52 protein-coding genes and 3 pseudogenes (1 of these 55 running past the window's edge) are annotated in these 57,671 nt (G+C 58.7%); 23 read left to right on the forward strand and 32 right to left on the reverse strand.

Features of this window, described 5'->3' with window-relative positions; translation table 11 throughout:
* Positions 1–726 (forward strand): annotated as a pseudogene (locus tag BN2475_RS22680) (MFS transporter); the annotation flags it as partial.
* A gap of 31 nt (positions 727–757) precedes the next feature.
* On the opposite strand, the gene gcvA reads toward BN2475_RS22680, so the two are convergent.
* Positions 758–1,681, reverse strand: a complete 924-nt coding sequence (gene gcvA / locus BN2475_RS22685) for a transcriptional regulator GcvA (RefSeq protein ID WP_094781738.1) — start codon at positions 1,679–1,681, stop codon at positions 758–760.
* Between the two features lie 489 nt (positions 1,682–2,170).
* On the opposite strand from gcvA, the gene BN2475_RS22695 reads away from it, so the two are divergent.
* Both BN2475_RS22695 and BN2475_RS22700 read left to right on the forward strand, forming a co-directional pair.
* A complete protein-coding gene (locus BN2475_RS22695) occupies positions 2,171–2,944 on the forward strand; it encodes an SDR family NAD(P)-dependent oxidoreductase (protein WP_094781740.1) in 774 nt (257 codons plus the stop codon).
* Positions 2,945–3,266: 322 nt separating this feature from the next.
* Positions 3,267–4,070, forward strand: a complete 804-nt coding sequence (locus BN2475_RS22700; protein WP_159444596.1) for a TlpA family protein disulfide reductase — start codon at positions 3,267–3,269, stop codon at positions 4,068–4,070.
* A 155-nt stretch (positions 4,071–4,225) separates the two neighbouring features.
* On the opposite strand, the gene BN2475_RS22705 is transcribed toward BN2475_RS22700, so the two are convergent.
* The gene (locus BN2475_RS22705; protein WP_094781742.1) at positions 4,226–4,654 is read right to left on the reverse strand and encodes a nuclear transport factor 2 family protein; all 429 of its coding nucleotides are present in this window, start codon (positions 4,652–4,654) and stop codon (positions 4,226–4,228) included.
* Positions 4,655–4,947: 293 nt separating this feature from the next.
* Here BN2475_RS22705 and BN2475_RS22710 point away from each other — a divergent pair.
* Positions 4,948–6,409: pseudogene (locus BN2475_RS22710) on the forward strand (ISKra4 family transposase); the annotation flags it as partial.
* A 39-nt stretch (positions 6,410–6,448) separates the two neighbouring features.
* Complete coding sequence (locus BN2475_RS34340; protein ID WP_159444597.1) at positions 6,449–6,589, forward strand: hypothetical protein; 141 nt, start codon at positions 6,449–6,451, stop codon at positions 6,587–6,589.
* Positions 6,590–6,614: 25 nt separating this feature from the next.
* Here BN2475_RS34340 and BN2475_RS22715 read toward each other — a convergent pair whose 3' ends face one another.
* Positions 6,615–6,917 carry a VOC family protein gene (locus BN2475_RS22715; RefSeq protein WP_245841491.1) on the reverse strand — a complete coding sequence of 101 codons (303 nt, stop codon included), beginning with the start codon at positions 6,915–6,917 and terminating at the stop codon, positions 6,615–6,617.
* A gap of 440 nt (positions 6,918–7,357) precedes the next feature.
* On the opposite strand from BN2475_RS22715, the gene BN2475_RS22720 reads away from it, so the two are divergent.
* From BN2475_RS22720 to BN2475_RS22730, 3 genes are all read left to right on the forward strand, one after another.
* Positions 7,358–8,497 carry a branched-chain amino acid ABC transporter substrate-binding protein gene (locus BN2475_RS22720; protein WP_094781783.1) on the forward strand — a complete coding sequence of 380 codons (1,140 nt, stop codon included), beginning with the start codon at positions 7,358–7,360 and terminating at the stop codon, positions 8,495–8,497.
* Positions 8,498–8,596: 99 nt separating this feature from the next.
* Positions 8,597–9,172 (forward strand): ureidoglycolate lyase, encoded by a 576-nt coding sequence (locus BN2475_RS22725; RefSeq protein WP_094781743.1) that lies wholly within the window; start codon positions 8,597–8,599, stop codon positions 9,170–9,172.
* A gap of 70 nt (positions 9,173–9,242) precedes the next feature.
* Positions 9,243–9,962, forward strand: a complete 720-nt coding sequence (locus BN2475_RS22730; RefSeq protein WP_094781744.1) for an HAD family hydrolase — start codon at positions 9,243–9,245, stop codon at positions 9,960–9,962.
* A 116-nt stretch (positions 9,963–10,078) separates the two neighbouring features.
* Here the strand turns inward: BN2475_RS22730 and BN2475_RS22735 are convergent, their stop codons facing one another.
* The 6 genes from BN2475_RS22735 to BN2475_RS22760 all read right to left on the reverse strand — a co-directional run bounded on the left by BN2475_RS22735 (position 10,079) and on the right by BN2475_RS22760 (position 18,185).
* Positions 10,079–11,335, reverse strand: coding sequence for an amino acid permease (locus tag BN2475_RS22735; protein WP_342744647.1), 1,257 nt, complete (start codon positions 11,333–11,335; stop codon positions 10,079–10,081).
* Positions 11,336–11,630: 295 nt separating this feature from the next.
* Positions 11,631–12,488, reverse strand: a complete 858-nt coding sequence (locus BN2475_RS22740) for an HpcH/HpaI aldolase/citrate lyase family protein (RefSeq protein WP_218023714.1) — start codon at positions 12,486–12,488, stop codon at positions 11,631–11,633.
* A gap of 14 nt (positions 12,489–12,502) precedes the next feature.
* Entirely contained in the window at positions 12,503–13,681 is a 1,179-nt protein-coding gene (locus BN2475_RS22745) for a CaiB/BaiF CoA transferase family protein (protein ID WP_094781746.1), read from the reverse strand.
* A gap of 101 nt (positions 13,682–13,782) precedes the next feature.
* Positions 13,783–15,033 carry a methylaspartate ammonia-lyase gene (locus BN2475_RS22750; RefSeq protein ID WP_094781747.1) on the reverse strand — a complete coding sequence of 417 codons (1,251 nt, stop codon included), beginning with the start codon at positions 15,031–15,033 and terminating at the stop codon, positions 13,783–13,785.
* A gap of 45 nt (positions 15,034–15,078) precedes the next feature.
* On the reverse strand, positions 15,079–16,518 hold the full coding sequence (locus BN2475_RS22755; RefSeq protein WP_094781784.1) for an aldehyde dehydrogenase family protein: 1,440 nt from the start codon (positions 16,516–16,518) through the stop codon (positions 15,079–15,081).
* Positions 16,519–16,553: 35 nt separating this feature from the next.
* Positions 16,554–18,185 (reverse strand): GMC family oxidoreductase, encoded by a 1,632-nt coding sequence (locus BN2475_RS22760; RefSeq protein ID WP_094781748.1) that lies wholly within the window; start codon positions 18,183–18,185, stop codon positions 16,554–16,556.
* A gap of 347 nt (positions 18,186–18,532) precedes the next feature.
* On the opposite strand from BN2475_RS22760, the gene BN2475_RS22765 reads away from it, so the two are divergent.
* Complete coding sequence (locus BN2475_RS22765; protein ID WP_094781749.1) at positions 18,533–19,420, forward strand: LysR family transcriptional regulator; 888 nt, start codon at positions 18,533–18,535, stop codon at positions 19,418–19,420.
* 11 nt (positions 19,421–19,431) lie between these two features.
* Here the strand turns inward: BN2475_RS22765 and BN2475_RS22770 are convergent, their stop codons facing one another.
* The gene (locus BN2475_RS22770; RefSeq protein WP_094781750.1) at positions 19,432–20,340 is read right to left on the reverse strand and encodes an AraC family transcriptional regulator; all 909 of its coding nucleotides are present in this window, start codon (positions 20,338–20,340) and stop codon (positions 19,432–19,434) included.
* 638 nt (positions 20,341–20,978) lie between these two features.
* Here BN2475_RS22770 and BN2475_RS22775 point away from each other — a divergent pair.
* From BN2475_RS22775 to BN2475_RS22795, 5 genes are all read left to right on the forward strand, one after another.
* A complete protein-coding gene (locus BN2475_RS22775) occupies positions 20,979–21,692 on the forward strand; it encodes a cyclase family protein (RefSeq protein WP_218023715.1) in 714 nt (237 codons plus the stop codon).
* Positions 21,693–21,749: 57 nt separating this feature from the next.
* A complete protein-coding gene (locus BN2475_RS22780) occupies positions 21,750–22,007 on the forward strand; it encodes a hypothetical protein (RefSeq protein ID WP_245841495.1) in 258 nt (85 codons plus the stop codon).
* Positions 22,008–22,112: 105 nt separating this feature from the next.
* Entirely contained in the window at positions 22,113–25,046 is a 2,934-nt protein-coding gene (locus BN2475_RS22785; protein ID WP_094781751.1) for a Tn3 family transposase, read from the forward strand.
* A gap of 26 nt (positions 25,047–25,072) precedes the next feature.
* Positions 25,073–27,391 carry a 2OG-Fe(II) oxygenase gene (locus tag BN2475_RS22790; protein ID WP_245841499.1) on the forward strand — a complete coding sequence of 773 codons (2,319 nt, stop codon included), beginning with the start codon at positions 25,073–25,075 and terminating at the stop codon, positions 27,389–27,391.
* 73 nt (positions 27,392–27,464) lie between these two features.
* A complete protein-coding gene (locus tag BN2475_RS22795; protein WP_094781753.1) occupies positions 27,465–27,731 on the forward strand; it encodes a DUF6429 family protein in 267 nt (88 codons plus the stop codon).
* On the opposite strand, the gene BN2475_RS22800 is transcribed toward BN2475_RS22795, so the two are convergent.
* Positions 27,732–29,051 (reverse strand): site-specific integrase, encoded by a 1,320-nt coding sequence (locus tag BN2475_RS22800; protein ID WP_094781754.1) that lies wholly within the window; start codon positions 29,049–29,051, stop codon positions 27,732–27,734.
* A gap of 143 nt (positions 29,052–29,194) precedes the next feature.
* Here BN2475_RS22800 and BN2475_RS36370 point away from each other — a divergent pair, with 143 nt between their 5' ends.
* The 4 genes and pseudogenes from BN2475_RS36370 to BN2475_RS35705 all read left to right on the forward strand — a co-directional run.
* On the forward strand, positions 29,195–30,625 hold the full coding sequence (locus BN2475_RS36370; protein WP_342744648.1) for a TOTE conflict system archaeo-eukaryotic primase domain-containing protein: 1,431 nt from the start codon (positions 29,195–29,197) through the stop codon (positions 30,623–30,625).
* Positions 30,525–31,604, forward strand: a complete 1,080-nt coding sequence (locus tag BN2475_RS36375) for a DEAD/DEAH box helicase family protein (RefSeq protein ID WP_342744649.1) — start codon at positions 30,525–30,527, stop codon at positions 31,602–31,604. Before BN2475_RS36370 ends, BN2475_RS36375 begins: the two co-directional genes overlap by 101 nt.
* Positions 31,605–31,786: 182 nt before the next feature.
* On the forward strand, positions 31,787–32,779 hold the full coding sequence (locus BN2475_RS22810) for a DNA-binding protein (protein WP_094781755.1): 993 nt from the start codon (positions 31,787–31,789) through the stop codon (positions 32,777–32,779).
* Positions 32,780–33,330: 551 nt separating this feature from the next.
* Positions 33,331–33,749: pseudogene (locus BN2475_RS35705) on the forward strand (ISNCY family transposase); the annotation flags it as partial.
* A 161-nt stretch (positions 33,750–33,910) separates the two neighbouring features.
* On the opposite strand, the gene BN2475_RS22820 reads toward BN2475_RS35705, so the two are convergent.
* From BN2475_RS22820 to BN2475_RS22905, 18 genes are all read right to left on the reverse strand, one after another.
* Positions 33,911–34,180, reverse strand: coding sequence for a DUF1488 family protein (locus BN2475_RS22820; protein ID WP_094781756.1), 270 nt, complete (start codon positions 34,178–34,180; stop codon positions 33,911–33,913).
* A gap of 464 nt (positions 34,181–34,644) precedes the next feature.
* Positions 34,645–35,193 carry a lytic transglycosylase domain-containing protein gene (locus tag BN2475_RS22825; protein ID WP_245841500.1) on the reverse strand — a complete coding sequence of 183 codons (549 nt, stop codon included), beginning with the start codon at positions 35,191–35,193 and terminating at the stop codon, positions 34,645–34,647.
* Positions 35,194–35,275: 82 nt separating this feature from the next.
* Positions 35,276–35,533 (reverse strand): acyl carrier protein, encoded by a 258-nt coding sequence (locus tag BN2475_RS22830; RefSeq protein WP_094781758.1) that lies wholly within the window; start codon positions 35,531–35,533, stop codon positions 35,276–35,278.
* 6 nt (positions 35,534–35,539) lie between these two features.
* Positions 35,540–36,910, reverse strand: coding sequence for a hypothetical protein (locus BN2475_RS22835; RefSeq protein WP_094781759.1), 1,371 nt, complete (start codon positions 36,908–36,910; stop codon positions 35,540–35,542).
* Positions 36,911–37,001: 91 nt separating this feature from the next.
* Positions 37,002–37,886, reverse strand: coding sequence for an IpaD/SipD/SspD family type III secretion system needle tip protein (locus BN2475_RS22840; protein WP_094781760.1), 885 nt, complete (start codon positions 37,884–37,886; stop codon positions 37,002–37,004).
* 444 nt (positions 37,887–38,330) lie between these two features.
* Positions 38,331–39,554 carry an IpaC/SipC family type III secretion system effector gene (locus BN2475_RS22845; protein ID WP_159444599.1) on the reverse strand — a complete coding sequence of 408 codons (1,224 nt, stop codon included), beginning with the start codon at positions 39,552–39,554 and terminating at the stop codon, positions 38,331–38,333.
* A 36-nt stretch (positions 39,555–39,590) separates the two neighbouring features.
* Positions 39,591–41,459 carry a type III secretion system translocon subunit SseC family protein gene (sctE, locus tag BN2475_RS22850; RefSeq protein ID WP_094781762.1) on the reverse strand — a complete coding sequence of 623 codons (1,869 nt, stop codon included), beginning with the start codon at positions 41,457–41,459 and terminating at the stop codon, positions 39,591–39,593.
* Positions 41,456–42,019, reverse strand: coding sequence for a type III secretion system translocator chaperone SicA (gene sicA / locus BN2475_RS22855; RefSeq protein WP_218023716.1), 564 nt, complete (start codon positions 42,017–42,019; stop codon positions 41,456–41,458). Before sicA ends, sctE begins: the two co-directional genes overlap by 4 nt.
* A 134-nt stretch (positions 42,020–42,153) precedes the next feature.
* Positions 42,154–43,278: an EscU/YscU/HrcU family type III secretion system export apparatus switch protein gene (locus tag BN2475_RS22860; RefSeq protein ID WP_094781763.1), complete on the reverse strand. Its 1,125-nt coding sequence runs from the start codon at positions 43,276–43,278 to the stop codon at positions 42,154–42,156.
* A gap of 3 nt (positions 43,279–43,281) precedes the next feature.
* A complete protein-coding gene (sctT, locus tag BN2475_RS22865; RefSeq protein WP_094781764.1) occupies positions 43,282–44,043 on the reverse strand; it encodes a type III secretion system export apparatus subunit SctT in 762 nt (253 codons plus the stop codon).
* 29 nt (positions 44,044–44,072) lie between these two features.
* Entirely contained in the window at positions 44,073–44,327 is a 255-nt protein-coding gene (gene sctS, locus BN2475_RS22870; protein WP_094781765.1) for a type III secretion system export apparatus subunit SctS, read from the reverse strand.
* Positions 44,328–44,364: 37 nt separating this feature from the next.
* Complete coding sequence (locus BN2475_RS22875) at positions 44,365–45,051, reverse strand: EscR/YscR/HrcR family type III secretion system export apparatus protein (protein WP_094781766.1); 687 nt, start codon at positions 45,049–45,051, stop codon at positions 44,365–44,367.
* Positions 45,041–46,000, reverse strand: coding sequence for a type III secretion system cytoplasmic ring protein SctQ (gene sctQ, locus BN2475_RS22880; RefSeq protein WP_094781767.1), 960 nt, complete (start codon positions 45,998–46,000; stop codon positions 45,041–45,043). Before sctQ ends, BN2475_RS22875 begins: the two co-directional genes overlap by 11 nt.
* Positions 45,997–46,725 (reverse strand): SpaN/EivJ family type III secretion system needle length determinant, encoded by a 729-nt coding sequence (locus BN2475_RS33795; protein ID WP_159444600.1) that lies wholly within the window; start codon positions 46,723–46,725, stop codon positions 45,997–45,999. The genes sctQ and BN2475_RS33795 overlap by 4 nt, the downstream gene beginning before the upstream one ends.
* On the reverse strand, positions 46,676–47,140 hold the full coding sequence (locus BN2475_RS22890) for a hypothetical protein (RefSeq protein ID WP_094781769.1): 465 nt from the start codon (positions 47,138–47,140) through the stop codon (positions 46,676–46,678). Before BN2475_RS22890 ends, BN2475_RS33795 begins: the two co-directional genes overlap by 50 nt.
* Positions 47,124–48,431, reverse strand: a complete 1,308-nt coding sequence (gene sctN, locus BN2475_RS22895) for a type III secretion system ATPase SctN (protein WP_094781770.1) — start codon at positions 48,429–48,431, stop codon at positions 47,124–47,126. The genes BN2475_RS22890 and sctN overlap by 17 nt, the downstream gene beginning before the upstream one ends.
* 2 nt (positions 48,432–48,433) lie before the next feature.
* Complete coding sequence (locus BN2475_RS22900) at positions 48,434–48,838, reverse strand: hypothetical protein (RefSeq protein WP_094781771.1); 405 nt, start codon at positions 48,836–48,838, stop codon at positions 48,434–48,436.
* Between the two features lie 16 nt (positions 48,839–48,854).
* On the reverse strand, positions 48,855–50,864 hold the full coding sequence (locus tag BN2475_RS22905; protein WP_245841505.1) for an EscV/YscV/HrcV family type III secretion system export apparatus protein: 2,010 nt from the start codon (positions 50,862–50,864) through the stop codon (positions 48,855–48,857).
* On the opposite strand from BN2475_RS22905, the gene BN2475_RS35710 reads away from it, so the two are divergent.
* The gene (locus BN2475_RS35710; protein ID WP_245841508.1) at positions 50,767–50,994 is read left to right on the forward strand and encodes a hypothetical protein; all 228 of its coding nucleotides are present in this window, start codon (positions 50,767–50,769) and stop codon (positions 50,992–50,994) included. The two genes, BN2475_RS22905 and BN2475_RS35710, sit on opposite strands and share 98 nt — an antisense overlap.
* On the opposite strand, the gene sctW is transcribed toward BN2475_RS35710, so the two are convergent.
* The 3 genes from sctW to BN2475_RS22920 all read right to left on the reverse strand — a co-directional run bounded on the left by sctW (position 50,988) and on the right by BN2475_RS22920 (position 54,921).
* Positions 50,988–52,103 carry a type III secretion system gatekeeper subunit SctW gene (gene sctW, locus BN2475_RS22910; protein WP_094781773.1) on the reverse strand — a complete coding sequence of 372 codons (1,116 nt, stop codon included), beginning with the start codon at positions 52,101–52,103 and terminating at the stop codon, positions 50,988–50,990. The genes BN2475_RS35710 and sctW overlap by 7 nt on opposite strands.
* A complete protein-coding gene (gene sctC / locus BN2475_RS22915) occupies positions 52,103–53,950 on the reverse strand; it encodes a type III secretion system outer membrane ring subunit SctC (protein WP_425435561.1) in 1,848 nt (615 codons plus the stop codon). Before sctC ends, sctW begins: the two co-directional genes overlap by 1 nt.
* Positions 53,951–54,120: 170 nt before the next feature.
* Positions 54,121–54,921 carry a helix-turn-helix domain-containing protein gene (locus BN2475_RS22920; protein ID WP_281254260.1) on the reverse strand — a complete coding sequence of 267 codons (801 nt, stop codon included), beginning with the start codon at positions 54,919–54,921 and terminating at the stop codon, positions 54,121–54,123.
* A 258-nt stretch (positions 54,922–55,179) separates the two neighbouring features.
* Between BN2475_RS22920 and BN2475_RS22925 the strand changes: the two genes are divergently transcribed.
* The 4 genes in view from BN2475_RS22925 to sctJ are tightly spaced (at most 35 nt apart) and all read left to right on the forward strand, a layout consistent with a single transcriptional unit that may run on beyond the window.
* Entirely contained in the window at positions 55,180–56,430 is a 1,251-nt protein-coding gene (locus tag BN2475_RS22925; protein ID WP_094781776.1) for a PrgH/EprH family type III secretion apparatus protein, read from the forward strand.
* Entirely contained in the window at positions 56,427–56,684 is a 258-nt protein-coding gene (locus BN2475_RS22930; RefSeq protein ID WP_094781777.1) for a type III secretion system needle complex protein, read from the forward strand. Before BN2475_RS22925 ends, BN2475_RS22930 begins: the two co-directional genes overlap by 4 nt.
* Positions 56,685–56,719: 35 nt before the next feature.
* Positions 56,720–57,025: a type III secretion system inner rod subunit SctI gene (gene sctI, locus BN2475_RS22935; RefSeq protein WP_094781778.1), complete on the forward strand. Its 306-nt coding sequence runs from the start codon at positions 56,720–56,722 to the stop codon at positions 57,023–57,025.
* Positions 57,025–57,671, forward strand: the 5' portion of a protein-coding gene (sctJ, locus tag BN2475_RS22940) for a type III secretion system inner membrane ring lipoprotein SctJ (protein ID WP_094781779.1). The gene runs 163 nt beyond the window's last position; 647 of the gene's 810 nt are visible here — the first part of the coding sequence; it begins with the start codon at positions 57,025–57,027; the stop codon falls past the right edge of the window. The genes sctI and sctJ overlap by 1 nt, the downstream gene beginning before the upstream one ends.

Raw genomic sequence — 57,671 nt, forward strand, 5'->3', positions numbered from 1 at the left:
TCGTCACCTATACCATGAACGTGTGGGCGCCCCATACGTTCGCTGCAACATTCTTGGCACAAGCAGCGGTGGCCGCCTTATCCGCATTTATCCTGTTTGGTGTGCGTCTTCCAAAGACTTCGACAGCGGCAGCGGCAGGAGGCCGTCCGATCGGCATCATCGCTCGCCAGCCCGGGTTCGTGACCGCAGTTGTCTGCGCAACTGTCTAATACCTGATGATGACCTTTCTCATGACGGCGGCACCACTTGCGATGCAAATGTGCGGCCTGCCGCAGACGTCGTCCAACCTTGGCATTCAATGACACATCGTCACGATGTATCGTCCCAGCTTCTCTACCGGGCGTTTGATCACGCGCTTCGGGGCACAAAGAGTCGTTATGACGGGCCTGACGCTCATTGCTCTTTCCGCCCGTCGGGTTGACGGGCGTCGATGTCGCGCATTTCTGGCTCACATTGATTCTGCGCGGCGTGGGGTGAAACTTCGACTTCGTGGGCGCGCCGGCTCTCGTACTCGAATGTCATCGACCGGACGAAAAAGCCCGAGTACAGTCGCTCAACGACTTCATCGTGTTCGGGATGATGACCTTCGGCTCCTTGCTCTCGGGCGGTCGTCTGACCTCCTATGGTTGCAACACGGTGCTCTCGTCGTCATTCATTCCCCTTGCCATCGCGATCTTCGCTCTGCTCGTTTCGGCAACGGCACGCCGGCCCGCCATCGTCAGTTAATCGGGCTCGACACGCGAGGGGCGGTGACCCGTTACGGAGCCGATGCCGACGCCGCCTCCTGGAACAACCATTCGCGGAACGCGACAAGTTTGGGCAGAGACGCGCACTCTCCCCGGTAAACGATGTAGTAAGCCAGTTCAGACGTCCATTTTACTTTTGGGAACAATTGGACCAGCCGGCCGGCGGTCAGATCGTCGCGGGCCAAGACGCTCCGCGCCAGCGCTACGCCGTGACCGTCCACCACTGCTTGCAACACCGCAGCCGAGTTATTGATCCGCATCCCCCGCCTCGCATCGACATTCTCTACTCCAGCCCGCTTAAGCCAATCGCTCCACGATGCGAACCCGAGGCGGGTGTCTACCGACAGATCGTGTATCAGCGCTTTGCCGGCGAGGTCAGTGGGTGTCCTGAGCTTGCCGTTTTTGGCAAGCCATGCGGGAGAGCAAACGACGTAGACTTGCTCGTCCATCAGCTTTTCCGCCACGAGGCCTGGCCAGGAGCCGCGTCCATACCGCACACCAATATCGATGCCCTGAGCGGAGAAGTCGACCAGCTTGAGGTTCGTGTCGAGCCGAACGTCCGTCTCTGGCCACATTTCGTGAAACCGCTCGATCCGCGGCATCAGCCACTTCCCCGCAAACGATGGACTAACCGTGACCGTCAACACACCGTTCCTGGAGCCTTCGCGCAAGCGATCCAATCCGAGTGAAAGTCGATCAAACCCTGCGCGAATATCCGGCAACGCACGCTCCGCCGTCTCGGTCGGAATGAGGCGGGAACGGCCGCTTGTTCCTCTATGAAATAATGGTGTACCGAGCCACTCTTCAAGCGAGCGAACCAATTGACCCACTGCCGCAGGCGTCACGTTCAGTTCCGCTGCCGCAGACGAGAAGCTTTGGTGCCGGGCGCTCGCTTCAAACGCACGAAGCGCATTGAGATGTACGGGACCCTTCATACAAAGATAAACTTCATTGAGAGTTCAACGCTAAAAGGGCCGAGGACTATCCCAAGGCCCGTCTCTACTGACGTTTCCGTGCGGGACCAGTGCAGGTAGTGCTCGCAGTACGGAGGCACTTCAGAGCCGACGTTGCAGTCCGAGCACAGGATATCGCTTTCTGTGGCGACCGCGATAGAAAGTTTTTCTATCAATTCGGCACACTTTATCTCATTTGCCCACAAGGACAAATCAGCGAAGAATCCGCACTGGGTCGAAGATGGTGAGGCCTGTTTCCAGGGCGCCGTCCGATGTACGACTGGGACCAGTTTTGCTTCTAGTCGTTGCTGGCTTCGACGGTGTCCTTGCCACAGCGAGAAAACAGGTAGCGGTTGTCCGAACGTTGCGGTCCACCGCATCGGCGCAACTGAGATCCGTTTCTTCCCGCCGTAAGCGCGGCCCAATTCATTCAAACTTGAGCCTGCCAGGTAGCGGGCGGAGGGATTTCAAATGAGCAATCAATTCAAGGGCAAGAAACTGCTGGTCGTCGGCGGCACCAGCGGAATGGGGCTGGAGACGGCCCGTATGGTCCTCGCCGAAGGCGGCAGTGCGCTAATCGTGGGCCACCGCGCAGACAAGGCCGAACAGGCGCGCAAGGAACTGGCCACACTGGGCCAGGCAACTGCATTGACGGCAGACCTATCGAGCAACGACGGGCTGGCCGCGCTGCTCAAGACCATCGACGAGCAGTATCCGGATATCGACCTGCTCGTCAATGCGGCCGGCATTTTCTTTCCCAAGCCGTTCCTGGAGCACGAGGATGCAGACTACGATCAGTACATGAAGCTGAACAAGGCGTTTTTCTTTATCACGCAGAAAGTCGCCGCCAACCTGGTCGCCAAGGCTCGCCCCGGTGCGATCGTCAATATCGGCTCGATGTGGGCCAAGCAAGCCATCGCAGCAACCCCGTCGTCCGCATACTCCATGGCCAAGGCGGGTCTGCATTCGCTGACTCAGCACCTCGCAATGGAACTGGCTCCCAAGCACATCCGGGTCAACGCGGTGTCGCCAGCGGTAGTCCAAACCCCGATCTACGAAGGCTTCATCCCGAAGGCAGAAGTGCACAGCGCGCTGCAGGGCTTCAATAGCTTCCATCCCATCGGCCGCGTGGGCACGCCGCAGGATGTCGCCGAAGTGGTCACCTTCCTGCTCTCGGAAAAGGCAAGCTGGGTAACCGGCGCAATTTGGGACGTCGACGGCGGTGTGATGGCTGGCCGCAACTGATATCCACCGAGCCAACGCGCTGCTTTCTCGGTTGTCCTCCCGGCAACCCGACGACATTGCTCAGCTACTGCTGGCTCACCGACAGTGCCCGCTACGGTTTCAACAGCAGTTCCCCCAGGGCGCCCCAGCCTGGCGCCTGTCCCCGCATCGGTCCGGGCGGTGCCTTCGTTCCGAAGGCGCATAACGCTCGACCGGCTAGTATTCGCCAACCACGCCGGCCTGCACGCGCCCCTTCATGTGCCGTGCGCTCAGCCTTCTGTTCGCACCGGAATGCCACCGAGGCCGCCAAGCACCCTGCCACGCAAGATTTGATGTCGTCAACATGTCGATCGGTTCGCTTGCCTTTCCCGTCCCTCCGCTGATTTTCATGTTTAGCATCGCTGTCGCATTGCTGTTCGGTTGGTTGGCTGTGAAACGTCACGGCTCGATCGAGACGGACATCTTCGCGATTGTGTCCGGCGGTCTACTCGCTGCGCGCGTCGCGTTCGTTCTCCGATTCCTGCCTCAGTACCGGCACGACTGGATAGCGATGTTCAATATCCGCGATTTGGGCTTCGACCCGCTCGTCGGCATCGTCGTGGGCTCTCTCGTCGCCGTCTGGCGGCTATTGTGGAACAAAGGATCGCGAACGCCACTCGCACTAGGTCTCGCCGCCGGCCTGATCTCCTTCACGTCTGCCCGCTCGTTAATCGACGAGTGGCGTGCGTCGTCGGCCATCCCGCCGGTCGTACTGCAATCTCTCGACAGTACGCCGGGCATGCTGGAAACCGACGGCATGCCGACCGTCGTGAACCTTTGGGCAACGTGGTGCCCACCGTGTCAAGCAGAATTGCCGGCATTCGCCCAAGCTCAGGCGGAGAATCCGGGCATACGTTTTCTGTTCGTCGATGAAGGCGAAACGGCGGAGACGGTTCGGCGTTATTTCGAGCAGCGCTCGCTCTTGCTCGGCAATACGTGGTTAGATCCAGATTCGACGCTCGCCGAGCGCGTTCGCACAGCAGGTTTCCCGACGACTTTGTTTTACGATCGCAATGGCCGATTGCTGGCGACGCATCTCGGCCAGTTTTCAGCCGCGACGTTGCGCGACGCGCTAGAGCAGCATTTCGAATCGGCAATCGCACGATAGCGCTATCAAGTCGCTTAGCCTCCAGGAATCTAAGGCTCATACCGTGCTCTCAACGTGCAGTCTTCCCTCCGGAAACGAGCATTCGCAAGACGTTCATTTCCGGTTGTTTCAACGACGCCGAGATGCGGGGAAATCCTGGAGGATGCCGATCCGACTCAGTAGCCTGTCTTCGCTGGTTTGGCATCGATCTGCCACGTTTCGCTGACGATCCGTGCATCGCGGTACGTCAGCATATAACGCACACGGATCGGCTGCTTGCCCTCGAACACGACATTGGCCGTCACGCTCGCGCCTTTGGGATTCGCAGCCTCCTCGACTTGGTCGACCGAAACCCTCATCTGCCCTTGGGCCTTCGTAAATTTTTCCCACGCGCCGCGAATGGCGTCGGTACCCATGTACGTGCCGTCCAGCGGGCCACCGACCCAATTGAATTGCGCGTTGTCGGCATAGCCACGCATTAACTGCTCGACGTCACCGGACGCGATGGTCGCGAAATGTTGTCGAGCGTCGGATGACGGTACGTCGGCCAGCGCGGCGACCGATGCGATCGCGAGCGCGGCGGCGAGTGCGAGTTTCTTGATCACCAGAACTCCAAAAAATGAAATTGAGTGGACTGCGCAATGGTAGACACTTTCGGTCTCGTCTTTATTCCGTCAGGACTGGCATTGTGTTGGGATATGCGGAATATCTTGGCCAGCGCCGAGGTATACGAGGCAACACGCTGTCATCGGTGGAAATTGCCATCCTTCGTTAAACAAAGTAATTTCGTCACCAAAAACGAAGTAAATGTGTCACCCACTGGAGGGAGCGTTAAAAACCTTGGGGTTTCGAGCGTGGGCGCCTAGGCTTTCGACAGTCATGGCCGCCGGAGGTGGAAATGAAAGTCACAATTCGCATCGACGTCACCACGGACTATGGCGAAACAGAGACTTTCGAAATCTGCCAGTTCGAACGCCCCTATCGCGAACTTGAACCGGCTAAGGTCGGCCTGTCACTGGATGAAGGAAAAGATTTGCTGCACAGGCTGCAGAGATTAGTGGTGGCAGCGCAGGCTGAAGACGTTTGCACGCTGCGACGTTATTGTACGCGCTGTCACCGCTTCCTCGAGCTCAAGGACCGCCGGATTCGCAAGGTGGATACAGTCTTTGGCACGGTGCCGTTTCGCAGTGCGCGGATCATTTGCTGTCCATGCGAGACGCCTTTCCACATGGAATATCCGTATAGTCCGATGACCGAATACGTCCCGCAGCGAGCGACTGCGGAGCCGCTCGCGCTCGAAGCCAGGCTCTCAGCACAGATGCCGTATCGACAGGTCGTCACCATGATGCGTGAGTTCCTGCCTGTGCGGGAAACATTGAACCATGTGACGGTCCGAAACAGGGCGCTACGGGCGGGTGCGCGAATCGAGGCCGTTCAGCCGGCTGCATGTCGCGCCCCGAGCGATGATACTGAGTGGACGCTGACGATCGACGGTGGATTCGTTCGGGGGCGACGCAAATCAGAATGTTCCAGCTTTGAGGTTCTAACGGGGCGACTGTCCGCCACAGACCAGACGTCCCGCGTATTTGCGTTTGTGAGAAACAGGTTGCCGGATATTGCGGAGCGCCTCACCCCCCTTGTGAAAGCCGCATCGGGAAGCGATCGACCGAAACTGTAGATCATCACTGATGGCGCCAACGGACTACAGTCAATCGCTGAACGACTGCCGTTTTCATCTACACCTGTGCTGGACTGGTTCCATATATCGATGCGCGTGAGGTATCTTGAGCAGATCATCAAGGGCATGCGTGCAAGAACGGAAACGGAAAAGGCCGCTCGACGTGCGCTGATCTCCTGCGTTGACAAGCTGCGCTGGTGCTTCTGGCATGCCGAGCTGGAGAAGGCGAAAACCCGGATGGAGGGCATTCTGACCATCTGTCGGGTGATCGTGCCTGAAACGCCGGGCATTGCACAAGGTCTGGCGCAGCTTGACTGCCGGACTTGAGAGCTTGTTGAATACGTCGAGGCGAATGGCGGGTCGACGATCAACTACGGCGCACGACATCGTCGTGGCAAACCCATCTCGCCTGCAACGGCCGAGTCTGCGGTCGATCAGGTGCTGAATCAGCGCATGTCCAAACGCCAACAAATGCGCTGGTCGCCGATCGGAGTTCATCTGCTTGCCCAGGTCCGGTGTGCTGTCATCAACGGTGACCTTGTCGAAAGACTTGCGAGATACGTGCCGCAAAGGAAACCATTGTCACGGGAAGCTGCCGAGTTCTTGGAGCAGTTCGGGCTAGCCTCGGAGTTACAACCCCAAGGTTTTTAACGCTCCCGTATTTGATGCTGCGAAGCGCCTTCAGTCGCGCTGGATCAACCAGCTTGTTGAGAGGCTCGAGGTGGAGGAAATCGAGGCGGCCGACCGCTTCCTGATGAGGCTCAAGGGTAATCTTGATGCGATGGCGGGTACCGATCCCGACCGACCTGCGATTGTCTATGCGCTCGCTCTGGGGCCAGACGCCGGGTGCGGTATCGGCTGAAACACGTTGAAGTTCTGCAGACAGCTCAATCCCGTTTCCCTCGGGATCGGTGATCCATAAAGAACAGGTTGTTGCCCGGGCCATGTCGACCCGGTCCGAAAAAGATCGGAATCTCGGCGGCAGCAAACCGGTCGCCCCAGTCCCGTATGTCATTCCACTCGTTCGTCTCGTAGCAGTGGTGATCCCATTCGTTCCTGCTGCCGCGGAAGAAGGCAAGCGTGTGGTGCTCATCATCCGAGCGCAGGAAGACAACGGTGAACCTCTCATCGGCGTCGATCACTTCATCGGAGATCGTGAAGCCGATCTTTTCGACGAAAAACTGCACCATCCCCTCCAGTTCCGTGGTCTGGAAAACGGTGTGTTGAAGCCTTGCCGGCGCGCCCGCACCCGTCGCACGCGCAGCAACGCCGAAGACGTCCTCTCTGTCCGCAACACCACAGCTCCCTTTCCCCTTTCAATTCTGCACAGGCGCCTCCTCGTCGAGCAGCATCTTGAAAAAAGTGCGCCGCAGATTCCGAACGTATGTCATCGGCCACATTTTTTATCCCAAAAAGGACGGCGTTTGTCTAAAGCAGACTTCGCGTTGCGCCCCTCCGCGACAACATGTGTTCGCCGATTTATGGCTCGGCAATGATGAGTGCCGACGATGTTGTGACTGGAAAGCAAATCACGCAATCGATGTCGACAACATCGCCGCAAGAACATTAGGAATCCGGGTCGGCTTGAATGCCAACGGTTAGGGTTGTTAGACGAAAGGGGAAAAATAGGATGAAATCAGGACTTCTGATGGCCACCGCAATTAGCACCGCGGCAATTTCCGTATTAACGCAAAGTGTTTACGCAGACGAAACGGTGACGATTGGCCATGTCGCGCCACTTACCGGTGCGATTGCCCACCTCGGAAAAGACAACGAAAACGGTGCACGCCTTGCCATCGAGGAAATCAACGCGAAGGGGCTGGTAGTTGCTGGTCGGAAGGTTAGTTTGCGACTTGACGCACAGGATGACGCAGCTGACCCGAAGACTGCAACCCAAGTCGCGCAGAAGCTTGTCGACGACAAGGTCGTTGCTGTGGTGGGACACCTTAACTCCGGAACATCCATTCCGGCTTCCCGTATCTACAGCGACGCGGGCATCACTCAAATTTCCCCATCGTCGACCAATCCCGCTTTCACGCAACAGGGATTCAAGACAACGTTTCGTGTGGTTGCGACCGATGCGCAGCAAGGTCCAGCGCTGGCCGAATATGCAGTCAAGCAGTTGCACATCAAATCTGTGGCAATTGTTGACGACTCAACAGCCTACGGCCAGGGTCTCGCAAATGAGTTCGAGAAAACGGTCAGGAGTCTGGGCGTTAATGTGACATCCCGGAACGCCACCAACGATAAGGCGGTCGACTTCCGCGCGATTCTGACGAAAATCAAGGGCGAGAACCCTGACGCCATCATGTACAGCGGCGAAGACGCGACAGGCGGACCATTCAGCAAGCAGGCGGTACAGCTCGGATTGCGTTCAAAAATCCTTGCCGGCGATGGCGTATGTTCCGACAAGCTGCCTGACCTGGCGGGTAGCGGTGCGGAGCGAGTAGTCTGTTCACAGCCGGGAACCGCGTCGGAAAAGATGCCGGGGGGAAGTGCGTTCAAGGCGAAGTACCAGAAGCGCTTTAATCAGGGAATGGAAATCTACGCGCCGTTCACATATGACGCGGTTTATATTCTGGTCGACGCGATGCGTCGTGCGAACTCCACCGATCCGGCGAAAATCCTCGCGGCCATGCCCGCCACGGACTATCAAGGCGTCACGGGAGAAACGACCTTCGACCCAAAGGGTGACCTGAAGCACGGCGTCATCTCGATTTACAGCTACCGCAACGGGAAGAAGACGTTCATCGACGAAGTCAAGATGTGAACGCGGTCGGGCGCCCCCAAAGAAACACGGGGGTCGCCCGGTCTCCGCTCAGCACCCTCGAATTCGACACCCGTCGGGTGTAGCCTCGCAATCCTTACCATGTCTATTCCCCTGATTTCTGTCGAAGCGCTCACTCCGGATGCCTTCGCCCCCTATGGCTGGGTGCTGGGAAGGCGAACTACGACCTCGAGCGACGACCCGTACTTCCAGAGTCAAACTTTATCGATATGGCGCGAGCATCTTTTCGACGCCGGCGAGGCAAATGAAACGGAGATTCTGTGGACCAGTTTCGGTGACGATAGCGAGCTGGTTCAACGACTCGAAGCTCGGCATTTGACGCAACAGGTGACTGTACCGCTGACGGCACCGCTGATTCAGATTGTCGCGACTTCGGAGCCCACGCAGGTTCCGAATATGACTTCACTCAGGGCGTTCGAGATTCCAGTGGGCATGGGAACCTGCATTCGCCCATGGTGCTGGCACACTACACGGGCGCTTGCCGGCCCAGCGACGGCCCTCTTGCTTTCCAGGCGTTCTACCTCTTTTGACCTGATTGTCCATCTGCATACGGGCTCACCGATGAGCGAAAGCACACGGATACCAATCTGTCCACGCAAGGTCGTTCACGGCAGGGTTGGCACAACAAGCGATAGCGCCCCGTCACGTCTCCTTTAGAATGGGCTATTGAGCAGTTTCGTCACAGAAGACAAATGCAAAGGCTGGTAGAAAATTTCGGAAGTTTGGTATGGCTTTAAGCGGAGTATCGGCTATCTCATTCGACCTTGACGACACCCTGTGGCCCTTCAGGACTGTCGTTGAGCGGGCAGAGGCCACGCTACACTCATGGCTACTTGAACAGGCCCCGAAAGTCGCTGCACTTCTGTCGACGCCGCAGGCGCTTGGCCGTTTGAGAGACGACTACGAGCGCTCGCAGCCAGGACTCGCCGGCGACTTTCGGGCGTTGAGAATTGGCTCGATTCGGCTCGCCCTGGAAATGTCGAGCGAAGACGTTTCGCTGACCGATGAGGCGTATAGAATCTTCGTCGCTGCGCGGCACGAAGTGCAGTTTTACGACGATGTCATGCCTGCCCTTCAATGGCTCAGCGCCCGATTTCCCTTGATTGCAGTGACCAACGGCAATGCTGACCTGCGCATGACGGGAGGAAGCGAATTCCTCCGACTAACTTTAAGCGCTAGTTCACTCGGTATCGCGAAGCCGGCCGCTGGGATATTCCATGCGGCTGCGCGCGCCGCGGGCGTAGCGCCGGCCGAGATGCTCCACGTCGGCGACGACTACGACCTCGATGTTGTAGGAGCCTTGGACGCCGGGCTCCAGGCAGCATGGCTGCGGCGGGACGAACACAACGTTGCCGTCCCGTCGCAGCCAATTGCACAGGGGCGCCATCTAGTCATCAACGATTTGTCGATGCTCTGTCTCGCCATCGGGGGACCGGACAAATTGTGATGGTGTGGTCGCTCGGGGACACTCACCCTGTCCCCTCATGCTCGGTGACGTTATGTGCGACGTGTTTGCGGCACCTTTGAGCATTTGGCTTTGATGGGCACGCGCCACGGTGAGAGCTAGTCGATGCTAAGTTGAGGAGCCGCGGTCGCAGCGGGCGTGCCACCCCGCGCTTTCCTGACCCGGTACATCACTGCGAGTCCCAGGAACCAAGCAGGCATCACACGAAGTGCCTGTGCAGTGTCGGGCTCCAGCGTCAGAAGCCAAATCATCGCGACAAAGAACGCGAGACCCACCCAGGCGGCCAACCGCCCCCCAGGCATCTTATAGGCCGACTTCCGGTGAAGTTCAGGGTCGCGACGGCGATAACGCAGATACGCGACGAGAATCATTCCCCACACAAAGATGTAGAGGATTGCCGACACCGTGGTCAAGATGGTAAAGGCGCCCATCACTTCGGGTATGAAATGCAGCACCGAAAGACCCGCGAACATACAGGCACTCGAGAACAGAAGACCGCGCATCGGAACTGCCGAACGCGACAGTTTCAGAAAAAATTTGGAGCCATGTCCGCTCGCTGCGAGGCCAAACAACATTCGACTCGTGGCGAATACACCGCTGTTGGCAGCGGACATAGCCGACGTGATGACAACAAAGTTGATGACGCCAGCTGTCGCAGGGAATCCGGCCAGCATGAACAACTGTACGAACGGACTCTTGTTCGCAGCAATCTCCGGCCACGACGATACCGAGATGATGCAGGCGAGCGCCAGCACGTAAAACAGGAGGACGCGTATCGGAGCCGCATTGATTGCACGCGGCAGATTGCGATGAGGGTCACGGGTCTCCGCGGCCGTCGTCCCGATAAGTTCGATGCCGCCAAACGAAAAGATTGCAATCTGGAAGCCCGCAAAGAATCCAGAGACGCCGAACGGAAACATAACGCCACGTTCGACAAGATGGCTGAAGGAGGCTCGAACACCGGTAGGCGCGATGTAGCCGCCAAAAATCATGACCAGCCCAACGATGATGAGGGCACCGATTGCGACTACCTTCACCAAGGCGAACCAGAATTCGAGTTCACCGAATATCTGGACAGCGACGAGATTGAGGACCAGAAGTGTCGTCAGAACGGCTATCGCGGGTATCCAGAGCGGCAACGTCGGAAACCAGAAGCGAAGGTAGCCTCCGATGACGGTACAGTCCGCCACTGCAACCACAATCCAGGTGAGCCAGTACGACCAGCTGATGAAGTACCCCGCCCACGGACCAATATAGTGGCGACAGAAGTCCGAGAACGACTTGAATTGAAGGTTCGAAAGCAGAATTTCGCCCATCGCTCTCATCGTGAGAAACAGGACGAATCCAATCGTCATGTACGTCAGAAGTATTGACGTTCCCGAAACACTGATTGTCTTTCCCTAGCCCATGAACAGGCCCGTTCCGATTGCACCACCAATCGACATCGTTGAATCTGACGGTTCCCAAGACCGCGATGCAGTGCATCGCCTGCCCCTTTTTCAGCGCTTTTCATGGCAGATCTGTCTCCAGTTTATTTCTTCGTTTGCAGCCGTTGCAGTCTGCGCCATTTCGTTTCAAGCAATCAGTACTGCTTTAGATTTGAAACTAGCGCTGTGAACCATAGCGCTAGCGTGAGAACTGGCTAAACCGCTAGCGCGACGTCGCAGCCTGTTCCGCCTCGTTACGCCTGGCGACAATTCGAAGCGCACGCTGCAATACCGGCAAGTCAATCATCGCTCCGTTCACCGTCGTCGCCGCGCCCTCACTGGCCTTCGAGGCGGCAACCACGTCCGATGCCCATGCGAACTCTTCGTCTGACACGTTAAACGCGGCAGTGACTGCCGCAATCTGCTTCGGGTGAATACAGAGCTTGGCTGCAAAGCCGAAGGAACGTGCACGCTCCGCGTCCACTTTTACGCGTTCAAGGTCGGATATAGACGTACAGACGCCATCGACCGGTGCCGCGACGCCTGCGGAAGCCGATGCCAAAACAAGCATCGAACGGCTCGCATCAAGCGGCTCTCGGTCAGTCGTAACACCAAGGTTCAGCATCAGGTCGACCGAACCGAGCACAAGGCGTGCGACATTAGGCGCAGTCGCAATCGTGCTTGCCTCGAGAACGCCAGTCGCGGTTTCGATGAGCGCCAGCACGCGTGCGTCCGGAACTTCCCTTGCGATGACGCTCAAGTCATCACGAGATTCGACCTTGGGCACCATAACCAGGGACGGTCTGAGGAGGTGGCATAGGGCAACGTCATGTCTCGCGACTTCGTCGCGCAACGCGTTAATGCGAATACACAGAGTTACGTTCGTTTCGTTTGCAATCGCGCTTAACGACTCCCACTCTTCGAGAACCGCGCTGCGCGCCGCGCCTTTGTTCGCCGGCGATACCGCGTCTTCAAGGTCAACGATAACTACGTCTGCGCCCGAGCGAACGGCCTTCTCAAAGCGCTCTGGACGGTCGCCCGGAACGAACAAGTAGCTGATCGCATTGTTAAGGTCCTTCATCTCTATCCCTCCCGTCATACGCAGCCAGTTTCCCGAAGCTCGTCAATGCGCGACTGCGTAAAGCCAAGTTCGGAGAGGATGCCAGCTGTGTGCTGGCCGACAGCAGGAATCGGGTCCATACGCGTTTCGGGTAAGACGCCGCCAGGAGGAATCAGCGCCGGAATTTTCCCAACAGGCGAATCGACCGTGCGCCAGCGTTCGCGAGCCTTGAACTGCGGATGCTCCCACACGCCCGCCATGTCATTCACGCGAGCGTTCGCAATATCCGCGGCATCCAGGCGGGCAACCAGTTCATCACTGTTCATACCTGCGAATACCTGGTCGATGATTGCGCGCAATTCTGCGCGGTTCTTGCTCCGCTTTGCATTTGTCTCGAAGCGCTCATCCGTCGCCAGGCCTGGTGCCTTAATGACAAGCTCGCAGAACTTGACCCATTCACGTTCGTTCTGCAGCCCGAGGATGACCGTCTTGCCATCGTTCGCTTCAAACGGGCCGTAGGGATAAATGGTGGCGTGGGAAGCGCCGGCGCGCGGGGGCGGCGATGCCCCATCGAAAGCGTAATAAAGCGGGAAGCTCATCCACTCGGCCATCGACTCCAACATCGAGACGTCGATACGGCAACCACCGCCCGTCTTGCCTCGTTGAATGAGCGCAGCCAGGATGTTCGTGTATGCGTACATCCCTGCCGCGATGTCTGCAATGGAGCAGCCTGCCTTGACCATATCGTCCGGCGTCCCAGTCACTGACAGGAAACCCGCCTCTGCCTGCACGAGCAGGTCGTAAGCTTTCTTGTTCGTATACGGCCCGTTGCTCCCATATCCCGAGATGTCACACACAATCAGGCCAGGGTATCGGTCCTTCAGCGACGCGTAGTCGAGGCCGATACGACCTGTCGCACCCGGTGCGAGGTTTTGCACGAAGACGTCGGCTTTTGCGAGCAGCGCGTGGAGGATTTCGTCAGCGCCATCGTGTTTCGTGTTGAGAGTAAGGCTTTCCTTCGAGCGATTGGTCCACGCGAAGTGCGACGACATACCGTTGGCCCTGTCGTCGTAGGCCCGCGCAAAATCGCCCACTCCCGGGCGTTCAATTTTGATAACGCGGGCGCCAAGGTCTGCCAATTGCCGTGTTGCAAAGGGAGCTGCAATTGCCTGCTCCAGAGAGACGACCGTAATTCCGGCGAGCGGACCTGTCATTTTCAATCTTCCTACTGTCTGGTGCAATCTACGGGAGGGTCGCGAATGGCCGCCTACGCAGCCGGTCCGCGCTGGTTATCGCGGACCGTTGACGTACGGCGTCAGCGAAGCAGTTCTGCGATGCGAAGTGCGCGATTCATCTCGTTGAAGACGATATTGAAACCTTCGTCGAAACCCATCCCCGGCTTCGCAAGCATCTGCGTAACGCCAGTCGCCACACCGATGTTGGTGGTGGCACGTGCAGAGACATCGGTTTCGGCGCACGTCCCGCCGAGCACAGGCCCGACGCCGTGCTTGTGGCAGTCGAGGATTGCGTCGATGGAGTTGTGCAGCGAACCGAGGTCCGGGGTCTTGATTTGAATCATGTCCACGGCACCCGCTGACGCAAACAGATGGATGTCCTCAGCCGTATTTGCCCACTCGTCAGCCATGATTGCCGCCTTGCTGCCACGCGACTTGAGCAGGCGGCGCAGGCTCCCGAGCGTCTCAATCTGGGCATCGCGACCGCCTGCATCCATGGGATGCTCGATACGAAGTTCGTGCGGACCGGCTGCACGCTCGAGGCGCTGGATGATGTCGGCCGTGGTTTCGACCGAGCCACCCGCAACTGCACCGATAAGTCCATAGACGTCGATATGAATGACCGGCTGGTAGTCTTCGGATGCACGCAGTTGTTCGATGCGAGCACGCAGCCAGTTGATGTACGCCTCCAGCGCCGCGCCGTCTGCACCGACGAGGTCGGGCGTGTTGATCAAACCATGCGGCATGACCGGCACACGCTTCAGAATCATCTTGTCGACGTTCGTGTAGCGTTCGTCGCCCGACTGGCCGTAGATAGGCACAGCGGCGAGCGGTCGCTCGATTTTCCACTCGTCCTTGATGACTTGCGCCATCAGATGGTGGCCAGCAGTATGTGCCGCCGCGTCGAGGAGTGCTTGAGAGACCCCATACGCGGCTGCCCGCTTGGCAGCGAACACCTGGCCGATGGCGTTCTCGGCGAAGACTGCAGTTTCGCGAAACGAACGAACGTCGAGACCGACGAGCTTCGGAGCGAGTTCCTGTTCAATCTGCGCAGCGAGCTGGTCTGCGTGGAAGCGCGGCTCGCGACCTCCAACACCGGTGTACTGGACACTCGCGCAGTCGCCCTTCGCGATGTAGCCGTCGCTGAGCAGGAACATGACTGAAACGGACTCGGACGGCTCACGGACAGCCTTGAAGCCCGGGGTTTGCGCCTTGCCGATGTATGCGGCGCCGTCGCGCTTGGCGCCAGCCTTGATTGCCGCCTGGTCGTCGAAGAAGAACGAGCCGACACCGGGGCTCGCGAGGACCTTCTGAATGGTAACGCTGGACATAGTGATTTCTGACCGTCGAGAAAGTTGTGAATGCGCCGTTGCTTCTTAGGCCGCCGACTGGCTGACCAGGCGAAGATGCATGTACGCCAGTACGCCTTCGGTCCCGCCTTCGTATCCGTAACCGCTGTTTCCGAGGCCGCCAAGCGCGACGTCAGGCAGCGACGGAGCGGTTTGATTCACACCGATATTCGAAGCATGCAGACCTGCCACGAGCTTGTCTCGCACGGCGATCGAGTCGGTAAAGACATACGCCGCGAAGGAATACAGGCCGGCATTCGCCAACTGGATGGCTTCGTCCACCGAGTTGATAGATTGAACGGTGGCAACGGGTCCGAACGGCTCTTCTGCCAGAATCTCCGCGTCGCTCGTCACCGACGAAAGCACGGTCGGCTCGACGAAAAAGCCGCGACGGTCGATCTGCTTTCCGCCGGTTCGGATCACGGCGCCCTTTGCGACTGCATCGTCAACCAGCTGAAGGAACGACGCCACGCGGCCGGCATGCGCAACGGAACCCAGCGTCGTGCCCTCTTCGTTGCCATGACCAAGCTTGTAGGTCTGCGCTTTTGCCGCGAGAGCCTCGACGAGTGCGTCATGAATCGAATGGTGTGCGAGATAGCGCGTCGGCGCTACGCACGACTGCCCAGCCGAGCCAAACTTGGCAGGCGCCGTAACCTGAATGACCTTCTCGATGTCCGCGTCGCTCCAGACGATGACTGGTGCATGTCCGCCAAGTTCGAAAATCGGCCGAATCAGGTTCGGCGCTGCGAGTGCTGCCAGACGCTTTCCTACTTGCGTCGAGCCAGTGAAGGACACAGCCTTCACGACAGGCGATGCAAGCAGCTGTTCGCTCACTGCAGCTGGGTCACCGTAGATGAGATTCACAACGCCATCCGGCAGACCTGCGTCGACCAGCGTCTGCACGATGGCACGCGCGCTGTACGGCGTAAATTCCGAAGCTTTAAGCACCACCGTGCAACCCGCGGCCAACGCCGCACCGAGCTTGCGGCCGACGAGCACCGCGGGAAAATTCCACGGGGTGATTGCGACGACGACACCGAGAGGCGTCGGCACCGACAGGCGCGTACTGCCGGCGACGATACCCTGATGAACCTTGCCGCTGATACGGCTGGCTTCTTCACCATTCCACGCAAGCGTTTCAACCGTACGACGAAGCTCGCCAGTTGCATCCGCTTTCGTCTTGCCCGACTCCAGCAGCAGTCCCACGGCGACCTCTTCTAGGCACTCGGCGAGCAGTGCAGACGCCTTCTTGAGGATGGCGCCACGGGCTTGACCTGTCAGCGCGCTCCATGCGGGAAATGCGCGTTGCGCTGCGTCGAGCGCGGCTTGCACCTGAGCTGCATCAGCAAGGGTGACAAGGCCTATTGCGTCGCCGGTGCCCGGGTCAATATTGGGCTGCGAGCCCGAATTACCCTCTTCCCAGCGTCCGTCAATGAACAAATGTGCGTCAAGATTCTGTGCGGCCATGGCCATCTCCTGCAAAAAGATTGAGTTGAGTCGGCTTATGCGCGCACGCCGCGGACAAGGTCAGCACCCTTTTCGGCAATCATCAGCGTCGCCGCGTAGGTGTTACCTGACGTGATTGCCGGCATGACGGAGGCGTCAATTACGCGAAGGCCTTCGAGGCCATGCACGCGCAGCGAATCGTCGACCACGGACATTGGGTCGCTCTTCGGGCCCATACGCGCAGTGCCGACAAGGTGGAATCCGGTCGACCCGTGAGCCTTGCAGAAATCGAGCATCTGCTCATCGGTACGAATGCTGGTCCCGGGGACGGTTTCCTCAACGAGATATTTCGAAAGCGTCGGTGAGTGCAGCAAGTCGCGGATGATTTTCATACCCGCCACCATGACTTCCTGGTCCACCGTATGCGCGAGATAGTTCGGCTGAATGACCGGGTCTTCGAACACATTCGTCGAGCGCGCACGTACGTAACCGCGGCTCAACGGACGGTGCTGCCACCAGCCCCCGGTCACGCCTGGATAGTCGTCCAGCACGTAGTGCTTGCCTTCCCTGTAACTTCCAGGCACGAAAACACACTGCAAGTCCGGAGTCTCGACATTCGGCGCCGACTTGCAGAACAAGTGCGCTTGCGAGGGTGTAAGCGTGAGCACGCTAGGCTTCTTTGCGAGCCAACGCATGACTTGCCACCCCAGGCTCACGCCTCGCGCCATTTGATTCAGCGTAACGGTGCCGGGCTTCGCACGCATCACCATGCGCGCGGAGTAGTGGTCACCAAGGTTCTCGCCGACGCCTGGCAGCGCGTGCACAACTTGAACACCGAGCGACTTAAGCAGGTTCGCGGGACCAACGCCCGAAATCTGTAGCAATCGCGCGGTGTTCGCGGTGCCGGCTGAGACGATGACCTCGCGGCGCGCACGCACCACCGACTCTTCGCCTCCTTCGCTGTGCACAAATGCGACGCCAACAGCTCGCTTCCCGTTGAACAGGATGCGCTTCGCGCGGACGCCCGAAATCAATTCGACATTGCCACGCTTGAGCGCCGGCGCGAGGAACGCGACTGAGGCGCTGACCCGGAAACCATTTTCAATGGTGCGCTGGAAATAGCCGACACCTTCCTGGTCGCCCGAGTTGTAGTCGGGGTTTCGCTTGTGGCCCGCAGCGACGGCCGCCTCGATGAACGTTTCGGAAACCGGGTGGAACCAGTCCATTGGGGTGACAGGAATCTCACCCGTACGACCGCGAACGCTACCGTTTCCCTTGCCCGTGTACCGTTCCGAACGCGCGAAGTACGGCAGCACATCGCCGTAGCCCCAACCGCGATTCCCAAGGGACGCCCAGTGGTCGAAGTCGCCCGGTTGCCCGCGCACTATCATCATGCCGTTGATGGAACTGGAGCCGCCGATGACCCGCCCCTGAGTCGTCGAAATCCTGCGTCCACCGCTACCCTCCGAAGGCTCCGTTTTGAATTGCCAGGTAATTTCCGGTTGGGTCAGCGTTTTGACGAAGCCAGAAGGAATGCGAACGTAAGGGCGCAGGTCGCTGCGACCAGCCTCGAGGATACAGACCTTCACGTTCGGATCCTCAGACAGACGGGCGGCGAGAACCGACCCGGCCGAGCCGGCGCCTACGATGACGTAGTCGTATGTGGCGTTTTCACTATTTGCGTTCACTCTTCTTCCCTCTGTTTCCATCGTCCTGCCGCCAACAACTATGCGAGACCGCGCATTGAACGGCGGCCACCCGCACGGCAGTGGTTGAGACTCATCTGCCATGGACGAGATGGTAGGGAAGTCGACACCCCGGAAAAAGAGATTTATATTTACTTTTAGATGCAAATTCTTCATCTAACGAGAGGCTACAGACAAACCCTAATCTTCGCCTCGCATTGAAACGACCTCGCCCTCCAGTAGCAGGAAGGAAGTGCAACGTATTGGGAGAGCTGGATGACGCGACGAGGACATGCAACGATTCGATTTACTGCATCTATGAGTGCAAATATTTCATGTAAAGGTCTCCTGTGTCACTGAACGCCTACGAGGTTTTCGTCGCCATTGTCGAACGGGGCAGCTTTGCTGCTGCAGCCCATCAGCTGAACCTTTCGCCATCTGCGGTAAGCCATGCACTAGCCTCGTTCGAGCAGCAACTTGGCTTCGCGCTCTTCATGCGCAACCGCACCGGCGTGCGTTTGACCGTGGGGGGCGAAGCTCTCTTGCCAACCGTGCGGGAAGTCCTGCAGAGCAACGAGAAGTTGGGACAACAGGCGTCGAAGCTTCTGGGGCTTGAGGCAGGTACCGTCCGCATCGGCGCATTTAGCAGCGTCAGCGTCGCGTGGCTTCCCAATATCATTCGCTCGTTTGCCGACCTGTACCCCAAAATCGACGTCATCATCGAGCAGGGTGGCTATGACGACGTTGCCGAATGGATAGCGAAGAGTCAGGTCGATTTGGGCTTCATTACGCTGCCTGCGGCGCCTGGGTTGGATGTGACGCCGCTGTATGCAGACCCACTTGTTTGCATCGCCCCACCTGGATTTGCGCCCAGGAGCACGGCGTACATGACTGTCGAAGAGTTGGCAGAACACAATGTCGTTCTGCAAGGCGAAGGGTATGGCAAGGAAACCCAGCAGCTGCTGGCTAGCCACAAGATCTCCGTCAAATCGAGCGCGCGTGCAATTGACGACGCCGCGATTATCGCGATTGTGGAGAGCGGATTGGGCATCGCTGTCATGCCTCAGCTGGCCCTGCACCACTACCAAAGCTCGGTCCAGGTCTTCCCGTTCTATCCCGCTGAGAGCCGGGCAATCGTCCTCGCGTCATTAAGCCGGGAGGCTCTGGCGCCGGCCGCGAAAGCCATGCACGAACACATCGTCGCGTCAGTGGGGGCGTGGTCCAAACGCACTGCCTAAGCAGAAGGGATTCATTCCCACTTTGTCGAATGGAACCAGCGCCGCGGCGTTTCGCCCGTGACCTGCCGAAAGACCCGGGTGAAGTGACTCTGGCTGGCAAACCCGCACGCGCTGGCGATTTCGGCAAGCGGCAAATTCCCTGCCTTCAGCATCGACATCGCGCGTTCGGCCCGCTGCGCCATTAGCCAGCGATGCGGCGTCTCCCCTACCTCTTCCTTGAAAGCACGTGAAAAGTGGCGAACGCTCAGGCCGGCCATCTCGGCTAAAGTCACTATGTCAATTTCCTCATGCAGACACGAGTCGACATATTCGACGATGCGCTTGAGCCTCCACGGCGGAAGTGCGACGTACTTCTCCGGTCGCTCCAGTGAACCAGCGCGCTGGAGGAGATGGGCAACAACTGTGGTGACTGCCCCGTCAACAAGCAGTCGGTCGGTCACATGCCCCCTCGCTGACGCTTCCCACAAGCGCGTCATCAACTGAGCAATAAACTCATCCTCCCACGTCGCTTGTGCAAGTGGCAGAAACGCTTCAGTCAACCGGTCTGGTGCCGTAGGTCCGAGGATTCGGCGAACTGTCGGCGAGGGAATCGTCAGCAACAGGAGGCGACGGTTCCCTCGGACCTTCCAGCGACTGGCGTTATCCGCGGGCAAGACCAGCATGCGGCCCGGCGCGGCGGCATCACTGTGCCATCCGTTCCCCATATCCCAAGACCAGGTGTTGTCCGGCGAAGCGGCGAGCGGAAGCGCGACCACCGTTTCAGGGACGCTCGGGTCCACGAATTCGTGGTCGCCTTGCTCCACCGTAATCATGTGGAAGTTGAGGCGACCAGGGGAGTCGCGATGTTCTTGCGGAAAAATCGAATACGGGGACTTGCGATAGAAGTCCGCATACCGTACCCAGTCGTTCAATTGCCTCATGACGCCATTCCTATGCGGCACTGCACGCGCATGCACCGTCTGTGAATCGGAGCACACTCAAAAGACGCTGTCAACCAGGCGTCACCAATCCAGAACCCCTGCGGTTTTCATGCGTCTTTAAGCGTCCTCCTAAATATCTTCCCCTTGTTCGCCGCGCGACCTTACAACTGTCTGTCTGATTTGTACAGGCAATTCATGGTATTCCCGGAGTTCTTTTTGGCACGAATCGGACGTCATTTTCACGTTTAGGCCATCGCGAATTTCAAACCGCTGAAATCCGTTTTGGCTCATTGACGCTCTTAATGCCCATCGACTAACTTCCAATCCACTGGACAAGCAACCGCGATATCTGCAACCCGAAAGCAGACGGCCGGTGTCAATTCAGACAGGGCACGTGTGACGCTTATGTTCTCGCGAGTCGATATTCGAAGCGCTCGACCCGCCACCTGAGTACAAGGAAATGAGCGTACGGCATAACAATATATTTATAAGTATTCCTACGTAAATAAACAAACTGGACAGAGTCTTCAAGGACTCGTGATGCATTTTCATAACTGAACTCTCGGAGACATCGATGGGACATACCACTGCTACTGAAGTGCTCGCATTGCTCGGAAATAACCCGCTCTGGACGCTTCATGAAATACTCAAAACCGGCCGATGGGTCGACCTCACACACTGCGGACGAAACGTCACCGCTGTGGTCCGGCTTCACCAAGATGAGCCGCGATGCGCTCTTCAATCTCGACCAGCACGGGTTCCAGGCTCATGTATTCACCCACGTCGGACAATGGGGTACGCACGTTGACCCTCCCTCCCACTTTCACGGTGGCCTGCGTCCGCTTGACCAACTTGAAGTAAGGGAACAGCTTCTTCCTCTCGTGGTTATCAATATCCACGAGAAGGTTGCAGTGAATCACGACTACACCGTGTCGATGGACGACGTTATCGACTGGGAAAAGAGAAACGGCTCCATCCCTCGCGGTGCATTCGTCGCGCTTCGCACGGACTGGTCCACGCGGTGGCCAGACCACGCCAGCATGCTCAACCGCGATGCTGCGGGCATCTCGCACACCCCAGGCTGGAGCCGCGAAGTCATTGACTACCTCTTCGACGAGCGCGCGGTCACCGCGTGCGGTCACGAGACGCTCGATACAGACCCCGGCTCTGCGACGTCGCGTTCCGACTTCTCACTCGAAGGTCTGGTCCTGTCCAAGGATCGGTATCAAATCGAGCTGCTCGCAAATCTCAGCGAGGTCCCTGAAGTAGGCGCGCTCGTCGTGGCGGCCTTCCCGAAAATCGGCGGCGCCTCCGGCTTCCCCGTCCGCGTTTTCGCTATCGCGCCGGTGTAAGTCCAGCCGCCGCCACAAATTCTCCGACTCCGTCGCTTTCCGGGAAGGAATTGCATCATGTCTACTGATTCTTTCGGCTACAAGCAAGAGCTTAAGCGTAGCCTGACGTTCGCCGACCTCGTGATATACGGCATCGTCTTCATGATTCCTATCGCGCCATTCGCAATCTATGGCTACGTTTCCGATGCCTCGGGCGGGGATGGTCCCGCTTGCCTACATCATCGGCATGGTCGCGATGTTCTTCACCGCGCTGAGTTAGGGGTGATCGTACTTTTCGTGCAAAATCTGGCGATTTGGTCTGAAAGCCTTGTCTGATAAGGCTCTGCAGGGCATGTCTGCACGCGAAAATGGGCTTGGGGAACGGCTGCGATAATATATTCGCCCGCGATCTGGATCGCGCCGTCACACGGGGGCAGAAACGTGCCGGGCCTGGAATTTCGCTATGTGGGACAGGGTCGGTTGCCTTCGCGACTATCCGAATTCGACGTCGAGCGCTATTTCGCGCTGACCGACAGCGACATCGCAGCGATCAACGAGCGGTTCCGGCGTGATCGCCGCGCAGGCGTTGCCATCCAGCTGGTTTTTCTGCGCGCGAGCGGCCACACGCTCGACCATGTGGGCACCGTGCCGCGGCAGTTGTTGCGCTATGTTGGTGACCGGCTCGGTCTGGCAACGCCGACGATCGCCTCGCTCAGGACGCTCTACCTCCGTTACAAAACGCTCTACGATCATCAGGTCTGGGCCTGCGAGTACCTGGGTCTGACTTCGATCGTGGCGGACCAGTGGTCGGGGCTTGAAGCATGGATGCGCGAGGACGCGCACGAATCGCTGACGATTGACGACCTGCTGCAGCACGCACACTACTGGCTGTATGAACGCAGGATCCTGATTCCTGCGGAACGGACACTGAAAGATCTCGGCCGCTCGATCTGGGCGGACATCGAGCGCGACGTGCTCGCGATGATCAAGGCGACTGTCCCCGATGCGCAACTTGAACGTGCGGATGCGGTTCTGTCGACCCGGCACGACACCTCCGGCATGACCGTTCTCGAATGGTTGAAGACACCGCCAGCCCGGCACAGTCCAACGACGATGACCGAGACGCTCGAGAAAGTTCGCTTTCTGAAAGAGCTTGGTGCCCACATGTGGGTGCTCGATGCGGTCCCGCTCGAGAAGCAGCGGGCATGGGCACAACGCATTCAGGCACGTCGTCCTGTCAAAACACGCGGGCTGAAAGAGTCGACGCGGATGCTGGAGCTGGTTTTCTTCCTGCGCGTCACCCTGCTGGAATTGACGGATTCGCTGCTGTATCAGACCGGCCGTCGTGTCTCCGATCTGGTCCGGCATGCGTACGAGAAGACCCGGACGAAGCAGGCCCGCTCGGCTGTCGGATACCGGCAGCAGTTGATCGCGATCAAGGCCATCGTCCAGGACAAAGAGCAGTCGGCCGAAGAAAAAATCGTCGAGATAGGCAAGCTGCTCGATGCCCTCCCGGACAAACCCACCGCCAGTCATGCGGCCAGCGTACGCGAAACGTTGACTGACGATCACCATCGTATCCGTAACCTGCTGGTGCCCTTGCGAGAACTGGGGTTCGAGGGACGGGACGGCGAGATGAGCCTGCGGCAACTCGAACTCGTTGGCAAGTTACACGACAGTGACGCAACTGAACTGCCCGGCGATTGCGATGTGGCGGTTAGTGCCAGCTGGCGCGACATGGTCGAGGGTGACGACCGGAAACGGGCGCTCCGGGCGCTGGAGGCATCAGCGATTACGGGATTGCGCAAAGGATTGCGCGGCGGCTCGATATGGATCAACCACAGCCTGTCTTTCCGCGAGCGCGACCTGCTGCTGATTTCACCCGCGCAATGGGAAGGCGAGCGTGAGCGGCACCTGTCGTCGCTGGGTTTGCCGCCGACGGCGGACCCCTTTCTCGAAAGGCTGACGGGGCACCTGACGGCGGGTCTTGCCGCCCTGGAGGAGGTTCGCGAAGCAGGACGGGTGACGATCGGCACCGACGGCGCGTTGCATCTGTCGGCGCTCGAAGCGTTGCCGACCGACGGCACACCGAAGCGCACGCGCGATCTGATGTTCAAGGAGATTGGCAACGCCCAGTTTGCCGATATGGTGATGGAAATGGATGCCCGCACCGGTTTCAGCGAAGTGTTGCTGGCGCGCAAGGCGCGTGATGCGAACGAACTCGTCGCGCTGTACGCTGGCCTGATCGCGCACGGAACAGAACTCGATGCAAAGAGCGTCGCTGCGATGATTCCGCAACTGGACCCGGCGCAGATTTCGACCGCGATGCGCGCGCTCGAAATGCCGGGGCGGCTCCTTCGTGCCAATGACCGCGTGGTGGAATTCCAGCGCACGCATTCGATCACCGCGCTGTGGGGAACCGGACAGCATGCGTCCAGTGATTCGATGAGCCTTGATACATCACGGCATCTCTTTTACGCTCGCGTCGATCCGCGACGCCGCACCCACGCGGTGGGTATGTACACGCATGTGCTCGACCAGCACGGCATCGTCTATAACCATCCCATTGTGCTGAACGAGCGTCAGGCCGGCGTGGCGATTGAAGGCGTGATCCGGCACAACACTACGCGCGACGACGGTGGACTGCTCAGGCTTTCGGTCGATACGCATGGATATACGAACGTGGGGATGGCCGTGTCGAAACTGCTCGGGTTCGATCTCTGCCCGAACCTGCGCAACCTGGCGGAGCGCAAGCTGTATCTGCCGAGGACGATAGCCTCTCCGGAAGGTCTGGCGCAGGTGGTCGCCTGCGAAATATCGCTCAAGGCCATTCGCGACGGCTGGGATGAACTGCTGCGACTGGTCGCGTCGATCCGCTCGGGTCGCGTGAGCGCCATTGTCGCACTCCAGCGGTTCGGTAGTGCCGCGCAGGGTGACCGGGTGCATCGGGCTGCCGATCATCTTGGCAAGCTGCTGCGCACACTTTTCCTGTGCGACTATTTCAGCAACGCTGAGTTTCGCCGTGAACTACATACGCTGCTCAACCGTGGCGAGTCGGTGCACCAGCTCCAGCGCGCGATATACATCGGCAAGGTGGCGCCCGAGCGGGGACGCCGCCGTGACGAAATGATCGCGATATCCGGCTCGTTGACGTTGCTGACGAATCTCGTCATCGCGTGGAACACGCAGCGCATGCAGGCAACCGTCGACAACTGGCGCGACAAGGGACAGCGCATCGAGGATGACTGGCTGCGCCGCATGGGGCCAGCACACTTCGCGCATGTGAATTTCCGGGGAACGCTCAGCTTTCCGATCGACCGGTACCAGGAAATGCTGCTCGACGCGGCGCCATGGCAGAAGGCGAATCGTTCCTGAATATATCCCGCAGAGGAGAAGACGTTTTGAAGGCGATCACCCGAGAGCTTGCGCAGATCATCCCCACCATTCGTTGCCACGGAGATTTCTACGCATCCGGCAAATCCGAAATCGTCATGCCCAACCTGGAGGTAGAAGGTGTTGGCCGTATCGCGTTGCCGCTGCTTCCCGTACAGGCCGGACAGCTCGTCGCAGTTGCTGCACGCGCGCCGTATGGGCGCGGGGAGGAAACACGCGTCGATACCAATGTTCGCCGGACATGGCAGATTGCGGCTGACGATGTTCATCTTTCGGGGCGTAGCTGGGCGGAGACCCTCGATGGAATTATCGCTCAGGTGGCGATTGGCCTGGATGTAACAGGGACGGTGTCTGCCGAACTGTACAAACTCCTCGTCTACGACACGGGCAGCTTTTTCGTTGAACATCGTGATACCGAGAAGATCCCGGGGATGTTCGCGACCCTGGTGGTTGTTCTGCCTTCGGCGTGCGATGGGGGCGAACTGGTCGTTCGTCACCGGGGGCGTGAAGTCTGTCTTGACCTGAGCTGCTCCGACTCGGCGCAGGTGTCCTTCGCCGCCTTCTACGCTGACTGCGTGCATGAGGTTCGCCCGGTCACGTCGGGCTTCAGGCTGACGCTCGTCTTCAACCTCACACGCGGCGGTCGCCGGCAGCCTGCCGCTCCTCCCGAGTACGACAGGGAGCAGGCGGCCATCACGGCCCTGTTACGACGCTGGGCGGTGGACAAGGATTCGCCGGATGACAGCTCGCCCGAAAAACTCATCTACCCGCTGGAATATGCGTATACCCCGGCAGAACTGTCGTTCGATACATTGAAGAACGCCGATGCGGCCGCCGCCGCCGTGCTCGTTCGTGCTGCTGACGAAGCCGCATGCGACCTTCACCTTGCACTGGTGTCGATCGAGGAAACCGGGAGTGCTGAATATGGCAACTACGCCCCGCGCCGGCGCAGTGGCTGGCATCGTGCCCGCCATGATGACGATGATGAGCAATACGACGATGACTTCGAGGTCGTCGAAGTCATCGATCGAATACAGAGCGTATCGGACTGGCGACGGCCCGATGGCAGCCGGCCGGCCATCGCTGCCCTGCCTTTCGAGGAAAAGGAATTGTGCCCGCCCGGAAGCTTTGATGGTCTGAAGCCCGACGAGCAACATTTTCATGAGGCCACCGGCAATGAAGGGGCGTCGTTCGAGCGGACTTACCGGCGGGCGGCCTTTGTGCTGTGGCCCCGGTCGCGACGGCTTGCCGTGTTCAACCAGGCGGGTCTTGAGGTGACCTTGTCTTACCTGAAGGATCTGGCGGAACGCTGGACGAGCGGTGGTGAAGATCAGGCGTCGCCTGTATGGCGCGAGGCTCACGTGCTGGCCGATCATATGCTGCGCGGCTGGCCAGCGTCACACGGTTACTCCGGGAAGGGACCGGCGGACAAGGTCATCAGCATGTTGACCAGCCTGACGCAGTTGCACGACACCGTACACATCGACGCATTCCTGTCCGCTATTTCCGCTAAATGGCTCTATCACGGCAGTGAGAATGAAGCGTTGACGCGTGCCGCCAGGCTGTTGTCGCCAGAGCGTGCTGCCGGGCTCACGGAGCAGATCATCGCGACGAACGCGCAGATAATTCCGGGAGCGTGTGCCGGCCTGCTGGCGCAGATCAGTCGAGGGGCCGGCCATCCGGAGCACTTGCAATCCGCGGCAACGGCGCTGGTCGAAACGCTTCTGGGACAGCGCGCCAGATCTGATCCTGATTACCCGCGACGGCCAGAACCCATCGAGCCGCCCCTGATTGTCGACCTGCTGACGGCACTTGACCGGATCGATGTACCGTTACTCGCCGGCCATGTTGTCGAGCACGTCCTGGGTAATCCAGCCTCTTTCGGCATGGACGCCATCATCGTTCCAGCCGCGCTGGATCTGACTGGACGAGCATCGACAGCGAACATTGCGTCGGTCCAGCGTCTGCGTGCCGCCGGTCTGGATCATCTGCGCCGCCGCATCGCCGAGCCGCTGGAGCCGCCGGCTGATTTCGCACGGGCGAATCCGGTTGTCTGTCGTTGTGCCCATTGCGCCGGGCTCGGACAGTTTCTTGTCGACCCCGGACGCCGGGAGTGGGTGTTAAAGGCTGCCCAGCACGTTCGCAGTCACGTTGAAAGTATCATCAAGCAACGCAGTTGCGATGTGAATTGCACGACGCGCAGGACTGGAAGTCCACACAGCCTGGTATGCACAAAAAATCAGGCGAGCTATAAACGGCGCGTGCGGCAACGCAAGGATGATCTGCAAAACGTGGGGCGGCTTGATATCGGTGCGAAACGCGGGTGACAATCCTGCGATGCAGGGAGTTTGCGGCTGGATCGTGAAGCGGATATTGAGGTACTGGGGAAGGAAAGTTGCGATGAACATCGATACGGAGGCCATTGACGAAGTGGTGCTGGCGCTGCTCCACCTGAACCTGTGTGAGCGCAATCGTGCCTGGAAAGGTTTCGACTGGCCTACGATGAATCGTTTGCATGAGAAAGGATTCATCCACGATCCGGTCAGCCGCGCGAGGTCGGTGGGGCTGACCAACGAGGGGCTGCGGGAGGCCGAGCGGCTGTTCACGAAATATTTTGTGCGCGCGGCAGATTTGCCGCCAGTGCCGCCAGAGGGCAAACCAGCGTGATCAACGCCAGTACCGCTCTGCGATCGGGTCATGCAGTACCGCTTCAGCCATACAGTCGCACAGCTTGACCGCCGCGTGTATTTCACTGAGTAACGCCTCGATGGCGTCTTCCAGTTCCGGTCCGTGTGCGAACGGCATGACGATTTCGTATCGTGCATGACGCCCGTTGACACTGCGTATCTGATACTGGGACTGGCAGAACTGTTCGATCCACCGGCGCGCCTTCGACATGCCCCGGATGAACTTGCTGTTGCGCTCGATGGCCAGATGCAGGTTCAGGTGCGTTTCGTCTTTCGGCGATAACGACGTTTGCTCCACAGAGGGTGTCGTGTCTCGCGGACCGGCAAGCGACGGTGACGGTTGCGGCTGCGCCAACGCTGGCGTCGCCATGAGCGCGGATTCGATCCGGTGCTGTGCGAATGGGTCGGCGGCGTCGATGTAGCGCATCGCGGAACGAACGTCTTTCCAGCCGACGTACTCCATCAACATTTTGATATCCCAGCTGTTTGAGTTGGCCCAGCTTGCGAAGCCCCGCCGCAGCGAGTGGCTGCTGTAGCTGTCCGGTGCCGGTATGCCCGCCGCACGGAACAACTCGCGCAGCAGTGGCACGAAGCTGCCGGCATGCAGCCCATCGTCGCTGATGTTTCCCCAGCGGTCGATGCTGCGGAATACCGGGCCTGCGGTCAGGCCGGAGCTCGCGATCCACGCTTCATAGGCAGTCACGGGGCAAAGGCGTGAGAGCGCCGGTGCCTTGAAGGTCGTGCCGGTCTGCGCGCGGTCGCTCTTCGTGCGCGGCAGGAACATCGTCATGCCGCGTCCTGCTTCGACCGTGATGTGCTCGACCTGCAGGCGACCCAGTTCATCGGAACGGAAGCCTCGCCAGAAGCCGAGCAGCACAAGTGCCTTGCTGCGCGTGTGCGTCGCGCTGATTCGCATATCGCCCGAGCGGATCGCGTGCCCGATCTGCTCATCCAGCCATGCGACCAGTTGTTCGAGTTGCGCGATCTGCAGCGGTTTTGCGCGCTTTTCCGTCGCGGGGTGCAGTGCTGCGATGCCCTTGAGCATTTTCCTCACATGGGGCGTTTTCGTTGGGTCTGGAAAGCCCTGAGTCTGGTGCCACTGGGCCAGTGCGGCGAGTCGCGCTCGCAGCGTATTGACCGACAGTGACGGCGCGTGGTCAGCGAGATACTGTGCGATTGCATCAGCGCTTGCTGGCAGGAAGCCGCCCCATTCGACTTCGAAATGCCGGATCGCCGACTGGTAGCTGCGCCGTGTGTTGTCGCGCGTTGCCGCTTCGAGGTAGCGTTCGATGTCAGGCATGGCTCGTGGGTACAATCAGACAATCAACGTAACACGCAGCGATGATATCGGAAATCCCCGGAGCGTCGCGTGCATGACGGCTTGTCACGGAGTACTGGAGACGGGTAAAACGATGAGCGGTACGAAGCATACAGGGCGTGGTCATGACTGAGCTGACGAGGGAGGAGTTGCTCGCGGAAGTGACACGCCTGCAGACCGAAAACGCGAGGCTGGTTGCGGTACTCGATGGTCGCGATTCGCAGATTGCCCGGCCCGTGCAGATGGTTCAGCACGTGTCATCGCCAGCCGCACGCAGCACCGACGCGTCGGCCCTCTCGTCGAAGCAGAAGGTGCAGCTCTTTCGCCGGCTCTTCCGTGGACGCACGGACATCTACGCCTTGCGATGGGAAAGCAGGATCGCCGGAAAATCGGGCTATGCGCCGGCCTGCGCAAACGAGTGGCGAAGCGGGATCTGCCAGAAGCCGCGGATCAGGTGTTCGGACTGCAGCCATCGCGTGCTGTTGCCGCTGGACGATGCCGTTATCTATGCACACCTGACTGGCGATCGCACCGTGGGCATCTATCCGTTGATGACGGACGGCACCTGCTATTTTCTCGCGGTCGATTTCGACGAGGATGGCTGGCGTGAAGATGCCAGCGCCTTCCGGCAATCGTGCCGGGAGCTGGAAGTGCCGGTGTCGCTCGAGATTTCCAGGTCGGGCAATGGAGCACATGCGTGCATATTCTTTACGTCAGCTGTCGCTGCGCGTGATGCCCGGCGCCTGGGCTCCGCAATCATCAGTCACACCTGTGCACGAACCCGACAACTGGAACTGTCGTCCTACGACCGGTTGTTTCCGAATCAGGATGTGCTCCCAAAGGGTGGGTTCGGCAACCTGATCGCGTTGCCGCTGCAAAAGCAGCCGCGCGAGCGTGGCTGCAGCATATTCGTCGACGACGATTTCGCACCGTACGGTGACCAGTGGGCATATCTGGTGTCTGTCAGGATGATGGATGGCGCGGACATTGAAGGCGTGATTTTCCGTGCGACGGGTGGCGCCCATCCGCTTGACATTGCATTCATCGATGAAGAAGATCAGGCCGAACCGTGGAAGGCACCACCGGCATTGCCGAAACGGTTGAGCGGACCAATGCCGGCGTCGCTCACCCTGACGCTTGCAAACCAGCTCTATTTCGAAAAAGCACGACTGCCGCAAGCACTGCTTAACCGCCTTATCCGCCTGGCGGCATTCCAGAATCCGGAGTTTTACCCGGGCCCAGGCGCGAGGTTTCAGCGTCTGGGACACGCCACGCATTGTCGGTCGTGCCGAGAACTGTCCGCACCACATCGCGTTGCCGCGCGGTTGCCTCGACGACATCATGACGCTGCTGCGCGACAACGACATTGCATGCGAAACGCGCGACGAGCGTTGCGCAGGAGAGCGGGTCGAGGCATCGTTCGCCGGTACGTTGCGTGCCGACCAGGTGGCAGCAGTGGCGGACCTGTTGCGACACGACACCGGTATCCTCCATGCTCCGACGGCATTCGGGAAGACTGTCACTGCGGCCTCGATGATCGCCCGGCGCGGTGTTAACACGCTCATCCTTGTGCATCGCAGGGAACTGCTCGACCAGTGGCGTGAGCGTCTGCAGACGTTTCTTGCCCTTGATCGTCGATGCATCGGCTCGATAGGCGGCGGCAGGATGAAGGCAACGGGCCAGATCGATATCGCCATGCTGCAATCGGTGGCGCCCGGCGGCTCACGCGGCGAGGTACTGCGATGTTACGGCCATGTGATTGTCGACGAGTGCCACCACGTGTCCGCTGATTCGTTCGAGGCGGTCCTCAAGGCTGTCAACGCACGGTATGTCCTGGGCCTGACGGCGACACCGGTACGGCGCGACAGCCAGCAACCCGTGATGTTCATGTTGTGCGGCCCGATCCGGCACGTGGCGCGACCTGCGGCAAGCGCGCCACAGATCCTTGAGGTGTTCCCGCAAAGACTCACCACCGCGGTCGACGTACCGGACGCTGCGCCGATCCAGGACGTGTTCGCGCAGCTGGCAAAGGATACGCAACGCACGCGTGTGATCGCCGAGGACATCATAAAGCAATATCAGCAGCGACGGAATGTACTGGTGCTGACCGAACGCATAGACCATCTCGAAAGTCTTCGGCAGGCGTTGGGCGCGACCGTACCGTCACTGTTTGTCCTGCATGGTCGTCTGGCGAAAAAAGCTCGTGCCGGTCAGGTTGCCGCACTCGACGCGCTTGCCAATGACGCGCCGCGGGTCGTGCTGGCGACCGGCAAGCTTGTTGGCGAGGGATTTGATCATCCGGTGCTGGACACGCTGGTGCTGGCCATGCCGATCTCGTGGCAAGGCACCCTGCAGCAGTACGCTGGGCGATTGCATCGCGAACACGCGACCAAGACCAGCGTACGGGTGCTCGATTACGTCGATGGCGGCCATCTGAAGTTGCTGCGTATGTGGGAGAAGCGCCAGCGTGGCTACCGGGCGATGGGATACCGGGTACGTGCACCTGAGGAAGCGCTTCAGCTGGAACTCGCCTGAAATCCGGCAGCCCATCCGCCTTTTGTACGGGTTCCAGTTGCTGGAGACGGTTTCCGGGCGCTCACATTGGATAATCTACCTTTATCAAGCGTGAGAAATAGCGACACCTGTGTCGACTTGACTTGTCCGATTGGTATGTATATACATGGTATGTAATACAGTACGATATTCGAGGAGAGGCGATGGCCCGCGCCGGTCTCAGTCGCATGGACATCAAACGCGCCCGCGACGCGCTCATCGCGCAAGGGCAGCATCCGTCCATCGACTCAGTACGTATCGCGCTCGGCAACACCGGCTCGAAAACCACGATTCATCGCTACCTGAAGGAGCTGGAGGACGAGGAAGGGACATCGCTCACGCGTGCCGGATCGCTGTCCGACGCAATCCAGGATCTGGTTGCTCGACTCGCCGCACAGTTGCATGACGAGGCCGATGCGGCGATCGCGCAGCAGACGGTAGCGGCACTCACGCAGCGCCAGCAGGCCCAGGCCGAAGTCGCGAAGCTGACTGATGATCTCGCAGCGCTGCGCGCGCAGTTGTCCTCGGCCGACCTCGACGCCAGGCGCGAACGGGCCGCCCACGCCGATACGCAGGCCGCGTTGCAGCAGCGTGCACTCGATGTCGAACGTCTCACACAGCAGGTACGCGACCTGACCGGACATCTGGCGGAACACGACGGTTTTCGTCGCTCGCTCGAGGAAAAGCTCCAGCACGCGCACGACGCGCTTGAGCACTATCGCTCGGCCAGCAGGGAGCAGCGCGAACAGGACGCGCGCCGGCACGAGCAGCAGGTCCAGCAGTTCCAGGCCGAATTGCGCCAGGCGAACCAAGCGCTGATTGTGAGGCAGAACGAGATCACCCAGCTGAACAGGGACAACGCACGGCTCGTCGCCGAAGTGACCGCGGCCACGAAGCACTCGCGTGAGCAGCTGGCGCGCGGTGAGCAATTGCAGACCGCACTGAACCAGGCACTCGCCGACCATGCGCGCGCCGAAGCCGAACGCGATGCGCTGAACACGACGACCAGCATGCAGGCCGTGGAACTGGCACAGGCGCGCGAAGCGCGCGAGTTACTTGCCGCCGATCTGACAAAGCGCGCCGCGCAGTTCGACGCACAACAGCAACTGCTGACCGACTACCGGATGCGATTGGATCTCGCGGCCGCGACCCGCTGAAAGCGCCAGATTTCGCATCAAAAGGACACGGTTGCGAGAAATCGAAAATCCTCAAGTCTTTGATTTGAATTGATATTTCGAAACAAACCGCCAGATTTTGCACGAAAAGGACGATTGCCCCGATGAGCACGACACTTTTTCTATCGTCACTCGCCTCCAGACGCAGTGTTCGGCACAAGCGGCCGGTTTCCGCTTCGTGTTGCGTGAACAGGTCCATCTCGCCGACCGCACCCTTTACCGTCAACTGCACCATTTCTGCCCCCGCATAAGCTCACCTTTCAAACGCCGAAATTACTATTGATAACTTTTATCAATAGTAACGCACTTCGCATTGAGCTGCGCATCGATCCATCAATTTGATAAATAACATCTATCTGGGGTAATCGTACTTTTCGTGCAGAAAATGGCGGTCACCTGAAGTCGAGCCCTCTGTGTTAAAGCCTTGCGGGTTCGCACATTTCGCGTGATCGAATGATTTGCAAGTCGTTGATTAATCATCCCTTCTCGGCGCAAACCGCCAGAATTCGCACGAAGAGTACGATTGCCCCTCTATCGAGGTGTGGGAGTACCCGGACGGGCGGATCGAGATCCGTACGGATGGCGAGGCGATTCCGTGCCGCTCGTATGACCGGCTGGCAGAAGTCGATCAGGGGGCAGTCGTCGAGCACAAACGTCTGGGCCACGTGCTCCAGGTCTCGCCGGCGATTCAGGCGCAACGCGATAACAGCCGGATCGGCAAGGCTCCATCCCGAACCAACCGGGGTGCCTCGACCAGGACCGACCGAAACAGGCCTCAGCCGGGCACGAAGAAGCAGCGCGAGTTACGCAGGCCGACGTCGAGCATGTGGTCGTGGAACTCGCGCAACACAGAACAGCGCCGCCGCAACCCCGCAAACCGGACCGTAGGTCTGCCAGGGGCACAGGCGTAAGCGCCCTGCCCGCGCAGGACCCGCTCTTCGACACTGCGTGAGCTGTAACCCAGGAGAAACAAACCCTGAACCCCGTCAACCCGGACATTTCAACTTGGCTGGAAGACGGACATTTCAGAATGGCCTTGACAGAACGATCGTGCTTTTATTGTGGGCGCATTCAACGTCGCCCCGCCCCCAATCCCCGCTACCCAGCGACGGCTCACCGGGCCACGAAGTCGTTGACGGTTAGCGACAACCGCTCGTCGGCTCGAGCAAGCAACTTTCGCTGCGCGACCGCCATGATGCGGATGCGGCCGTTTGCGAACGCTTTCAGTGTGCGCGTGTCGTCGGCGCCGCGCGGTAGCCAGAAACATTTTTCAAGTGCGTCACGTGCCATGACGCCTTTGACCTCGCGGCCGCGGATCGACAGCGTAAAAACCACAGCGCGTCCGTCCGGCGAGACGGTCGGCGCGCGATCGAGAACTTCCATGGTGCACCTCGGCCGTTTCCTTCGCGGTCCTTGATCTGTCCTGCATTACGCCGCGCTGCGACAAATCTACCAGAAGTTGGAAGCGGCGCGAACACCACCTGACAGAACGATCCCGCGGGTGTCCGGCGCCATGGGGAACGGGTCACCCATGAGACATGCTTCCGGTCACCGGATGGCCACCTCCCCATTGCCAGCACAGGGTTTTCGATTGCGGTCAGGTTGACCTTCCCCGCCAGTTACCTGCGAATTTTCGATTGATATTCGACGGGACGGGTGAGCTTTTGCGGGAGCCGCTGGGATTAACGGGACGGGCGATGCTGCTGCGGGAAATAGCAGATTGCCGGCACCGTTTACGCCCCTCCGATCGGCGATTGCGCGCGTGCCGCGGTTACGGAGAAAAGGTCCGCTGGACGTCAAGTGATTTTGTCTACGAATTTCTAACTAAGAACACTAGGTTTCCTGCTTCAGTTCACATCGATATTCCGAACGATGACACCCGCTTCCTTTCCCGAGGATCTGGCACCTTGCACTGCATAGGTCCAAGGCTGCGCAAGATAGATGTCATAGACGGTCCGCGCGTATTGCGCGCTCAATGCCTCCCTATGCGAATGATAGGCGCCGACCGCCCGCCAACTGGAACCGAATTTGTCGATACTCTCGCGAAGCAGCGATGCACCTACATTGGCGTTTAGTTGAGGATCGATGAGCATGTTTGCATCGATCATCCTCGCGCGCAATCCGGCAAGGTGGATCGAATTTATCTGCATCAGGCCAATATCGACCGTGCCGTTGAGGTTGCGGTGATAGGCGTGCGGGTTGAGGTGCGATTCGTAGTAGGCAATGGCACGCAGCACATCTGCGTTGACCTGATATTGATGTGCCGCGTTGTCGATCACATCCGCCCGGGACGTACCCGCAGCAAGTACGAAGCCCGCCAGCATTGTCGAAAGGATGCGAGCCACCGCTACACCGATAATCGAAAATGTTTTTCCTTGCCGCATTAAATCCTGCATTATTGTTCCTTCGGATGAACATTCGACAGCCGCGAGGTCCCTTCACGCGCATAGCGCCTCACGCGAAGCGAGACACGTCACATCACATGTACTGCCCGATAAGTACCGCCACGTCGCGCACAGTCTCCAAACGAGGCAGGATCGTCTCATCGAGGGTGATGCCCCAGCGCTCTTCGAGCTTGATCGACAGTTCCAGTATCTCAAGCGAATCCATTGCCAACTCGTCAAGCAGGCGTTGATCCGCACTCACTCTCGCCTCCGGCATGCAAAGCAACTGCGCGATCAGCTTCCTGGCAGGCTCAATTGCTGCTGTGTCGTCAGGAGTTTTATCGACTTGCATGGCTTACTACTCGCTGTGATCGAATCGGGCATGTGTTTGCGGTTGCTGTGGCCGCAAGTCGTCGGTCGTCGCGAGTCTGTCCGGGTAAGCCACTGTCGACAATGCTTTGGCCGATGCCTCGGCGTGGACGGGCGCAGGCCTTTCCACCTCATCAGGCTCCGGAAGAAGACTCCTGCGCTTGAGTTGAGCTCGATTCGCATGGTCGGCTGTTGGGCGTAGCCTCAATATCCAGTTAAAACGATCAAAGGTGTCCTCGGTGGTCGAGACTGTCGGGTTCAGGCCAACGCGAACCCGCTTCCCGTCAGCGCCTTTCATCCACGGACCAGTTGCCGGCGAAACTGGTGACTGGGCTCGTGCATTCTCTCGCGAAGCCACCAAGGGCACCGACGCACGCGGCTCCTCTTTGTCCGCTAGCGTCGGGCGAGAAACCTGGTTGTCGGCGACGATCTCACAGGTATCGTCCACTTCGTGAACCTCGGGATAACAAATTGGCCCTTCGGTGCCGGTCGATGCGTCTCTATACTCCGGCACAGCCGGCGCCACGCGCACGCCATCGAGCTTGCTAGGTAATTCCGCCATCATGCGCTTGAGACCGCTCAGATTGAGCACGTATTCTGGCGGCTCGGCACGACGAGGATCTCTGAGCAGTTGATCCGCCTTCGCTTCATGACAAAGGGCTTGCACCAGGGTTTCAATAGCGACCCCCGGATATGTCGCGTTTCGGGACGTACGCGCGGCATGGACCGACATTCGCTGCTGCGCATAGGCCGCATGCCAATCCATCAGAGCTCGCGGATTGGCCAGGCTATGCTCGCCCAGGGCGCAATCGGTCATGGCCGCATTGACAACCTTTTCGCGGAAGTCCCTCACGACTTTCTCGGGCCCGATGCTCCTTGTCAGCGACACAAGCTTCTGGCGAAATTCGTTGTATTTCAAGTTTCTCTCATTGCAGAACGGCCCACCCCTCTTGCGAAGCTCGACCGCAGTGACGATGAACTTCGCGAACGCTTGCTTCACTCCTTCGAAATTCTGCTTCTGCACCGACGTTGCCGAGTCCGAAATTGACTGATCGAGCGCATGCACGACGCGCGCGAGATCATTCACTATGGAACGATCGGCATCTACGCTAGTGGCCAACAGCCGGTGATAGTCAATGCCTTTGTCGGCCACGAGCCCTTCCAGTTGTCGGTGAGCGTCGTCGAGGTTCTTGGTTGCAAAACTCCGGTCATCGGAAGCTCTCGTTGTTTCCTGATGAACTGCGCAGACTTTCGTTCCATCCTGGGAGCCGGCCTTCCCCGATCCCACGCTGGCTACAGCCTCTGCCATCCGCGCAGGCGTGCTAGCGATTCTGTCGCCGCGTGCTACCGCGTTAAGCATTGTGGTTCTCCTTTTTGCTTTCCCTGAAAAACCGGTCGCGTTTTCGCGGCAATGGACGACTACATCGCGAAGGGCAAACGGCTGCCCAGTTTCAGATATTCAAATACGATTTTGCCGTATCCAACATGGCGGAGATCGACGAACTGAGGATCTTTGACATGCTGTCAAAATTCGAATTCTGATGAGAGTACTTTTCAGCCAACATCTGAAGCGAGGTCTGCATCTGGTCCTTCATCGCCGTGAAGCCCGTCGACCATGCCTGGTATGCCGCGGAATTTACCCCGGGCGGCGTGCCGCCGCCGTTGTTGCCGAAGTCACGGACAGAATCGATAAGCTTATTTAAGCTGCTGGTGTCCATAGACACATTTCCCTTGCCATCGACGGTGAACAAGGGGGAGAGCTGTTTGTTCCACTCATCAACACTCGGGGGAATTTTGACTGCTACGCCAGTATCGATTGATCCCGCGGTGAAATGAGGCGGAGGGCCTTTGGAATAGCCGGCGTATTTCGAAAAAATACTATCAAAAGCAGCATATATCTTATCGATGTCTATATGCACAGAGGTATTATTGTCTTTATCAGTTCCTGAATGTGTCCAACCGCCTAATTCCCCAAAAATATCGTCCGTGATTTCACCAAGAAGTTTCGTCAGAAATTGGACAACTGCAGCAAAGTCCGTAAGGGCGTCCTCCCCGTTTTCGAGGGCTTGCAACAACGCCTCAAAAACCGGAGCGCTATTCATTCCTTGCGGTTCCGGCGACGCAGCATCATGCGAGCTGAGCAACGCCGGTGCAAGCGTTTCGTTCGATAAGCTGCTCGTCTCATCCTGTGTCACGCCTGTTCTCAAGGCCTCTTTCGTGCCATCAACCGGTGCGTCGTCGTAACCACCCACCGATGGAAGCTCACGGGCTTGCGTGACTACCAACTTTTGCGCATTAAGCAGGGGCTTGGTGGTACTGATATTCGTCACAATCATTTCATACCTTTAGCAGTCAGTCGATGTTGTTGTCACAACGATTGCGCATCGCCATCTTCACATGCAATCGATCAAAAAATCGGGATCGAGTGCGGCCCTCCATCAAGACGGGTTAGTCGCTCGTCCCTTCCAAGTCGCTCTCGTCCCGTGGTCTCAGTACTTGGCTCTTACCGGTGAACGCTGCGGCGCACCACCTCTTGAAGCGCGGCTGCGCCAACCGATCGTGCTCTTACCGTCGGTCGGCGATCGCGAACTTCCGCGCGGGCTTCGCCGCTGATCCTTCAGTTCGCGATCGTCAGCGCCATCCCAAATGCGTGCATGTTCCTTGCACGTGGTCGCAAACAACGTTTTACCGCCTTCCTGCGCCGTTTGCATGGATGGTAAAACGCTTTTTCGCGACGATGCTGCCAGCCCGGTTGCATCTCGCCGGCAAGTGCGGCTCCCTTAAACCTTTATGCCAGACGCTACCTGGCTAGCGACAGCAGCGTTATCATTCGCCGTATTCATCGCGATCTCGAGGATCTTCTGCGTCATGTCCTGCATTTTTTGAGCGTGCTGGCGATGGGCATCGGAGACCGAAGCCGTGACCCTCTCGTCGTGCTCGGCCAACGTCTGCTGAGCGCGGAGATTGTGCACCATCGTACCGGTCACCCCATCGGTCATGGTTTTTGATATTCCGCCCAGCGCATCCAACACCATGCCCTGCGCGCGCAGACGATCCCCGATGATTTCGTTCTTCTGGTGATTGATGCCGTGCATGTCGATGCGGTGTTGTCGCTCTGGGCTCTCCTGAGAAAGGACACTAGCGTGTTCATCCTTGAGTTTCGCGCCCCCCGCGCCGCGCAGTTCGAACGACTGTTCGCGATCAAACCGCCGCAGCTCGGCCTGCGGCTTGAGCTCATTCTCGATCGAATTGGCTTTGATTTTTAAACCGGAAAACTGCCGTTGGGCGCCCATTCCCACCAACGCGGTCTGCAGTCCGCTGCCGGCAGCGGCGCCGAGCAGAATCTCCCTGCCTTGCGCTTTCGTGGCCTGAGCGCTGGTCTCAGCGGCGGCGCGCATCATCACCGCCATCTTGCCCTCCAGTGTGGTCTCGGCCCTCCTCGACTCTTGTAGCGCGTTCGCCAGATCAAGCATGACCAAGAACGCCCGATCAAAGGCGCTCTCACCAAAGAGCGAGCCAACGCTGCTGGGCGAACTCTCCGCGCCGACGCGCGTAAGCGTTGCACGGCGCTCCGGTTGTCGCGATTCGTGCTTTACTTCGCCCCCCGTGGGCTGGGATGTGAACTGCATAATCGTCCCAATGACGCCAGCCATGCGCGGAATCTCGCTCAGGCAGCTCTGATTTCCGAGCTCACGTTTGATGCCTTCAGCGACACGCGCCAGGAACTGCGGCGCATCGGCCGGTATCTTCGGTGTCGAAAGTTTTACGGCATGTCCGGTCGAGTCGGACGGGAGCCTTCGGCAGGTGCTCCACACCGCAGACGTTGCCGGTGCCCGCCCTTCTGCAACAAGCTGCATCAAGTCGGCATCGGCCGCTGTGGCGACCTGCGACGCCTTCTGCTGGCTCTCGTGGATCGCTACCGCGCCCTTGTCCTTCTGCAACTGTGCTGCGCGGTGCAACTCATTGATTCCGGAGTGTCCGTGCTGCAAAATGGTGGTTTCCATGCGTTTCCCTCTATCGAAGATAGTTCGCTCGTACATTTAGACTGCGCGGGCGTTGCGCAGAATGAACGCGCCGGTCAGCGTTTCCGTTGCAAGCGCGTTAGACATGTTCTGGAGAATCTCGCTCAAGATGCGGTTGTGCCGCGCGAATGTTTCCACGGCCCGATCCAACGCATCGCCGATGATATTCAGATCGGCAAGCGCCTCCTTCACGGCGGCCAACGTATTCATGGCGCGTCGCTCCTCGACGCCAACCACGATGTTGCCTGCTGCCTGCAACATTTGGCCTCCCATGTACAGACCGACCCCGCCGCGCTGTATGCGATTCGTTAGGCCTTCTCCAATGGCGCGACGCAGGCGGCCCATGACCGTCGATATGGTAGAGCTGAGCGCATTCAGGCCTGACTTTTCCAAAGCGCTCTCGACGGTCTGTATAACTATGCGGCCGAGCCACGAGTCCATTAACTTCGCCAACTGACTGGCGACCACGCGCGTCAGGTTCGAGGCCCCCCCCTTGGCTAGCAAGAAGGAGGCAACCACCACTGCAACAACGGCAATGCTGGCCAGTACCGCCCCGACGATCGCGCCGGCCGTCTGCGCCTTATCGCTTTCCACGCCGCACGATTCGAGTGCGCGTGTGATCGCTCCCGCGATAAAGCTCATGATCGGCTTGAGAACCCTGTCCATGACCGGATTCACCAGCTCGCCCATGAACGAAAAGCCGGTCACTGCCTCTGTGACCTGATCAGCCACCACGAGCGCGAGACCCACTGCCGCGAGCGCGAGACTCGCACCGGACGTGAACGGCACCGCCACAACGGAGACGGCGACGACGACCCAACCGAGGATTTTGCCTACGCAGCCCATCACCTTTTGCATTGCTTCGGCTTTCTTGACCTGCTTCTCGTATTCCTCGGACTTCTTTTGTAACTGCTCCAGACGACGCGTCTGCATTTCCTGAAAGAGCTTTTGATTTGCGGTGAGCTCTTCAAGGTTGCCCTTCGAAATAAGCTCCTGCAGCTCGGCGAAAATCGCAGTGAGCGCGGCCGCCCCGCACAAGGGCGGCCTGGCGAGCCCGATGTGAGCCAATGAGCCGGAGCCCAATCGGGTCTGCGCATTGATCACCGCCGAATCGACGGCACTCTCGGCGTCGGCCGCGCTGTTCGACGCATCCACTGCCTGCTGCTTCGCAGCTTCGGCCCTGCTCGCGGCGGCGTGGGCGGTGTTGTCCGCCCGCTTCGCTACATCCCTGGCCTTCTCCCACTCAGCCTTCAGCCTGTCTAGCTCCGCCTGCGGAGCGTGATTATTTCCGGCCCGATCGAGCTGCTCTTTGGCCTCCTCAGCGGACTTGTCCGCTGCATCGGCCTCATGCCTGGCCCTTTCAGCAATGTCGGCGGCGTCCTTGGCCGCAGCCACAGCGTCGGCCGCGTCCTGCGCCGCCCGCTTATATGCGCGGCTGACGTTTTCAAGCTGCTCCTTCGCGGCATCGCTGAGCGCGTGCCACAACTTCGCGTTCTTTTCCAACTCGTCCAGACTGCCACGTCCGATCAATTTCATGAGATCGGAAACGATCTGCGTCAAACGGGCAGCACCGTTGGATCGCTGGACATCATCGCCGACGCGACCCCGACCGCCGTAACCTGCATTGGCGCCGTTAGACGACTCCATGCCCAGTGCGGTCGGCGCGGCAAGCTGCGGCATGTCGTCGAGCCGGTCGGAGCGACCGGCCAACTCGCTATTACTCTGTTCGGACGCAATCTGCGGGAGGCGTGCGAGAAACTGCTCCTGCGCCTTCGAGACAACATCGACATACCTCTCAGGTGCCATCGTTCCGAGCCCGCTGATTGCTTCACGCAACGGATGCGTCTGATAACGATTGGCAGTGGCTTTACTCTCGACTCCGATCATGATGTTTCGCCCTTCCGGCAGTCATGAGTGGCGGTTGTCGGCACCTCCTGCGGCGCGCCGACGCCCACCTCGTCCAAGCCGCACAGATACGAGGCGGCCCGCTCCTTTAAACGCTCGTCGCTCGAGCGCTCGACCACGACACTAAAGCAGTGACGCGCCAATCCGCCCTTCCCCGCCATCAGGTGACATTGACCCGTATGGAAGATCGGCCGGTAATCCTCTTTTGAAAGTGCGAATGCGAGCGCATAAAGATCGATGGCTCTCGCGTAGTTCTTTTTGAGCTGGAATACCGACGCCAGCCCAAGTGCGTATTCGGCATTATAAAAATCGTAGATGCAAAGGAAACGAAAGAATGTCTCGGCATCGTCGAGCCTTTCATGCTGATAGAACTGATAGGCAAATGCGTAAATGCCATCCATCAACTCCTGCGAAACGCCCTGCAAATCCTTGAGTGAGGCACCGCTTTGCACCGCCGCAATCACCGCCGCGTTCACGCGCTCAATTTCAGCATCGTCGAGCGCCGCAAAATTCGTGCTCGCATCTATATCTGTTTGGATCATGCTACGCACTTCCATGAGTGGCGAAATGTGGGGTTCAGCGCCCTCTCGATTGCAGCTGAAGCGCAGATATAACGATACGCGACGATCTCGCGAAGTTATTTCAATAATTACCTATCGCAGCTTGTCAAGCGGATTTAGAAGGGGCGACCGGATGCGACGATTGCGTCGCCCTCCTCGCTCCCGCTCAAATCTTCTTCATCCGTAGCATCGGTTCCAGATAACTCGATCGCGCGGTTCGCGGCTTCCACGTCCTTCAACCAACCCAGCACTCGCATGACCGCCTCGAAGTCTTGTCCGCTCACGAAGCTGTATCGCCGCGAGCTTCGGTAAACCGAACGCGCTAGCGCTATATCACGCACCACGGGCACCCCCACGCTTTCCGCGTATTGGATTACCGCCAGCGCACGCGCATTTGTCTCACGCACCGACACAAAGGGGAGCATCACGATGTTCGGATCCAGGTAAATGCCGATTGCGATATGGGTCGGATTTGCGAGCAGGAGGTTGGACTGCTCAATTGCCGCTTTGACGCCCTCCGAAAGCAGCTCCATATGAATCCAACGTCGTTTCGACTTGACCTCCGGATTGCCTTGACTTTCCCTATACTCTCGCTTGACTTCGTGCACCTCCATCTTCAAGTCCTTGACGTAAAGGAAATACTCGAGAAGCACATTGAGCAGCAGCACCGGAATTGAGCAAAGCAGAAAAATTACAACGAGCCGCACCGTCAGTTTGATCCAGAGATGTCCGAGCACAAAAGCATCGGCACGAAACGCTTGAAACAACTCTCGATGACTGTTGCGCACAAAAATCCAGACCGTTACAACGCATACCGCGACGTAAAGCAACGCCTTCACGACCTCTTTCACGGTACGCCAGTTGAAGAGCATCTTGAATCCCTTCGCCGGTGAGATCGCAGTGAGGTCGAACTTGACCGCTTGCACAGCAAGAGTGAAATGGCTTTGCACGAGGCTCGTCAGGGCACCCGCCGCGGCACACAGCAGAACGAACGGAGCAATCATGCGCAGAAACACCAACGTCCAGCCTCGCATGTATGTTTGTGGATCGGGCATCGAGCCGCTCGTCGCCATGCTGGCGAGCGCAACCATTACGTGACGCAAGTCGACCACTGAACTCACGGCCGTGGCGCCGACGGCAAGCATAATCGCCGCGACAATGTCTTTTGATTTGAACGTCTGTCCTTTCTTTGCCTCATCGCGCAGCTTTTTCTCTGTAGGCTTTTCCGTTTTCTCGGCCATCGTTCAATACACCAGACTTGAAAAGCGATCCAGCTGGAACAGCTCCGTCGAAACGAGCCGGCCGACCTGCAGGAAGTACAGATGGAACACGAGGAACGCCACAATGCTCTTGATGCTGAGCGACAACGAAAACGCATTGACCTGCGGGCAGAAGCGTGAGAACAAGCCGAGCATCGCGTCGGAGAGGAACATCGAAAGTAGCACAGGCGCCGCCAACACAATGCCTTTTCCCACGAGTTTTGACAACAGCGAGCCAAAATGCCAGATGTGCGCATGCGGTATCGCGCCCGCGGGGAGATATAGGTAGCTTTCCCGAATGGCCTGGACGATCAATAGCATCCCGCCCTGATGCAGAAAGAGAGCTGCATAAAACAGGCTGAGGAAGGGCGCGAGTACTGACGTCTCTACGCCCGTAGCCGGATCGATCGAGTCGCTGATCGTGGCGCCGCGCTGATTGTCGATGAACTCACCGATGGCAGCGGCGACCCAGAACGGTAAGGAAAGCGTGACGCCCAACACGAGCCCCGCCGTCGCCTCCTGCACTGCCAGCCAAAGCATAGGCGTGCTGCTTTCCAGCAGCGGGTGACGGACCGCATGCCAGAGTCCGGCGATGACCACGAAGATGATCGTGTTCTTCAGCACAGTATTGACGATCACCCGGTCGTTGAGAAACGGCAGGAGATAGAAGACCGGTGCTACGCGCGCATAGGCGATCGCCAACGCCCCGACTTCGCGGTAGAACAGTTGCTGAGTGAGCACGGTCACTTACCCTCCATCTTGCATCTCCAATAGCGTCATTTAAGAGCGATCGAGATCATCTCGACGCTGAACGCCATTAACTTTCCGCCAATCCATTGCGACATGATCAGTAGACAACCGAACACTGCGAGCATCTTCAGGCCGAACGGCAGTGTTTGCTCCTGTAGTTGCGTGACCGTCTGAAAGAGACCGACTACGAGGCCCACGGCCGTGGCTACGGCGATTGGCGCGACGCTTATCAAAATGACGAGAAGAATGGCCTTGTCACCGGCGTATCCGAGCTCACCCATAGCGCTCCCCTTTAGCGGTTGCCCAACGCTGCGCGCGTTACTTCATCAATTGGAGGTACTGCATGACCAGGTCCTTGCAGATGTGCGTCCACCCGTCAATCGCAACGAACAGGATGAGCTTTATGGGCACGGAAATCGACACCGGACTCATCATCATCATGCCAAGCGCCAGAAGCACACTCGAGACCACCATATCGACGACAACGAATGGCAGATAGAGATAGAATCCGACGCGGAACGCGCTCTTGATTTCGGTAAGCGCGTAGGCAGGCATCAGCGCAAAAAACGAGTTCTCGGACAGATCGCCGGCGGCGTGCGCAGTATCTCCATCATCCTCCTCTTTCGTGGTTCGCAGGCGCCCCGATTGGGCACTCTCGAAGAATTTGACAAGCTCCGGATCAGAGTAGCGCTGTAGATACCGCTTGTAGTCACCAAGACCATTTTCGACGAAGTCGTCTAGCGATTGGCGATCCATCACGTCAACCTGATGGTCCTGCAAAAAATGATAGGCTCTTTCCATCACAGGCTTCATCACGAACAGCGACATGATCAGTGCGATACTGTTTAGAGCGAGGTTTGAAGGCACCTGCTGAATACCGAGTGCATTGCGCACGAGCACGAGCACGATCGAAAACTTGAGGTAGCACGAACCCGAGGCGAGGATAAACGGCAGCAGCGCCGCTGCTGTCAGCACGCCAATGAGAGATATCTCGTTATTCGCCACGGCACGGCTCCGGCGAAGCAGAGAGCAGCGTCATGATCTCGACAGCCAACTGCTCACCCACCTGCACCAGCTCGCCCGTACCGAAAAGGTGGCCGTTGGCGCGCATCGCAATTTGCGTGACGGCATTCGATCTCAACGGCATCAAGGCGCCTGGATGGAGCCGCGCGATCTCCGCAACTGTCATTTTGCGTTCGTCCAACATGAAGTCGACGCGAACCCGCACCGCATCGACTGAAAACGGCTTTGCGTCGGTTCCTCGAACGACCACGCCAACCGATTCGGTATCCATATCCTCTAACGGTTCAAAACTTTCATTCAACATGATGTCCACTCCTTCATAGTTAAAGCCAGCGAGCTGCTCGCCTCCCACATAGAACAGGTTGCTAGCACATTGGACGATCAGAACGTCCCCCACATCGACGCTGCGCAGAAGGTTCAACGGAACGTACGTAGCGCCGATACAAAAGCGCGCACTGAGCGGCAACGCATCGACATGGGCGGCCGCATGCGACGCGTGCTCCGGCAGGGGGTATGGAAACGTTCGAAAGAGCGCTTTGGCACGCCCCGCATCATCAAGGCACAGTAGCGTCTGCTCCGGCAGCGCTTCCCGCACCACGCCCGTTAGTCGCACCTCGGACCAGCCACCCTCCGGCGCGCAAAGCGCATTTATCAGCTCTGTGCTGCCGAACAGCTCAAGCAGATAGCGCTCGTCGATTGCACACCACGCTAGTTGATCGAGTCCCGGATAGCGCGTCCGCGCGAGCGTCACGAGGTCAATCCATCCTTCGTACTCGTGGCCGTTATGGGTGGCGCGCAGCGACGCGTAGCCACGCGGCGGCGCAGCCGTGCGCAAAGCGGCAACCCGGCCGGCGCACTGCAACGCTCGCATGCTCATGTAGAGCTGCAGATCCTCCGTGCGCAGTATTCGCAGTTTCAGAGGCTGACTCATTGCTCGTCCGCCTCTTGCTGCTGTTGCGCCGACCATGGTGGGCGTTCGTCCTGACGGTCAAGCTGTTGGCGCTCGAACCGCAGCGTCAAATCCAACGGAAGCGCTTCGGCGTGACGCTGCATCGCGTCGGTCACGTGGGTGTGGTTCGTGCCAGCCGCTACGATCTTTTCAGCGCCCTGCCGCTCAAACCGAAGATCGACGCCAGGCTGTCCCTGCCAGCTCTTGAACCTATAGTGCAATGAAAAACCCATCGTTGGGTGGGCACGGTCAGATCCAGCGGCAAATGTCATACCGCTGGCCATCGCGCGAGCCGTCCGCGACGCCCCCTGATCGGTCTCACGCGACGGGTCGTGGGCGGGAACAGGCAACGGGGGAGTATGGGCCGTGGGAACCTGCGCTAGTTCACCGCCGGCACCAACCGCACTGGACTTCGCGCTGGCCCGAAGCATCACAGATTGTTCACGCCATTGCAGTGCGGCTGACATAAACAAATTGCCGGGTGCAGAATCGGGTGTCTTCTTTTTTCGTTCTGTCGAGGCTTTGCTTTCGTACAAGTGCGCGCAGTTATCATGATTTCGCGTATTGCCGTGAATCTTCCGATACGTCACAGCGTATGCAGTACTCACGTCCTGCGACGTCGATTCGGAGTCCGAAGGTACGGCGATGGCGCAGCCGTCATTTATAGAATTGATTGGCACGATTTCTTCCTTCCTGGAGTTCTGCATCGACCGTCGACTCGCGACGCAGAGCGTCCCGCAGACGCTCTCGCGCGATCCATTCCCTATGCTTGTTTTGACGTTGCTCAAGCATCAGCACCGCTTGCTTACTGGACCGGAACTCTTGATCGATCCGCTCACGGTGTTCGATGAGAGAGGCTTCCTGCAACTTCCTGCAAGCAACGTCAAACTTAATGACCGCCTGCTTGCCGCGTGCGCGCATGAGTCCGCCGCGGTCATATCGCACGCCGCCCGCGTGCTTTGAAATCTCCTGCCGAAGCCGGCTAATCTCGCTACGCACATCGACCAACTTCCTGTCGACGTCTGTGAGCGCTTCGCGCTGTTGTTGCATCCGCCTGTGCATGCCGCTCGATCGGCGCTGCAGCAAGCCGATGAGCTTTTCTGCGTCAACGAACCGTTTCATTTAGCTGCCCCAGCGTTTTTTCGAAAGCGGATAATTCCGCGAGAGGCTGCTGAAGGAAAGCTTCGAGCGCCGCACGCTTGTCGATGGCGTCATCGTTTTCCTTGTTCTCGCCTCGGCGGTACTCGCCTAGGTCCAGAAAGATCTGTATCTCGTCGAGGCGCGCCAAATGCTGACGAAACTGCTTGACCAACTGACGATGGGCTGGATCCGTGACTTCGTCGAAGAGCCGGCTCGCACTTTTGAGCACGTCGATGGCCGGAAAATGCCCCCTTTCGGCCAGCTTCTTGCTCAGACAAATATGGCCGTCGATGACCGAGCGGATCTCGTCGCCAATCGGATCGGGTTCCTCCTCGTTCTCGAGCAGCACGGTGTAAAAGGCCGTGATGCTACCCATCGCGGTCTGCCCCGGGCGCTCCAGCAAGCGCGGCATCCCTTCGAAAACCGAGGCCGGGTAACCGCGCCGCGCCGGCGCTTCTCCGGCGGCCAGCGCCACGTCACGCATCGCGCGCGCATAGCGTGTCACTGAATCCAGAAACAGCATGACTTCCTTGCCAAGATCACGGAAGTACTCGGCGATCGTCGTCGCAAGTAGCGCCGCGTTACACCGGTCCACGGACGAGCAATCTGACGTCGCGTAGACTATGATCGTCTTATTACATCGGCAGGAATGCTTGATTGTCTCGACGAATTCCGAGACCTCGCGGCCACGCTCGCCGATCAACGCGATCACATAAACCTCGGCCGCCGAATGCTCGATCATCATTTTCATCAGCGAAGTCTTGCCGCAGCCTGCGGATGCGAAAATGCCGACCCGCTGTCCAACACCACAGGTGAGTAGCCCGTCAATCACACGAATGCCAGTTTCCAGCGGTCGCGTGATCGGCCTGCGTTCTGAGTAGTTGGGTGGCGGCATGTCGACATCCATCCTGCGCTTTGGCGCGAGCGGCATGTTGACCTCATCCGAACCGAAAACCTCCGTGCACTGCCCCGCCGAGTCTATGACGGTACCAAGCATCCGCGGCGATACGTCAATCGTGAGGCGCTCGCCGGTCGGCACGAGCACCGCACGACGCGACAGCCCGGTCGTCCTGCCAAGCGTGCTTAGAATCGCCGCGTCGCGACCCAAGCCCACTACCTGTGCTCGGCCAACTACGTCGTCGTACTCGCTGGAAGAGCGGATCAGGCAAAGCTCACCAATCGACACGCCCCGCAGCGGAGCCTCGATAGTGTGCCCCTTGATGCGGCGCGGATGGGCCCACCGTTCGAGCAGATCCAAGAGGTCGCAGGGCATGGCTATCGCTCCGCTATTTCCCTAACAGGACACAAGCCCTCACCGAGCGCTTCTAGCGCCGCCGCGAAGCACCCGGCATCCTTCGGAAAGTGTTCATCGGCTCGGACATGCATCAACGCACTCTCGTCGACGAGCGGAAACTGTCGGCGGTGGCAGGCGAAGATTCCGGTTCGGCCCAGCGGCATGTAGCCAAACAAATTTTCAGCCGATCGGGAGGTCTGTGCGCTGCCTGAGTAATAGACTTTGCTTCGGGATAGTACTTTGCCGCCCTTGCTTCCCATGCATGTCGTCGGCATTTTGCTAAAGCTGATGCCTATGCGCGAGCGGACATCGTGTTTACCCACGGGGCCGCCGTAAACTGCCTCTCCCCTGCTCTCGTTGAGCAGTCCCAGGATAGAGATATCCATCACTTCACTCACTTTCTCAAATTGTCTCTAGTACGTCGATTGCAACTCCGTCGGCCACTTCGCCGAACGAAAGCACCTCGAGATCCGGAAATCGGCTTTCGACGAGCCGCTTGACGAAGCGCCGGATCTCCATGGAGGTCAGCAGCACGACATCGCGCGGCGAATACCCGACCCGCTGCAACTGGAGCGATAGCCAATCTAGCAATCGCTCACTGTCAGTAGGTTCAAGATTCAAATAGACGCCGGTCGACGTTTGCCGAACAGCTTTGTTCACCATCTCTTCAACGTCCGCGGAGAGCAGGAGCGTGTTAAGGCGGTGTCCCAACGCGAAGCGATTCGTAATATAGCGGGCAAGCGCGATACGAACGTGCTCAACGAGAATCAGCGTATCCTTTTCCTTCGGACCCCATTGCGCGAGCGCCTCAAGAATTAGCTTCATGTTGCGCACGGAGATGCGCTCCCCAAGGAGCCGCTGTAGCACTTCCGAGACGCACTGCGCAGATGCATGTCGGTAGGTTTCCTTAAGCAAATCGGGATACTTCTTCCCCATGTCGTCAAGCAGACGCTTGCTTTCCTGAATCCCAAAGAATTCCTTGACGTTGCGCAGAACCAGCGTGAGGAACTGTCCGTAGAGGTCGTCTATGGCCGACCGCACGTGCACATCCATCTTCTCGAGCCCCGACACGTCCTGCTGTCGCACCCACCTCGCGTGGCCGCCCGCCCCATCCGGCAGCATCACGACGTCGAGCGGCAAGCCGTCGAGCATAAGCGTCGATCCGATGACGCGCATGCGATTGAAATCGATCGAGAATGTGGCCGCGCGAATCTCGTTGATCATGACGGCGACGTCAGTCTCGCTCAGATCCGGGGAATAACTGACATGAATCTGTGGCAGACGCAGGCCCATGTCAATGAACGCGCGTCGGCGCATCGTGTCGATCACCCGTTCCTTTTCGAACAGCGGCTTCACTCGCTCGGACACCGTTATTATGAGCGGCACCGTTTCGGGAATGAGCTTGTCGATGTCGACCTGCTTGTGTGCGTCGCCCTCACCGTCCTTAACGCCGCACGAGAGCGCCCCAGCGAGTCCCCCGCCGGCCCCACCGCCTACCACGTCCTTGCCGCGGCCTTGCAGTCGCATGTGCACATGTATGCCAGCAAGCGCGGCCGCGATGACGCCGAATACGGGCAGCGGGAAGCCGGGCAGCAAACCGATGCAGATCGAGAGTGCGGCCGTCACCGTGAGCACAAACGGATTTGAAAATAGCTCGCCGACGATCCCGGCACCGAGGTTCTTGTCGCTTCCTCCCACTCGCGTCACGATAAAGCCGGCTGCAATCGCGATGAGAAGTGCAGGAATCTGCGCAACCAATCCGTCGCCGATCGTGAGAATGGTGTAGGTCCTCAATGCTTCGGACATCGACATCCCGTGCTGCGCGACACCCACCGAGATCCCGCCAATCAGGTTGACGAAGATCACTATGATGCCGGCTATGGCATCGCCCTTGATGAACTTCATCGCGCCATCGAATGAGCCGTACAACTGGCTCTCACGTTCGAGGTCAGTACGGCGCTTCTTTACGCCGTCGTTATCGATGATGCCGGCTTTCAGGTCCGCATCGACGCTCATCTGCTTGCCAGGCATGGCATCGAGCGAAAAACGCGCGGCCACTTCCGCGACACGCTCAGAGCCTTTTGTGATCACGATGAACTGCACGATCGTCACGATCGCGAACACGACGAAACCGACGACGGGGTTGTCGCCGATCACGAACTCGCCGAAGGTCGTGATGATCTTACCGCCCTGAGCTTCGAGCAGAATCAGGCGACTTGTGCTGATCGACAGTGCGAGCCGAAACATCGTCGTAATCAGCAAAATCGACGGGAAGGTCGAAAACTCGAGAATGTTGACGACGTAGAAAGAGCCCATGAACACGAGCAGCGCCATGACGATGTTGAACCCGATCAACAAGTCAAGCACGTACGCGGGCAGCGGTACGATCAGCATCCCGATGACGAGCACCATCACGAACAGCACGATGAGTTCAGGGCGGGGTTGGCTCCCAGCCAATATGGCCTTAAGCGTGGTTCGAAAAGTGATCCAAGGCATAAACTTGAAGCTGTTGGCAGCGTTTCATCCTGAGGCCGGTCAATGAGGGCGGTGGGTGCGATCACGAGGCGCTCGCCTGCGCTCCGATCTGTACAACCTGTCGTTCATGGCCTGCATGATCGAGATCAAAGCATGGCGGGCACTGACCTCCGAGTAAAGGCCGATCGGTACGCTGGCGAAGCCGCGCAAGACAAGCTGCATTAGTCGCGAGCGCGATGTTGGATCGAGCCGCACAATCACCGGGCCAAGAGCGTTGAGCAAGACGCACTCAATTTCGAGCGGATGCTTCAAGCCTTCTAGCATCAGTTGCAGCGCGCATTCCTCCGTTACCAGTCGGTCGCAAGAATCGGCGTCATCAATTACCTTATCGACGAAAAGTTCGTCCGCCGACGAGAGCATGCGCACGTTGCGCACCGTGGCGATCAGCGGGCCGAACTCGGCGGCACAGCCATAGCTGGGATCGAGCGACTGCATATCGTAGGCCAGCGCCGCGCTCACATATTCCATGATCCACTTGCGCTTGCCCGCCCCGAACTGTTCGATCCAGTCCTCGTAGACCACCAGGTAGCTGTCCTGGAAGTCGAGGAACTGACGATAGAGCTTTCGCAGTTGCGCGGGATCGAGCTGCATGCGCTTGCCGAACACCTTAGCCTTCAGCGCCGCGTTGATGCCGGCCTTAATCTGCTTGTGATTACCGCCGCGCATTATTTCGTCCAGCGCCTTGTCGACGATATGGACATTGTCGCCGCCAAGCGTTTTGCGGTGACGCAGCTCGTGAAACGCGAGCAGAAGATCGCTGTCGTCGCGAAAGCGCCCCCGTGCCTCGCGAATCAGCGTGGTTACGCTCACCTTGCTGCCCCTGAGCATCTGCACGAGATCGTCCAGTTTTTCCTCGACGTCCGAGTCCAAAATGCGCTCGAAGTCCTCGCTACGGCGAGCCTTGCGCTCGTATACACGCAGGCGCCCGAACTGAGCCATCATGTCGCCGGCGTTGTCCGCGACTTCGGCCATCTCGGCCTGGATGTCCGGCGCCGGCGTCATCGCGACGCCCTCCGGTCCGGTGTCGCGCAAGAGTTCCGTGTCGAACCGCGATTGCAATTCCTGGGTCGCGCGAAGAGCGCGTGCGAACGATGAACCGCCAATGATTGTGACCATCACTGCTTGTCCAGGTAGGATTGCAGAAGGTGGACGGTGGCGCGCAGCGTCTGATTGCTGGACACGTCGCCCGACTCCCAGCTCTGACCGTCGTTCCATCTCACACCGGGGCCAAGCGGCTTTGGCTGAATCAAGAACACGCGCACAACTTGCTCGTGCCGCACGGTGTGGCCGCGGAAAAGCGCGCCGATCAATGGAATGGAAGCGAGACCTGGAATGCGGTAGTCCTGACGATTGACGTTGTCGCGTGTGTTGCCGCCGATGAGCAAGCTCATCTCAACCGGCACGCGAGCCACCGTGTTGATCCTCGTTCTACTCACGAGCGGCAGCGTGGCATTAGTGTCGCCCGACGGCGAATTCGCGTTGCCGTCCTCTACATTGATGTCCATCTCCACCTGCGAGCCGTCCTTCGTCAGGCGGGGCAGCACGTTGATCATGGTACCGTAGGTCACGTGACTGAGCTGGGCCGTGCGCTCGCCGATCAGTTTCGCGTAAAAAGTCTGGTTGCTGTCGAATGTCGCCTTCACGTTCTCCTGCGTAAGCAACACTGGACGAGATACGACCATCGCATCACCCTTTTGGCTCAGCCCCGCCACAGAGGCGAGAAACTGCGCGCCGTCGAGCGTGGTAAAGTTTCGCGAATCGTTCAGGCCGACGGAAAAATTGCCCGCTCCCACCTTGCCCTGCCAATTCAAGCCCAGCTCGTTCAGGCAGCTTTTCTTGATGTCGATGATCCATAGGGATAGTTCAATCTGGCGCTTAGCCACATCCAGCGAATCGATGAGCACCTCCATGTTGACCACCTTGTCCATCGGTCCAGCCAGCACAATGCTGTTGGTGCCCGGAAACGCCACGGCCCGCACGCCGTCGGCCGCGCTGACCGCCATGCCGGGCGGAGCGCCCAGCGCAGCAATCTGCGGAACCGAGGCGTGTGGGGAACTCGAATCGGGGGGAGGCAACGCGGCACTCATCGAAAACGGCACATTCACCATTGGATTGACGTTGGTGTTCGCGTTTGCTATCGCAGCAGTCGGCGTCGTCGCAGCCGGCCGCTCGGCGGCACTTGATACGAGGCGCGGATTGCCTCCGCCTCCATAGATCTGCGTCAGGACCGTCGCCATGCCAGGGATATCCACTTGGCGGTCTCGCAGATCGTAGGTGCGGTCTTCGACGAAGCTGTTCTGCAGGCGGACAACCTTGACGACTTGTTTCTCCGTCTCGTTGTTCAGATGCAGTTGATCAAGGTACCTGGCCGCCGCCGTCACCAGGTTGACGTAGATCGGCGCGCCGGTTACGTAAAATGTGCCGCCCAGATCGGCCCCTCGAATCGGAAAGCGCGAATCATAAAGATCCGTCGCACGCGCGAAGGTACGAAGACTCTGTACCGTTGCCTGCTGCATCGACACCATGGCGTTTTTTATCTCGGAGTTGTCATAGAGGTAGATCGCGGAGCCGTCGTCGTACCAGAGAAGCGCCATGCGGTCGCTCAGTTGCCGTAGAAGCGCGCGCGGGTGCGCTAGGTCAAACTCGCCCGTGACCCGCTTTTTGCGCACCTTCTCACTCGCGACGATGGGCCGGTTCATCTGGCCAGACAGCGCGTTGAGCAGTGTTTCGCTGCTGACGTCGTTGGCTACGAAGTTCGACTCGGATTCGCTCTTATCGGTGACGGGCAAATCTCCGCGCTGGGCGCTACTTGATTCGGAGGGGGCGGGTTGCACGTTGCCCATTGCAACGGGCAACGTCTGCGCGCGGGACGTCGATTCTGCTTGGAGCACGGGCTGCAGCCGTGCCGCATCAGCCGCAGCGGACTGTGTCGCCGCAATGCCGTCGGCTGAGGAGTGTCCCATGGTACCGTTGCCAAGGGGCGCCAATCTTGACATTGCCACGCCCGAGGAAACCGCGTCGTCCCCGGCTCCAACAAACGCCTCTGGCCTCGCTTGTGCGGCGCGCAGCGTGAGCAATGACATCATCAGTACAGCAGACCACTTTGCCGCATGGTCATTCATCGTCACATTCCTCATGTTCTGCGCCTGACCTGGCGCGGTGAAAAGCCAAACAGATTCTTGATTTCTCTCGAAAAGTGGGACGACGACGAAAAGCCATGCCTGCTCGCGAGGTCAGTGAAGCTCTCGCTGCCCTCCACCACATCTAGCACGGCCATCGCCGCGCGCCATTGCCGCAGTTCAAGCTTGAGACCCTTGCCCAACGCCTGTCGGCACAGACGCCTGAAATGCGATGCTGAGACGCCGTATCGCTGGCTCAATGCGGCAATTGACGTAATGCCGGCACTCTCATCGAGTAAAAAACGCACCAGCCCGTATGTTTCCTGCGCGCGCAGAAAATCGAACAACGGTACGTCGCGAGGATCCCACCTGACGGCCCGACCGATCAGCCAGGGTTCGAAGTTCCATACAGTCAAATCGCCAGGAGTATCAATAACCACCTCACGCTGCCGGCTTTTCCCCGCAGTAAAGGGAAGGGCGGTTTGACGATTCCGTTCCAGAAAGACAAGGAGTTTCGCTGCTTCGCAAAGCGAAATCTTGTGAAATCTCCACGGGCCCTCTGTCGATACGACCTTTACGCCCGCCGTGGTGGCAACCAAAGTCGTTTGGCCTGCGGCGATCGTCAAAGGGTTACTCCTATCGCCGATTACCACCTCCATCGAAGTGCGGCCGACCACTGGTTTCAGCAACCAGATAGACGAGCCCGAAAGCGACTTGCATTCGCCCGGTGACACTACAGAAGACTCAGACGTTACAAATCCATTAGCCACCACACCGCCCTCGATGTGTACAACGACATAGTTGAACCAGACCAATCTCTACACTCTTTCATCCTATTCTTGTGACGCCTTTCGATCAATGAAAAGTCCTGGAAATCATGTGTTTTCAGAAATTGATCACGAGCGCACCGATTTGGAGCGCCAATTTCATAATTAAATCAGATTGACCAATGGAATTTTTCATGCCATGAAATACCCGCGGGCGGTATACTGAAAGCAGTCTATTCCCGTTACCGTCACGATATAAGGCGGCAGATCTCAATACATCGACAGCATAATTAGGCGATCATATAGATGAGTGAAATCGACTATTATGACCAGGCATATCATCTTCGAATATTGTTCGGCCCCCTATTTGGAACTGATATCGAATTACCTTGTGACGAAGTGTTCTTCTGCGTTGGGGGGGATGTCGGAGACAGCAAGAACGAAGCGATCTCGCATTCGCTCCACCGAGCGACAAATACGCTATATATACCTTATCGATCGGGCGCCCCCAATTTCCGATTGCGCATTACTTCGCGACGCAATCGGACCATCAAGCCGAACAACGAAGTTGATTGCCAAAACGACAACGCGGATTTTTCCGTCGATTTTGTCTCGCCTGATGGCGGCAAGGCACTGCGTCATAAGTTCAACCGTATTTGCCGACACGGCGATATCCACTTCGCGGTTAAACCGGCGTGCGACGCGTGGAGTGACGAGATAAATAATTTCACCGACCAGCCGGAATCCTTACGGTATCACCACCGAGCGAACGCAGGCAAAGGAAAGTGGTTTTCCCGTTTCAAGATCGGCGCTGTACTCATTGCGGGCGCCGCCGCGATGGCCGCGGTCTGCTGGCAGGTGAACGAGTATCTGAACACGCATAGGCTGGCACGCGCGAGCCGTCTTCTTGCAGACGCGCCGACACGCAACGACGTGCTGGCCGGACGCGACGGAAGAATTTATGTCGTAAGCGCCACGCTCGACGGTCTGGATTGGGACAGGCAGGCGGTTCGCAAGGCGGTGCCGTCGGAGCCCATCCGGATCGTTTCGGCGCCAGGCGAGCGGCTGCGTCTTGAGCATGCCCTTGATGCGCAAGGCGTCGATTTTGTCACCGTGCGGATGGATGAGCCGCAGTGTCCGGTGCTGTTGCTCGATGGGAACATCAGCCAGGCCGCACGTGACGAGGCCGTCGGCATATTGAAGAAGACCGCCCCTTACGTCCAGCAAGTGCAATTGCAGTACCCGAGCGTAGGCGCTATCGAGACGGATGCGCGCAATGAGTTGCAGAAAGCGGGGGTGCACTATCGCCAGCTGGGCCGTCCGCGCGGGAGCACGTTCGAAGTCGCCGGCGCAATCAACGACGGGGAACTCGCCGCTTTGCAAAACCTCATTTCCTCATTCAATGGTAGATGGGGCACGCGTCGCGTCGATTTCAAGATCGCGATGCGGACGGACTGGCTGAATGGCAAAACATACCGGGAAGGCGATGAGGGCTATGTGCTGGTCAATCACGCGTCCTGGTACTTCCCTCAACATCTGGATGGAGGTCGACGATGACCAGCTATATCCCCGGCACAAACTATTATGGCTATCTCGAAAACGTCAGCGCCGGCTTCGACACAGGCATCGATGACCTCGGCGATCAGTTGAAGACTGCGATGACTAATTTACAGCAGCACCCGTCCGATCCGACGTACCTCACGCAGTACCAAGCCGTGCTGTCCGAATATAACCTGTACCGCAATGCACAGAGCAGCGCGGTGAAGGCCCTCAAGGATATCGACTCAGCCATCATCGCCAACTACCGCTGACATGCACATCGAGGCGTTCAATCGCCTTCAAGCCCATGGACATCACCGACATTCAAGCCGCATCCAGGATGCGAACTCTCGGCGAGATTGAAGCGGATGGGGAGCCCCAGACGCTTGGCGATCTCTTGAGAAGTGCACTCGTCGAAGCAAACCGCAAGGCAAGTGCTGATAGCGCCCAGATCGACGCTCGTATCGCCGATTTTGGGACTTTCGGCGATCCGAAGCAGCTCTTCGCGCTGCAAACCGATCTCGCTAACTACAACATCTACGTATCTCTAGTCAGTACCCTCACTCGCAAGGCCGTATCTGCAGTAGAAACACTTGTAAAAGCGCAATCGTGATGAAATACCCCGTAGCTTTAAAGGTGTTACCGGCATTGCTTATTCTGTCGGCCTGCTATCAACCGGAGCTGCTTGCAGACCTGTCGGAGCAGCAGGCCAACGAAATCGTTGCTGTGCTTCAAGCGCACAACCTATCGGCCGATAAACAGGATCAGGGTAAAATGAAGTTCGCCGTGGCCGTCGGGCAGACGGATTTTCCGGCAGCCGTCGATCTGCTTCAAAAATACGCCCTGCCCACGGCGCCGCGCGTCGAAGTGGCTCATGCGTTTCCGGCCGACACGTTCGTCGGATCTCCCATGGCAGAGCAAGTCCGGCTGCTGTCGGCTGTCGAGCAGCGGCTCGAGCAGAATCTCGCTGCAATGAACAACGTCGCACGCGCCCACGTTCAGGTTAGCTATCCGCTAAAACCAAACGACGAGGACGGCAAGGGCGAACGTCCCGTGCACGTCGCCGTGCTGCTCACCTATCGCAACGCGGCGAACCGAGACTTGCTCGTGAGCGAAGTGAAGCGCTTCATCAAGAACAGTTTCGCGAATATCGATTACGACAACATCTCCGTCATTCTCTATGAGGCACCGTCCGTGTCCGGCATGCTGATCGCCCAGCCCGCGGCGAGCAGCCACAACACATGGCTCTATCCGCTGCT

The sequence above is a fragment of the Paraburkholderia ribeironis genome, from assembly GCF_900019265.1.
Lineage (GTDB): Bacteria > Pseudomonadota > Gammaproteobacteria > Burkholderiales > Burkholderiaceae > Paraburkholderia > Paraburkholderia ribeironis.

Excerpts from the sequence above, each read along its gene's own strand:
- gcvA (WP_094781738.1), bottom strand. The coding sequence starts at position 1,681 with ATGAAGGGTCCCGTACATCTCAATGCGCTTCGTGCGTTTGAAGCGAGC.
- BN2475_RS22695 (WP_094781740.1), top strand. The coding sequence starts at position 2,171 with ATGAGCAATCAATTCAAGGGCAAGAAACTGCTGGTCGTCGGCGGCACC.
- BN2475_RS22700 (WP_159444596.1), top strand. The coding sequence starts at position 3,267 with ATGTCGATCGGTTCGCTTGCCTTTCCCGTCCCTCCGCTGATTTTCATG.
- BN2475_RS22715 (WP_245841491.1), bottom strand. The coding sequence starts at position 6,917 with ATGGTGCAGTTTTTCGTCGAAAAGATCGGCTTCACGATCTCCGATGAA.
- BN2475_RS22720 (WP_094781783.1), top strand. The coding sequence starts at position 7,358 with ATGAAATCAGGACTTCTGATGGCCACCGCAATTAGCACCGCGGCAATT.
- BN2475_RS22725 (WP_094781743.1), top strand. The coding sequence starts at position 8,597 with ATGTCTATTCCCCTGATTTCTGTCGAAGCGCTCACTCCGGATGCCTTC.
- BN2475_RS22730 (WP_094781744.1), top strand. The coding sequence starts at position 9,243 with ATGGCTTTAAGCGGAGTATCGGCTATCTCATTCGACCTTGACGACACC.
- BN2475_RS22735 (WP_342744647.1), bottom strand. The coding sequence starts at position 11,335 with ATGACGATTGGATTCGTCCTGTTTCTCACGATGAGAGCGATGGGCGAA.
- BN2475_RS22740 (WP_218023714.1), bottom strand. The coding sequence starts at position 12,488 with ATGAAGGACCTTAACAATGCGATCAGCTACTTGTTCGTTCCGGGCGAC.
- BN2475_RS22745 (WP_094781746.1), bottom strand. The coding sequence starts at position 13,681 with ATGACAGGTCCGCTCGCCGGAATTACGGTCGTCTCTCTGGAGCAGGCA.
- BN2475_RS22750 (WP_094781747.1), bottom strand. The coding sequence starts at position 15,033 with ATGTCCAGCGTTACCATTCAGAAGGTCCTCGCGAGCCCCGGTGTCGGC.
- BN2475_RS22755 (WP_094781784.1), bottom strand. The coding sequence starts at position 16,518 with ATGGCCGCACAGAATCTTGACGCACATTTGTTCATTGACGGACGCTGG.
- BN2475_RS22770 (WP_094781750.1), bottom strand. The coding sequence starts at position 20,340 with ATGAGGCAATTGAACGACTGGGTACGGTATGCGGACTTCTATCGCAAG.
- BN2475_RS22775 (WP_218023715.1), top strand. The coding sequence starts at position 20,979 with ATGAAATACTCAAAACCGGCCGATGGGTCGACCTCACACACTGCGGAC.
- BN2475_RS22780 (WP_245841495.1), top strand. The coding sequence starts at position 21,750 with ATGTCTACTGATTCTTTCGGCTACAAGCAAGAGCTTAAGCGTAGCCTG.
- BN2475_RS22795 (WP_094781753.1), top strand. The coding sequence starts at position 27,465 with ATGAACATCGATACGGAGGCCATTGACGAAGTGGTGCTGGCGCTGCTC.
- BN2475_RS22800 (WP_094781754.1), bottom strand. The coding sequence starts at position 29,051 with ATGCCTGACATCGAACGCTACCTCGAAGCGGCAACGCGCGACAACACA.
- BN2475_RS36370 (WP_342744648.1), top strand. The coding sequence starts at position 29,195 with ATGACTGAGCTGACGAGGGAGGAGTTGCTCGCGGAAGTGACACGCCTG.
- BN2475_RS22810 (WP_094781755.1), top strand. The coding sequence starts at position 31,787 with ATGGCCCGCGCCGGTCTCAGTCGCATGGACATCAAACGCGCCCGCGAC.
- BN2475_RS22820 (WP_094781756.1), bottom strand. The coding sequence starts at position 34,180 with ATGGAAGTTCTCGATCGCGCGCCGACCGTCTCGCCGGACGGACGCGCT.
- BN2475_RS22825 (WP_245841500.1), bottom strand. The coding sequence starts at position 35,193 with ATGCAGGATTTAATGCGGCAAGGAAAAACATTTTCGATTATCGGTGTA.
- BN2475_RS22830 (WP_094781758.1), bottom strand. The coding sequence starts at position 35,533 with ATGCAAGTCGATAAAACTCCTGACGACACAGCAGCAATTGAGCCTGCC.
- BN2475_RS22835 (WP_094781759.1), bottom strand. The coding sequence starts at position 36,910 with ATGCTTAACGCGGTAGCACGCGGCGACAGAATCGCTAGCACGCCTGCG.
- BN2475_RS22840 (WP_094781760.1), bottom strand. The coding sequence starts at position 37,886 with ATGATTGTGACGAATATCAGTACCACCAAGCCCCTGCTTAATGCGCAA.
- BN2475_RS22845 (WP_159444599.1), bottom strand. The coding sequence starts at position 39,554 with ATGGAAACCACCATTTTGCAGCACGGACACTCCGGAATCAATGAGTTG.
- sctE (WP_094781762.1), bottom strand. The coding sequence starts at position 41,459 with ATGATCGGAGTCGAGAGTAAAGCCACTGCCAATCGTTATCAGACGCAT.
- sicA (WP_218023716.1), bottom strand. The coding sequence starts at position 42,019 with ATGATCCAAACAGATATAGATGCGAGCACGAATTTTGCGGCGCTCGAC.
- BN2475_RS22860 (WP_094781763.1), bottom strand. The coding sequence starts at position 43,278 with ATGGCCGAGAAAACGGAAAAGCCTACAGAGAAAAAGCTGCGCGATGAG.
- sctS (WP_094781765.1), bottom strand. The coding sequence starts at position 44,327 with ATGGGTGAGCTCGGATACGCCGGTGACAAGGCCATTCTTCTCGTCATT.
- sctQ (WP_094781767.1), bottom strand. The coding sequence starts at position 46,000 with ATGAGTCAGCCTCTGAAACTGCGAATACTGCGCACGGAGGATCTGCAG.
- BN2475_RS33795 (WP_159444600.1), bottom strand. The coding sequence starts at position 46,725 with ATGCAGAACTCCAGGAAGGAAGAAATCGTGCCAATCAATTCTATAAAT.
- BN2475_RS22890 (WP_094781769.1), bottom strand. The coding sequence starts at position 47,140 with ATGAAACGGTTCGTTGACGCAGAAAAGCTCATCGGCTTGCTGCAGCGC.
- sctN (WP_094781770.1), bottom strand. The coding sequence starts at position 48,431 with ATGCCCTGCGACCTCTTGGATCTGCTCGAACGGTGGGCCCATCCGCGC.
- BN2475_RS22900 (WP_094781771.1), bottom strand. The coding sequence starts at position 48,838 with ATGGATATCTCTATCCTGGGACTGCTCAACGAGAGCAGGGGAGAGGCA.
- BN2475_RS35710 (WP_245841508.1), top strand. The coding sequence starts at position 50,767 with ATGAACACGAGCAGCGCCATGACGATGTTGAACCCGATCAACAAGTCA.
- BN2475_RS22905 (WP_245841505.1), bottom strand. The coding sequence starts at position 50,864 with ATGGTGCTCGTCATCGGGATGCTGATCGTACCGCTGCCCGCGTACGTG.
- sctW (WP_094781773.1), bottom strand. The coding sequence starts at position 52,103 with ATGGTCACAATCATTGGCGGTTCATCGTTCGCACGCGCTCTTCGCGCG.
- sctC (WP_425435561.1), bottom strand. The coding sequence starts at position 53,950 with ATGGGACACTCCTCAGCCGACGGCATTGCGGCGACACAGTCCGCTGCG.
- BN2475_RS22925 (WP_094781776.1), top strand. The coding sequence starts at position 55,180 with ATGAGTGAAATCGACTATTATGACCAGGCATATCATCTTCGAATATTG.
- BN2475_RS22930 (WP_094781777.1), top strand. The coding sequence starts at position 56,427 with ATGACCAGCTATATCCCCGGCACAAACTATTATGGCTATCTCGAAAAC.
- sctI (WP_094781778.1), top strand. The coding sequence starts at position 56,720 with ATGGACATCACCGACATTCAAGCCGCATCCAGGATGCGAACTCTCGGC.